At 71.7% G+C, this 55,430-nt stretch carries 54 protein-coding genes (2 of these 54 running past the window's edge); 24 read left to right on the top strand and 30 right to left on the bottom strand.

Features of this window, described 5'->3' with window-relative positions; translation table 11 throughout:
• Positions 1–1,404, top strand: the 3' portion of a protein-coding gene (locus ACIQM0_RS17300) for an amino acid permease (protein WP_401287133.1). It extends 102 nt beyond the left edge of the window; 1,404 of the gene's 1,506 nt are visible here — the last part of the coding sequence; the start codon falls outside the window, past its left edge; the stop codon is at positions 1,402–1,404.
• A 33-nt stretch (positions 1,405–1,437) separates the two neighbouring features.
• Here ACIQM0_RS17300 and ACIQM0_RS17295 read toward each other — a convergent pair whose 3' ends face one another.
• Positions 1,438–2,532, bottom strand: a complete 1,095-nt coding sequence (locus ACIQM0_RS17295) for an LCP family protein (protein WP_401287130.1) — start codon at positions 2,530–2,532, stop codon at positions 1,438–1,440.
• A 303-nt stretch (positions 2,533–2,835) separates the two neighbouring features.
• On the opposite strand from ACIQM0_RS17295, the gene ACIQM0_RS17290 reads away from it, so the two are divergent.
• Positions 2,836–3,918 (top strand): hypothetical protein, encoded by a 1,083-nt coding sequence (locus ACIQM0_RS17290; RefSeq protein WP_401287128.1) that lies wholly within the window; start codon positions 2,836–2,838, stop codon positions 3,916–3,918.
• 106 nt (positions 3,919–4,024) lie between these two features.
• Here the strand turns inward: ACIQM0_RS17290 and ACIQM0_RS17285 are convergent, their stop codons facing one another.
• From ACIQM0_RS17285 to ACIQM0_RS17265, 5 genes are all read right to left on the bottom strand, one after another.
• A complete protein-coding gene (locus tag ACIQM0_RS17285) occupies positions 4,025–6,154 on the bottom strand; it encodes a 3-hydroxyacyl-CoA dehydrogenase NAD-binding domain-containing protein (protein ID WP_401287125.1) in 2,130 nt (709 codons plus the stop codon).
• On the bottom strand, positions 6,151–7,377 hold the full coding sequence (locus ACIQM0_RS17280; protein WP_363026305.1) for an acetyl-CoA C-acyltransferase: 1,227 nt from the start codon (positions 7,375–7,377) through the stop codon (positions 6,151–6,153). Before ACIQM0_RS17280 ends, ACIQM0_RS17285 begins: the two co-directional genes overlap by 4 nt.
• 243 nt (positions 7,378–7,620) lie before the next feature.
• A complete protein-coding gene (locus tag ACIQM0_RS17275; protein ID WP_401287122.1) occupies positions 7,621–8,895 on the bottom strand; it encodes an HRDC domain-containing protein in 1,275 nt (424 codons plus the stop codon).
• 115 nt (positions 8,896–9,010) lie between these two features.
• Complete coding sequence (locus ACIQM0_RS17270) at positions 9,011–9,673, bottom strand: response regulator transcription factor (protein WP_024488613.1); 663 nt, start codon at positions 9,671–9,673, stop codon at positions 9,011–9,013.
• Between the two features lie 237 nt (positions 9,674–9,910).
• On the bottom strand, positions 9,911–10,570 hold the full coding sequence (locus ACIQM0_RS17265; RefSeq protein ID WP_363026302.1) for a DUF3000 domain-containing protein: 660 nt from the start codon (positions 10,568–10,570) through the stop codon (positions 9,911–9,913).
• A gap of 91 nt (positions 10,571–10,661) precedes the next feature.
• Between ACIQM0_RS17265 and hemE the strand changes: the two genes are divergently transcribed.
• Positions 10,662–11,735, top strand: a complete 1,074-nt coding sequence (gene hemE / locus ACIQM0_RS17260; RefSeq protein WP_401287119.1) for a uroporphyrinogen decarboxylase — start codon at positions 10,662–10,664, stop codon at positions 11,733–11,735.
• A gap of 22 nt (positions 11,736–11,757) precedes the next feature.
• Here the strand turns inward: hemE and ACIQM0_RS17255 are convergent, their stop codons facing one another.
• Positions 11,758–13,140 (bottom strand): FAD-dependent oxidoreductase, encoded by a 1,383-nt coding sequence (locus tag ACIQM0_RS17255; RefSeq protein ID WP_401287116.1) that lies wholly within the window; start codon positions 13,138–13,140, stop codon positions 11,758–11,760.
• An 82-nt stretch (positions 13,141–13,222) separates the two neighbouring features.
• Positions 13,223–14,164, bottom strand: a complete 942-nt coding sequence (locus ACIQM0_RS17250) for a DUF4349 domain-containing protein (RefSeq protein WP_401287113.1) — start codon at positions 14,162–14,164, stop codon at positions 13,223–13,225.
• Between the two features lie 127 nt (positions 14,165–14,291).
• On the opposite strand from ACIQM0_RS17250, the gene hemG reads away from it, so the two are divergent.
• Positions 14,292–15,821 (top strand): protoporphyrinogen oxidase, encoded by a 1,530-nt coding sequence (hemG, locus tag ACIQM0_RS17245; RefSeq protein ID WP_401287111.1) that lies wholly within the window; start codon positions 14,292–14,294, stop codon positions 15,819–15,821.
• A 4-nt stretch (positions 15,822–15,825) separates the two neighbouring features.
• A complete protein-coding gene (gene hemQ / locus ACIQM0_RS17240; RefSeq protein ID WP_401287110.1) occupies positions 15,826–16,560 on the top strand; it encodes a hydrogen peroxide-dependent heme synthase in 735 nt (244 codons plus the stop codon).
• A gap of 203 nt (positions 16,561–16,763) precedes the next feature.
• On the opposite strand, the gene ACIQM0_RS17235 is transcribed toward hemQ, so the two are convergent.
• The 4 genes from ACIQM0_RS17235 to ACIQM0_RS17220 all read right to left on the bottom strand — a co-directional run bounded on the left by ACIQM0_RS17235 (position 16,764) and on the right by ACIQM0_RS17220 (position 21,388).
• The gene (locus ACIQM0_RS17235; protein WP_401287107.1) at positions 16,764–17,798 is read right to left on the bottom strand and encodes a TIGR04222 domain-containing membrane protein; all 1,035 of its coding nucleotides are present in this window, start codon (positions 17,796–17,798) and stop codon (positions 16,764–16,766) included.
• Between the two features lie 5 nt (positions 17,799–17,803).
• On the bottom strand, positions 17,804–19,126 hold the full coding sequence (locus ACIQM0_RS17230) for a DUF692 domain-containing protein (RefSeq protein WP_401287104.1): 1,323 nt from the start codon (positions 19,124–19,126) through the stop codon (positions 17,804–17,806).
• A gap of 144 nt (positions 19,127–19,270) precedes the next feature.
• Positions 19,271–20,392 carry a serine hydrolase domain-containing protein gene (locus ACIQM0_RS17225; RefSeq protein ID WP_401287102.1) on the bottom strand — a complete coding sequence of 374 codons (1,122 nt, stop codon included), beginning with the start codon at positions 20,390–20,392 and terminating at the stop codon, positions 19,271–19,273.
• A 228-nt stretch (positions 20,393–20,620) separates the two neighbouring features.
• Positions 20,621–21,388: a peptidyl-tRNA hydrolase gene (locus ACIQM0_RS17220; protein ID WP_401287099.1), complete on the bottom strand. Its 768-nt coding sequence runs from the start codon at positions 21,386–21,388 to the stop codon at positions 20,621–20,623.
• Between the two features lie 71 nt (positions 21,389–21,459).
• Here ACIQM0_RS17220 and ACIQM0_RS17215 point away from each other — a divergent pair, with 71 nt between their 5' ends.
• The gene (locus ACIQM0_RS17215; protein WP_362954866.1) at positions 21,460–22,137 is read left to right on the top strand and encodes an AIM24 family protein; all 678 of its coding nucleotides are present in this window, start codon (positions 21,460–21,462) and stop codon (positions 22,135–22,137) included.
• Positions 22,138–22,343: 206 nt separating this feature from the next.
• Positions 22,344–22,523 carry a hypothetical protein gene (locus ACIQM0_RS17210; protein WP_401287096.1) on the top strand — a complete coding sequence of 60 codons (180 nt, stop codon included), beginning with the start codon at positions 22,344–22,346 and terminating at the stop codon, positions 22,521–22,523.
• 21 nt (positions 22,524–22,544) lie between these two features.
• On the opposite strand, the gene ACIQM0_RS17205 is transcribed toward ACIQM0_RS17210, so the two are convergent.
• The 4 genes from ACIQM0_RS17205 to zapE all read right to left on the bottom strand — a co-directional run bounded on the left by ACIQM0_RS17205 (position 22,545) and on the right by zapE (position 26,687).
• Positions 22,545–23,426, bottom strand: coding sequence for a polysaccharide deacetylase family protein (locus ACIQM0_RS17205; protein WP_401287094.1), 882 nt, complete (start codon positions 23,424–23,426; stop codon positions 22,545–22,547).
• A gap of 141 nt (positions 23,427–23,567) precedes the next feature.
• Positions 23,568–24,947 carry an alkaline phosphatase PhoX gene (locus ACIQM0_RS17200; RefSeq protein WP_401287091.1) on the bottom strand — a complete coding sequence of 460 codons (1,380 nt, stop codon included), beginning with the start codon at positions 24,945–24,947 and terminating at the stop codon, positions 23,568–23,570.
• A gap of 138 nt (positions 24,948–25,085) precedes the next feature.
• Entirely contained in the window at positions 25,086–25,511 is a 426-nt protein-coding gene (locus ACIQM0_RS17195) for an OsmC family protein (RefSeq protein WP_124285482.1), read from the bottom strand.
• A gap of 84 nt (positions 25,512–25,595) precedes the next feature.
• Positions 25,596–26,687 (bottom strand): cell division protein ZapE, encoded by a 1,092-nt coding sequence (zapE, locus tag ACIQM0_RS17190; RefSeq protein WP_401287088.1) that lies wholly within the window; start codon positions 26,685–26,687, stop codon positions 25,596–25,598.
• Between the two features lie 35 nt (positions 26,688–26,722).
• Here zapE and ACIQM0_RS17185 point away from each other — a divergent pair, with 35 nt between their 5' ends.
• From ACIQM0_RS17185 to msrB, 4 genes are all read left to right on the top strand, one after another.
• The gene (locus tag ACIQM0_RS17185) at positions 26,723–27,487 is read left to right on the top strand and encodes a pyrimidine reductase family protein (protein WP_362954859.1); all 765 of its coding nucleotides are present in this window, start codon (positions 26,723–26,725) and stop codon (positions 27,485–27,487) included.
• A 147-nt stretch (positions 27,488–27,634) separates the two neighbouring features.
• Positions 27,635–28,087, top strand: a complete 453-nt coding sequence (locus ACIQM0_RS17180) for an indole-3-glycerol phosphate synthase (protein WP_363026355.1) — start codon at positions 27,635–27,637, stop codon at positions 28,085–28,087.
• 41 nt (positions 28,088–28,128) lie between these two features.
• Positions 28,129–29,523 carry a UDP-N-acetylmuramate--L-alanine ligase gene (murC, locus tag ACIQM0_RS17175; protein ID WP_401287085.1) on the top strand — a complete coding sequence of 465 codons (1,395 nt, stop codon included), beginning with the start codon at positions 28,129–28,131 and terminating at the stop codon, positions 29,521–29,523.
• A 10-nt stretch (positions 29,524–29,533) separates the two neighbouring features.
• On the top strand, positions 29,534–29,938 hold the full coding sequence (msrB, locus tag ACIQM0_RS17170) for a peptide-methionine (R)-S-oxide reductase MsrB (RefSeq protein WP_362954854.1): 405 nt from the start codon (positions 29,534–29,536) through the stop codon (positions 29,936–29,938).
• A gap of 39 nt (positions 29,939–29,977) precedes the next feature.
• Here msrB and ACIQM0_RS17165 read toward each other — a convergent pair whose 3' ends face one another.
• The 4 genes from ACIQM0_RS17165 to ACIQM0_RS17150 form a co-directional block, all read right to left on the bottom strand.
• On the bottom strand, positions 29,978–30,439 hold the full coding sequence (locus tag ACIQM0_RS17165) for a hypothetical protein (RefSeq protein ID WP_385036695.1): 462 nt from the start codon (positions 30,437–30,439) through the stop codon (positions 29,978–29,980).
• A 125-nt stretch (positions 30,440–30,564) separates the two neighbouring features.
• Positions 30,565–33,018 carry a GTPase-associated protein 1-related protein gene (locus ACIQM0_RS17160; protein WP_401287081.1) on the bottom strand — a complete coding sequence of 818 codons (2,454 nt, stop codon included), beginning with the start codon at positions 33,016–33,018 and terminating at the stop codon, positions 30,565–30,567.
• Positions 33,019–33,204: 186 nt separating this feature from the next.
• Entirely contained in the window at positions 33,205–33,453 is a 249-nt protein-coding gene (locus ACIQM0_RS17155; protein ID WP_401287078.1) for a hypothetical protein, read from the bottom strand.
• 33 nt (positions 33,454–33,486) lie between these two features.
• On the bottom strand, positions 33,487–33,708 hold the full coding sequence (locus ACIQM0_RS17150; RefSeq protein ID WP_401287076.1) for an NUDIX domain-containing protein: 222 nt from the start codon (positions 33,706–33,708) through the stop codon (positions 33,487–33,489).
• 284 nt (positions 33,709–33,992) lie between these two features.
• Between ACIQM0_RS17150 and ACIQM0_RS17145 the strand changes: the two genes are divergently transcribed.
• Both ACIQM0_RS17145 and ACIQM0_RS17140 read left to right on the top strand, forming a co-directional pair.
• A complete protein-coding gene (locus ACIQM0_RS17145) occupies positions 33,993–34,391 on the top strand; it encodes a hypothetical protein (protein WP_401287074.1) in 399 nt (132 codons plus the stop codon).
• Between the two features lie 249 nt (positions 34,392–34,640).
• Positions 34,641–35,132, top strand: coding sequence for a hypothetical protein (locus ACIQM0_RS17140; protein WP_401287071.1), 492 nt, complete (start codon positions 34,641–34,643; stop codon positions 35,130–35,132).
• 100 nt (positions 35,133–35,232) lie between these two features.
• On the opposite strand, the gene ACIQM0_RS17135 is transcribed toward ACIQM0_RS17140, so the two are convergent.
• Positions 35,233–36,054 carry a hypothetical protein gene (locus tag ACIQM0_RS17135; RefSeq protein WP_401287068.1) on the bottom strand — a complete coding sequence of 274 codons (822 nt, stop codon included), beginning with the start codon at positions 36,052–36,054 and terminating at the stop codon, positions 35,233–35,235.
• Positions 36,055–36,626: 572 nt separating this feature from the next.
• Here ACIQM0_RS17135 and ACIQM0_RS17130 point away from each other — a divergent pair.
• Complete coding sequence (locus tag ACIQM0_RS17130) at positions 36,627–37,322, top strand: hypothetical protein (RefSeq protein WP_401287065.1); 696 nt, start codon at positions 36,627–36,629, stop codon at positions 37,320–37,322.
• Positions 37,323–37,526: 204 nt separating this feature from the next.
• The gene (locus tag ACIQM0_RS17125; RefSeq protein WP_401287062.1) at positions 37,527–41,348 is read left to right on the top strand and encodes a S8 family serine peptidase; all 3,822 of its coding nucleotides are present in this window, start codon (positions 37,527–37,529) and stop codon (positions 41,346–41,348) included.
• A gap of 58 nt (positions 41,349–41,406) precedes the next feature.
• Here the strand turns inward: ACIQM0_RS17125 and ACIQM0_RS17120 are convergent, their stop codons facing one another.
• Both ACIQM0_RS17120 and ACIQM0_RS17115 read right to left on the bottom strand, forming a co-directional pair.
• Positions 41,407–41,652 (bottom strand): DUF397 domain-containing protein, encoded by a 246-nt coding sequence (locus ACIQM0_RS17120; protein WP_401287060.1) that lies wholly within the window; start codon positions 41,650–41,652, stop codon positions 41,407–41,409.
• Positions 41,649–42,512, bottom strand: coding sequence for a helix-turn-helix domain-containing protein (locus ACIQM0_RS17115; RefSeq protein ID WP_401287058.1), 864 nt, complete (start codon positions 42,510–42,512; stop codon positions 41,649–41,651). The genes ACIQM0_RS17120 and ACIQM0_RS17115 overlap by 4 nt, the downstream gene beginning before the upstream one ends.
• A 154-nt stretch (positions 42,513–42,666) precedes the next feature.
• On the opposite strand from ACIQM0_RS17115, the gene ACIQM0_RS17110 reads away from it, so the two are divergent.
• A complete protein-coding gene (locus tag ACIQM0_RS17110; protein WP_401287055.1) occupies positions 42,667–43,128 on the top strand; it encodes an ATP-binding protein in 462 nt (153 codons plus the stop codon).
• A gap of 23 nt (positions 43,129–43,151) precedes the next feature.
• Here the strand turns inward: ACIQM0_RS17110 and ACIQM0_RS17105 are convergent, their stop codons facing one another.
• Together ACIQM0_RS17105 and ACIQM0_RS17100 are read right to left on the bottom strand one after the other, a co-directional pair.
• Positions 43,152–43,772, bottom strand: a complete 621-nt coding sequence (locus ACIQM0_RS17105) for an L-threonylcarbamoyladenylate synthase (protein WP_363026255.1) — start codon at positions 43,770–43,772, stop codon at positions 43,152–43,154.
• A 196-nt stretch (positions 43,773–43,968) separates the two neighbouring features.
• Entirely contained in the window at positions 43,969–44,424 is a 456-nt protein-coding gene (locus ACIQM0_RS17100; RefSeq protein WP_401287050.1) for a MarR family winged helix-turn-helix transcriptional regulator, read from the bottom strand.
• Positions 44,425–44,549: 125 nt separating this feature from the next.
• On the opposite strand from ACIQM0_RS17100, the gene ACIQM0_RS17095 reads away from it, so the two are divergent.
• The 4 genes from ACIQM0_RS17095 to ACIQM0_RS17080 all read left to right on the top strand — a co-directional run bounded on the left by ACIQM0_RS17095 (position 44,550) and on the right by ACIQM0_RS17080 (position 47,718).
• Positions 44,550–45,413, top strand: coding sequence for an NAD(P)H-binding protein (locus ACIQM0_RS17095; RefSeq protein ID WP_401287047.1), 864 nt, complete (start codon positions 44,550–44,552; stop codon positions 45,411–45,413).
• A gap of 203 nt (positions 45,414–45,616) precedes the next feature.
• Entirely contained in the window at positions 45,617–46,069 is a 453-nt protein-coding gene (locus tag ACIQM0_RS17090) for a MarR family winged helix-turn-helix transcriptional regulator (protein ID WP_401287045.1), read from the top strand.
• A gap of 354 nt (positions 46,070–46,423) precedes the next feature.
• On the top strand, positions 46,424–46,864 hold the full coding sequence (locus tag ACIQM0_RS17085) for a hypothetical protein (protein ID WP_401287042.1): 441 nt from the start codon (positions 46,424–46,426) through the stop codon (positions 46,862–46,864).
• A 44-nt stretch (positions 46,865–46,908) separates the two neighbouring features.
• Entirely contained in the window at positions 46,909–47,718 is an 810-nt protein-coding gene (locus ACIQM0_RS17080) for a hypothetical protein (protein WP_401287040.1), read from the top strand.
• 58 nt (positions 47,719–47,776) lie between these two features.
• Here the strand turns inward: ACIQM0_RS17080 and ACIQM0_RS17075 are convergent, their stop codons facing one another.
• Positions 47,777–48,253, bottom strand: coding sequence for a hypothetical protein (locus ACIQM0_RS17075; protein ID WP_401287037.1), 477 nt, complete (start codon positions 48,251–48,253; stop codon positions 47,777–47,779).
• A 44-nt stretch (positions 48,254–48,297) separates the two neighbouring features.
• Positions 48,298–48,540, bottom strand: coding sequence for a cupredoxin domain-containing protein (locus ACIQM0_RS17070; protein WP_401287034.1), 243 nt, complete (start codon positions 48,538–48,540; stop codon positions 48,298–48,300).
• Between ACIQM0_RS17070 and ACIQM0_RS17065 the strand changes: the two genes are divergently transcribed.
• Positions 48,533–48,796 (top strand): hypothetical protein, encoded by a 264-nt coding sequence (locus ACIQM0_RS17065; RefSeq protein WP_401287031.1) that lies wholly within the window; start codon positions 48,533–48,535, stop codon positions 48,794–48,796. The two genes, ACIQM0_RS17070 and ACIQM0_RS17065, sit on opposite strands and share 8 nt — an antisense overlap.
• On the opposite strand, the gene ACIQM0_RS17060 is transcribed toward ACIQM0_RS17065, so the two are convergent.
• Complete coding sequence (locus ACIQM0_RS17060) at positions 48,790–49,389, bottom strand: hypothetical protein (protein WP_401287030.1); 600 nt, start codon at positions 49,387–49,389, stop codon at positions 48,790–48,792. The two genes, ACIQM0_RS17065 and ACIQM0_RS17060, sit on opposite strands and share 7 nt — an antisense overlap.
• A 339-nt stretch (positions 49,390–49,728) precedes the next feature.
• On the opposite strand from ACIQM0_RS17060, the gene ACIQM0_RS17055 reads away from it, so the two are divergent.
• Genes ACIQM0_RS17055 through ACIQM0_RS17045 form a run of 3 tightly spaced genes read left to right on the top strand, consistent with a single transcriptional unit; the run spans position 49,729 to position 54,813 of the window.
• On the top strand, positions 49,729–50,535 hold the full coding sequence (locus ACIQM0_RS17055; RefSeq protein ID WP_401287221.1) for a hypothetical protein: 807 nt from the start codon (positions 49,729–49,731) through the stop codon (positions 50,533–50,535).
• 16 nt (positions 50,536–50,551) lie between these two features.
• Complete coding sequence (locus ACIQM0_RS17050) at positions 50,552–52,699, top strand: bifunctional serine/threonine-protein kinase/ABC transporter substrate-binding protein (RefSeq protein WP_401287028.1); 2,148 nt, start codon at positions 50,552–50,554, stop codon at positions 52,697–52,699.
• Between the two features lie 5 nt (positions 52,700–52,704).
• Positions 52,705–54,813 carry a bifunctional serine/threonine-protein kinase/ABC transporter substrate-binding protein gene (locus ACIQM0_RS17045; RefSeq protein WP_401287027.1) on the top strand — a complete coding sequence of 703 codons (2,109 nt, stop codon included), beginning with the start codon at positions 52,705–52,707 and terminating at the stop codon, positions 54,811–54,813.
• A gap of 18 nt (positions 54,814–54,831) precedes the next feature.
• Here the strand turns inward: ACIQM0_RS17045 and ACIQM0_RS17040 are convergent, their stop codons facing one another.
• The gene (locus ACIQM0_RS17040) at positions 54,832–55,362 is read right to left on the bottom strand and encodes a hypothetical protein (protein ID WP_401287024.1); all 531 of its coding nucleotides are present in this window, start codon (positions 55,360–55,362) and stop codon (positions 54,832–54,834) included.
• On the bottom strand, positions 55,352–55,430 hold the end of the coding sequence (locus tag ACIQM0_RS17035; protein ID WP_401287021.1) for a polymorphic toxin-type HINT domain-containing protein. The gene runs 1,424 nt beyond the window's last position; the window shows 79 of its 1,503 coding nt (coding positions 1,425–1,503); the start codon falls outside the window, past its right edge; it ends in the stop codon at positions 55,352–55,354. The genes ACIQM0_RS17040 and ACIQM0_RS17035 overlap by 11 nt, the downstream gene beginning before the upstream one ends.

The following is a 55,430-nucleotide window of genomic DNA, read 5'->3' as shown; positions in this document are numbered from 1 at the left end:
AAGAAGTCACTCTCCGCCCTGGACCTCACGGTCTTCGGGGTGGGCGTCATCATCGGCACCGGGATCTTCGTCCTCACCGGCAAGGTGGCCAAGGAGACCGCCGGCCCCGCCACCGCCATCGCCTTCGTGGTCGCGGGCGTCGTCTGCGCGCTGGCCGCGCTCTGCTACGCGGAATTCGCCTCCACCGTCCCGGTGGCCGGCTCCGCGTACACCTTCTCGTACGCCTCGCTCGGCGAACTGGTCGCCTGGATCATCGGCTGGGACCTGGTGCTGGAGTTCGCGCTGGGCACGGCGGTGGTGGCGGTCGGCTGGTCCGGCTACGTCCGCTCACTGCTGGACAACATCGGCTGGTCCCTGCCGGACGCGCTCTCCGGAACCGATGCGGCGAAAGGTTTCGGCTTCGACATCCTCGCCTTCGTCCTGGTCCTGGTGCTCACCGTCGTCCTGGTGCTCGGTATGAAGCTCTCCGCCCGGGTCACGACGGTGGTGGTGGCCATCAAGGTGGCCGTCGTGCTGATCGTGATCATCGCGGGTCTCTTCTTCATCGACACCGCGAACTACTCGCCCTTCATCCCAAAGGCCCAGCCGCAGTCCGCCGGATCGGGCCTGCAGGCCCCGCTCGTCCAGCTGATCTTCGGGTACGCACCCACCAACTTCGGCGTCATGGGCATCTTCACCGCCGCCTCCGTCGTCTTCTTCGCCTTCATCGGCTTCGACGTGGTGGCCACGGCCGCCGAGGAGACCAAGCTCCCGCAGCGCGACATGCCGCGCGGCATCATGGCCTCGCTCCTCATCTGCACCACGCTCTACGTCGCCGTATCGATCGTGGTCACCGGAATGGAGCACTACACGAAGCTGTCGGTGGACGCCCCGCTCGCCGACGCCTTCAAGGCCGTCGGACACCCCGTCTACGCCGGGATCATCAGCTTCGGCGCCGCCGTCGGCCTCACCGTGGTCTGCATGATCCTGCTGCTCGGCCAGACCCGGGTGTTCTTCGCGATGAGCCGGGACGGCCTGCTCCCGCGGTTCTTCTCGAAGACGCACCCGCGCTTCCACACCCCGTACCGCCCGACCATCCTGCTCGGCGTGATCATCGCGATCGTCGCCGGATTCACCAGCATCGACGAACTCGCGACGCTGGTGAACATCGGCACGCTCTTCGCCTTCGTGGTCGTCGCCCTGGGCGTCATCGTCCTGCGCCGCACCCGCCCCGGGCTGCACCGCGCCTTCCGCACCCCGTGGGTCCCGGTCCTCCCGATCGTCTCGGTGGCCGCGTCGGTCTGGCTGATGCTCAACCTGCCGGCCGAGACCTGGCTGCGGTTCGGCATCTGGATGGCCATCGGCGTGGTCATCTACTTCTGCTACGGCCGCAAGCACAGCCGGGTGCACCACACCACCGGCTGAGACCGCCCACGCACCGGCCTCCCCGCCGCCGGGTCAGCCGCCGGTCGCGGGTGACTTCTTGGCGGACTCGGGGATGGCGGCGTCCTCGCGGAGCGCCTTCCAGAGCGTCCTGGCCTGCGGCTGGGCCGCCACCACGCGGTTGGGGTCGGTCTTGTCGTACGCCACCGGCAGCATGATGGTCTCCATCGAGCCCGGCTCCACGCCGTTCATCGAACGGGCGAATTCCGTCAGCGACTTGAGCGAGGCGAGACCCTCGTCGGTCGTGAGGGACTTGGTCGCCGAGTTGGCGATCCGGTAGGCGTTGGCCGGACTGCCCAGCAGGTTCCGGGACTTGACCTCGCTGAGCAGGGCGAGCAGGAACTGCTGCTGGAGCCCGATGCGGCCGAGGTCGCTGCCGTCGCCGATGCCGTGGCGGGTGCGTACGTAGGAGAGGGACTCCGTGCCGTTGAGCTTGTGCGGCCCGGCGGTGAGGTCGAGTCCGGAGGCCTGGTCGTGGATATCCTGGGGGACGTCGACGGTGACGCCGCCGATGGCATCGACGAGGTCCTTGAACCCGGCGAAGTTGATCTCCAGGTAGTGGTCGATGCGGACCCCGGACATCTTCTCCACGGTCTTGACCACGCAGGCCGGACCGACCTGGGAGTAGACGGAGTTGAACATCACGCGGTTCGCGGAGTCCACGGAGGACCCGTCGGCCCCGGCGCACTCGGGCCGGGTCACCAGGGTGTCACGGGGTATGGACACGGCGACGGCCCTGCTGCGGCCCTCGGGGATGTGCACCACCATCGCGGTGTCGGAGCGCGCCCCGCTGACGCCGCCCCCGCCGCCCAGGGCCTTGTTCTCCGCGCCGGCGCGGGAGTCGGAGCCGAGGACGAGCAGGTTCTGCCCGCTGGTGGGGAGTTTCTCTGGGCGGTCGTCGCCGAGCGCCTTGTTGATGTCGACGCCCTTGATGTTCCCGTCGAGCCGGCTGTAGAGCCAGTACGCCGTCCCGCCCGCCGCGATGAGGACGACCAGGACCGACAGCAGGACCACCCGTCCTATTCGGCTCCCGCGCGTCCGTACGCGCTCGCGCCGGCGGGGGTTCTCCTGGGAGCTCCGGTGGTCGGGGGTTATGGCGTCCTGGCTCATCCTGGGGAGTCCTCGCAACTCATGGCCCGGTCGGGGCGGGGGCGATGGGGATGGGACTCGGGTGGGGGGCGGAGCCGGTCCACGTGTTCCTGGGACTGAGCACTATAGACAGTCGGTCCGGTGCGCGTACGGGATCCGCGGCCGGATCGTGACAGTGCGGATACGCACCGGAGTCGGGAGCGGCCGCGAATCGTACGCTGGTGAGCCCCGGAATACCCCTCCGTACAGGGGCTTAGGATGTAACGGATTCGAAAAATTGCGCGAGTTGTCGAATGTCAGTTCTGGAAAGGTAATCGCAGACTCATGCTCGGACAGGATGCCCGCGCGACCTCGAAGGTTGCCCCTGAGGCCCAAGCGCTACGCGGCATCTGGCTCACCCGGGGCAAGGACGGCAGGCTCACGGCGTACGTCGCCGGCGACGGCGGCCTGCGCCGCTGGTCGGAGACGCGTCCGGGCGGTCCGGAATGGGACGCCCCGGACGTGGTGCCACTGCCGGAGCTGACCCATCTGTCCGTGGCTCAGAACACCGAGGGCTACGTCCACTTCGCCGGCCGCCGCGAACGGCCCGCGGCGGAGGGCGGCGTCACCGTCGACATCGTGCACGCGATCCAGTACCAGACGGGGCGCCCCGTCTCGGCCTGGAACTCGCTGGGCAACCCGCACAAGGAAGCCGATGTGGGTGCCAGGTTCGGCGCGCCCGTCGTCGTGGTGAACGCCGCCGGCGAGGTGCACGTCGCCGCCCGCAACGGGCGCGGCGGCATGATGGTGCGCCGTGAGCGGGCCGACGGCAAGTGGCGCCGCTGGGAGGACCTGCGCTGCACGCGCATCAAGGAGGTCCCCGCGGTGATCGCGCTCAGCTCCGGACGCATCGAGATCCTCGCGGCGACGAACAAGGACGTGCTGCACTGGGAGCAGGAGAAGCCCGGTGGCGGCTGGGGCGAGGTCCGGCGCTCGCAGTTCGCGGTGCGCCCCGGGTCCCTGGCCGTGCTGGAGACGTCCCCGAGCCGTGCCACGTACCACTGGACCGACCCGGAGGGCGCCGTTGTCGCCTACCGGGCAGGCGGCGACGGGCCGGTGTCTCTCGGCGGCGCCGCGGGCGACGGCGCGCACGCCGCGCTCCGCACGGACCTGGACGGCCTCGACTGCACGGTGCTGGCGCACCGCGGGGCCGGCGGCACGGCGGTCGTCGGCGCGGGGGTGACCGAGAACGAGGCCGACGGGCTGTGGTGGTCCGACACCAAAGTGCCCTGCCTGAGCCCCCCGGCCCTGACGCACGACACCCTCGGGCGCGTGGTGATGGCCGTCGTCGGCGAGGACGGGGCGCCGCGCGTGGCGCGCCAGACGGACGCGCCGGGGCTGAGCTTCGACCCCTGGCACGTGCTCTGACGCCCCGGCACGGGTGACCGGGGGCCGTCCGGCTCGTGTCCCCGTGAACCCTGTGACACGGCGACGGCCCGGCACACCGAGGTGTGCCGGGCCGTCGACCGTCCGCTTACGCCGGAACGCTCGCCACGCCCCGCGCCAGGAACTTCTTCCCGTTGACCCGCTCGGAGACGCCCTCGCGGTCCAGGTACGGGGTGATGCCGCCCAGGTGGAAGGGCCAGCCCGCGCCGGTGATCAGGCAGAGGTCGATGTCCTGGGCCTCGGCGACGACGCCCTCGTCCAGCATCAGGCCGATCTCCTGCGCCACCGCGTCCAGGACGCGGTCGCGGACCTGCTCCTCGGACAGGACGGAGTCGCCCTGCTTCAGGAGTGCGGCGACCTCCGGGTCCAGCTCCGGCTTCCCGGAGTCGTAGACGTAGAAGCCGCGCTTGCCGGCCTTCACGACCGCCGCGAGGTTCTCCGACACCGTGAAGCGCTCCGGGAAGGCGCGGTTCAGGGTCTCGGAGACGTGCAGCCCGATCGCCGGGCCGACCAGCTCCAGGAGCACCAGCGGGGACATCGGCAGGCCGAGCGGCTCGATGGCCTTCTCCGCGACCTCGACCGGGGTGCCCTCGTCGATGACGTTCTGGATCTCGCCCATGAAGCGGGTGAGGATGCGGTTGACGACGAACGCCGGGGCGTCCTTCACCAGGACCGCGGTCTTCTTCAGCTTCCGGGCGACCCCGAACGCCGTGGCCAGCGAGGCGTCGTCGGTCTGCTCGCCGCGGACGATCTCCAGGAGGGGCAGGATCGCGACCGGGTTGAAGAAGTGGAAACCGACGACCCGCTCGGGGTTCTTCAGCTTCGACGCCATCTCGGTGACCGAGAGGGAGGAGGTGTTGGTGGCGAGGATCGCGTGCGCCGGGGCGACCGCCTCGACCTCCGCGAACACCTGCTGCTTGACGCCGATCTCCTCGAAGACGGCCTCGATGATGAAGTCGGCGTCGGAGAAGCCCTCCGCCTTGTCCAGCACACCGGAGACCAGGGCCTTCAGGCGGTTGGCCTTGTCCTGGTTGATGCGGCCCTTGCCGAGCAGCTTCTCGATCTCGGCGTGGACGTAGCCCACACCCTTGTCGACGCGTGCCTGGTCGATGTCGGTCAGCACGACCGGCACCTCCAGACGGCGCAGGAACAGCAGGGCGAGCTGCGAGGCCATCAGACCCGCGCCCACCACGCCGACCTTGGTGACCGGACGGGCCAGGGCCTTGTCCGGGGCACCGGCCGGGCGCTTGGCGCGCTTCTGGACCAGGTTGAACGCGTAGATGCCGGAGCGCAGCTCGCCGCCCATGATCAGGTCCGCGAGGGCCCGGTCCTCGGCGTCGAAGCCGGCGCCCAGGTCGCCGTCCTTGGCCGCGGCGATGATGTCGAGCGCGCGGTACGCGGCCGGGGCGGCGCCGTGCACCTTGGAGTCGGCGATGGCCCTGCCCCGGGCGACGGCCTGGTCCCAGGCGTCACCGCGGTCGACCTCGGCACGCTCCACCGCGACCGTGCCGTTCAGCACGTCCGCGGTCCAGATCAGCGACTGCTCCAGGAAGTCCGCGCCCTCGAAGAGCGCGTCGGCGATGCCGAGCTCGAAGACCTGCTTGCCCTTGAGCTGGCGGTTCTGGTTCAGCGAGTTCTCGATGATCACCGAGACCGCGCGGTCGGCGCCGATCAGGTTGGGGAGCAGCGCGCAGCCGCCCCAGCCGGGGACCAGGCCGAGGAAGACCTCGGGCAGCGAGAACGCCGGCAGCGCCTTGGAGACGGTGCGGTACGAGCAGTGCAGACCGACCTCGACACCGCCGCCCATGGCCGCGCCGTTGTAGTACGCGAACGTCGGGACCGCGAGGCCGGAGAGGCGGCGGAAGACGTCGTGGCCGCCCTTGCCGATGGCCAGCGCGTCCTTGTGCTCCTTGAGCAGCTCGACGCCCTTGAGGTCGGCGCCGACCGCGAAGATGAACGGCTTGCCGGTGATGCCGACGCCGGTGACCGCGCCCTCGGCGGCCTCCTTCTCGACCTGGTCGATCGCGGCGTTCAGGTTCGCCAGCGACTGGGGGCCGAAGGTGGTCGGCTTGGTGTGGTCCAGGCCGTTGTCCAGGGTGATGAGGGCGAAGTTGCCCGCACCCCCCGGGAGGTCGAGGTGGCGTACGTGCGCCTGGGTGACGACCTCGCCGGGGAACAACTCGGCCGCACCCTTCAGAAGCTCGGTGGTGGAACTCACTTGCTGCCTCCGGCTGCGTCGAAGTGCGGGTTCTCCCAGACGACCGTGGCGCCCATGCCGAAGCCGACGCACATGGTGGTCAGGCCGTAGCGGACCTCGGGCTGCTCCTCGAACTGGCGGGCCAGCTGAGTCATCAGCCGGACGCCGGAGGAGGCCAGCGGGTGGCCGTAGGCGATCGCGCCGCCGTACTGGTTGACGCGGGCGTCGTCGTCGGCGATGCCGTAGTGCTCCAGGAAGGCGAGCACCTGTACGGCGAACGCCTCGTTGATCTCGAAGAGACCGATGTCCGAGATGGACAGGCCCGCCTTGGCGAGGGCCTTCTCCGTCGCCGGGATCGGGCCGTAGCCCATGACCTCCGGCTCGACGCCCGCGAAGGCGTAGGAGACGAGGCGCATCCGCACCGGGAGGCCCAGCTCGCGGGCGACGTCCTCGGCGGCGAGCAGCGAGGCGGTGGCGCCGTCGTTGAGCCCCGCGGCGTTGCCGGCCGTCACGCGGCCGTGGGCGCGGAACGGGGTCTTCAGACCGGCCAGGGACTCCATCGTGGTGCCCGGACGCATCGGCTCGTCGGCGGTGACCAGGCCCCAGCCCGTCTCACCGGCCTCCGGGTTGGTGCGGCGCACGGAGACCGGCACCAGGTCCTGCTGGATGCTGCCGTTGGCGTAGGCCTTGGCGGCCTTCTCCTGCGAGCGCACCGCGTACGCGTCGGCGCGCTGCTTGGTGATCGTGGGGTACCGGTCGTGCAGGTTCTCCGCGGTCATGCCCATGAACAGGGCGGACTCGTCGACCAGCTTCTCCGAGACGAAGCGCGGGTTCGGGTCCACGCCCTCGCCCATCGGGTGCCGGCCCATGTGCTCGACGCCACCGGCGACGACGACGTCGTACGCGCCGAAGGCGATGGAGCCGGCCGTCGAGGTGACGGCGGTCAGGGCGCCCGCACACATGCGGTCGATGGAGTAGCCGGGGACGGACTGCGGCAGACCGGCCAGGATTCCGGCGGTGCGGCCGAGCGTGAGGCCCTGGTCGCCGATCTGGGTGGTCGCGGCGATGGCGACCTCGTCGATCTTGGCGGGGTCCAGGTCCGGGTTGCGGCGCAGCAGCTCCCGGATGGCCTTCACGACGAGATCGTCGGCGCGGGTCTCGTGGTAGATGCCCTTCGGGCCCGCTTTGCCGAACGGGGTGCGGACGCCGTCGACGAAGACGACGTCCCGGATGGTACGAGGCACGGTGGCTCTCCTCCAGGGTGCGGGATGGCACTGCTGCGGGGCACGCCCGGGAGCGCGCCGCCGCCCCTCATGCTACTTGCGGGTAACCAGACTGCCCAGTCCTTGCGTCGGGAGCGGCGAAGGTCACATACGCGAAAATGGCCCGGACGGCCGCGAAATCGGCCCGTCCGAGCCATGGAACACAGAGTGAGCGCCGAAAAGGCCGCGCAACCTGGCGTGAATACGCCCCTGTCCGATGCCTTTTCAGGCCTCCGGAGTCAGTGCGTCGACCAGTAGAGGGGTCACCTGTTCGATCTGCCAGTGCCGTGCGCCGTATCCGGCGAGGGCGTTCTCGACCGCGTCAGGCGTCGGATCCTTCGGCGGTTCCCAGCACACCCGGCGCACGGTGTCCGGCGTGATCAGGTTCTCCTGGGGCATGTGCAGCCGCTCCGCGAGCTCGGACACCGCGGCGCGGGCGGCCGAGAGGCGTGCTGCCGCGACCGGGTCCTTGTCCGCCCAGGCGCGCGGCGGCGGTGGGCCCGTGAGCGGCTGACCGGGCTGCGGGAGCTCCGTGTCGGGCAGTTCCTTCGCCCGCTCGACGGCGGCCTGCCACTGCTCCAGCTGACGCCGGCCCATGCGGTGGCCGAAGCCGGGCAGCGCGGTCAGCGCCTGGAGACTGGCCGGCACCGCGAGCGCGGCCTCGATGATCGCGGCGTCGCCGAGCACCTTGCCGGGCGAGATGTCGCGGCGCCGGGCGACCTGGTCGCGGGTGTTCCACAGCTCCCGTACGACCGCCATCTGGCGGCGGCGGCGGACCTTGTGCATCCCGGAGGTGCGGCGCCACGGGTCCTGGCGCGGGGGAGCGGGCGGCGCCGCGGCGATGGCGGCGAACTCCTCCCGCGCCCACTCCAGCTTGCCCTGCCGGTCGAGCTCCTCCTCCAGGGCGTTGCGCAGATCGATCAGCAGCTCGACGTCGAGAGCCGCGTAGCGCAGCCAGGGGTCGGGCAGCGGCCGGGTGGACCAGTCGACCGCGGAGTGCCCCTTCTCCAGCGAGTAGCCGAGCACGCTCTCGACCATCGCGCCGAGGCCGACCCGCGGGAAGCCCGCGAGACGGCCGGCCAGCTCGGTGTCGAAGAGCCCGGTCGGGGTCATCCCTATCTCGCGCAGACAGGGCAGGTCCTGGGTCGCGGCGTGCAGGATCCACTCCGCTCCGTGCAGCGCCTCGCCCAGCCCGGACAGGTCGGGGCAGCCGACCGGGTCGATCAGCGCACTGCCCGCGCCCTCGCGGCGCAGCTGCACGAGATAGGCGCGCTGCCCGTAGCGGTAGCCGGAGGCGCGCTCGGCGTCGACGGCCACCGGTCCGGAGCCCGCGGCGAAGGCCGCGATCACCCCGGCCAGGGCATCGTCGGAGGCCACCACCGGTGGAATGCCCTCGCGAGGTTCGAGCAAGGGGATCGGCGCCGGGGCGACGTCGTCCGGGGGGGCGCCCCCGGTGGTTCGCAGTGAAGTGTCTGCTGCGGTCTCTTGGGCGTCGGTCACGTGTCAAGGGTATCTGTGTATGTACGGCGCCCGTCGACGGAACGTTCCGTCGACGGGCGCCGATGCACGTAAACCAGCCGGATCCGCATTTCTGCACACCGGCGGGGGTGTGGAATCAGTGGATGATGCCCGTTCGCAGGGCCACGGCGACCATTCCTGCGCGGTCTCCGGTGCCGAGCTTGCGGGCGATTCGGGCGAGGTGGCTCTTGACGGTCAGGGCGGAGAGCCCCATGGAGACGCCGATGGCCTTGTTGGACTGCCCTTCGGCGACGAGCCGGAGAACCTCCACCTCGCGGCCGGACAGTTCGCGGTAGCCGCCCGGGTGGCTCGGGGTGCCGGGAGGACGGCGGTGCATACGGGCGGCATTGGCGCCGATGGGAGCGACGCCGGGACGGGTGGGGTGGCCGATGTTGGTACGGGTGCCGGTGACGACATAGCCCTTGACGCCGCCCGCGAGGGCGTTGCGTACAGCGCCGATGTCATCGGCGGCGGAGAGGGCGAGGCCGTTCGGCCAGCCGGCGGCTCGGGTTTCGGACAGCAGGGTCAGCCCGGAACCGTCGGGCAGGTGGACGTCGGCTACGCAGATGTCGCGCGGGTTGCCGACGCGGGGGCGGGCCTCCGCGATGGACGACGCCTCGATGACGTCACGTACTCCGAGTGCCCACAGATGGCGGGTGACGGTGGAACGGACGCGCGGGTCGGCCACGACGACCATGGCCGTCGGCTTGTTCGGGCGGTAGGCGACCAGGCTTGCGGGCTGCTCGAGGAGAACGGACACCAGGCCTCCTGGGGAGTGGCGGGACGGGCCGGCTCGGGGATGAAGCCGGGGCGAACCGTGCTTGAAGGGTCACTGACCTCTTCGGCACCGGACGCCCGCTCCTTTAGAGAAAGATCACGATTTGGTGAGTAACAATTCGGGCAAATAGGACACATACTCGATTGTACGAAAAGAGAGCCGGTGTCTGTGCGAGGTTTATGACGCGGTGTCACGGAACGCGGAGGAGGGGTCCCGCCCCTACGAAACCTGCGGCCCGCGCCGCTGCGGCAGCGTCACCACCGCCGCGTCGGCCGCGCCCGAGGGCGGCAGCCCGGCGATCTGGCACAGCAGGTCGCCCCACGCCATCAGGTGCGCCGCCGTGTCCGGCACCCCGCCGCGCCCCTCGCGGGGCGTCCAGGACGCCCGGATCTCGATCTGGGTCGCCGGACGCCGCGCCCCCAGCGCACCGAAGTAGTGCGAACCGGCCCGGGTGACCGTGCCGCCCGCCTCCCCGTAACTGAGACCGCGCGCCTCCAGCGCCCCGGTCAGCCACGACCAGCACACCTCGGGGAGCAGTGGGTCGGAGGCCATCTCCGGCTCCAGTTCGGCGCGGACGAGGGTCACCAGCCGGAACGCGCCCTGCCAGGCCTCGTGCCCGGCCGGGTCGTGGAGCAGGACGAGCCTGCCGTCGGCGAGATCGTCCTCGCCGTCGACGACGGCCGCCTCCAGCGCGTACGCGTGCGGAGCCAGGCGCTTCGGCGGCCGCGTCGGCTCCACCTCCAGTTCTGGGCGGAGCCGCGCCGAGCGCAGCGCGTCCACCGCCGAACGGAACGCGGGCGGGACGGAACCACCCTCCGCACTGTCAGTGCTGTCAGTGCTGTCGGATTGATCGGAGAAGTGTCCCTGAGCCGGAGCCATGCGGGGAAGAGTAGGCGGAACCGGAGCCTCGTGCAGGGAGGGACACCCGTTGGGGCCGGGCTCCTTCCGCGTGCGTGCGAAGATTCTGTGCGTGAGCGCTATTGACCGCCCCTCGGGCCACCAGACGAAGACCTCCGCCACCCATGACTCGGTGTTCCTGAAGGCGTGCCGGCGCGAGCCCGTGCCGCACACGCCGGTCTGGTTCATGCGCCAGGCGGGGCGCTCGCTGCCCGAGTACCTGAAGGTGCGCGAAGGCATCCCGATGCTCGAGTCCTGCACCATGCCCGAGCTCGTCGCCGAGATCACGATGCAGCCCGTCCGCCGGCACAAGGTCGACGCCGCGGTCTACTACAGCGACATCGTCGTCCCCCTCAAGGCGATCGGCATCGACCTCGACATCAAGCCCGGCGTCGGACCGGTGATCGCCGAGCCGATCCGCACCCGCGCCGACCTGGCCCGGCTGCGCGACCTCACCCCCGAGGACGTCCAGTACGTCACCGAGGCCATCGGCCTGCTCACCGCCGAGCTGGGGCCCACCCCGCTGATCGGCTTCGCGGGCGCCCCGTTCACGCTCGCCAGCTACCTCGTGGAGGGCGGCCCGTCCCGCAACCACGAGCACACCAAGGCCCTGATGTACGGCGACCCGGAGCTCTGGGCCGATCTGCTCGACCGCCTCGCCGAGATCACCGGCGCCTTCCTCAAGGTCCAGATCGAGGCCGGTGCCTCCGCCGTGCAGCTCTTCGACTCCTGGGTGGGCGCGCTGGCCCCCGCCGACTACCGCCGCTCTGTGCTGCCCGCCTCCGCGAAGGTCTTCGACGCCGTCGCGTCGTACGGAGTGCCGCGCATCCACTTCGGTGTCGGCACCGGCGAGCTCCTCGGCCTCATGGGCGAGGCCGGCGCGGACGTCGTCGGCGTCGACTGGCGGGTCCCGATGGACGAGGCCGCGCGCCGCGTCGGCCCCGGCAAGGCGCTCCAGGGCAACCTCGACCCCGCGGTCCTGTTCGCCCCGACCGAGGTGGTGGAGGCCAAGACCCAGGAGGTGCTGGACGCGGCCGCCGGGCTCGAGGGCCACATCTTCAACCTGGGCCACGGCGTGATGCCGGCGATGGCCCCGGACGCGCTGACCCGCCTCGTCGAGTACGTGCACACGAGCACCGCCCGCTGACCGGCCGGAAGGCGGGCACCGCTCAGGCGGTGCCCGCCTTCCGCAGGGCCGTCACCGTCTTGCGGGCCGCCACCAGCACCGGGTCCCAGACCGGCGAGAACGGTGGGGCGTAGCCGAGGTCCAGGGCCGTCATCTGCTCGACCGTCATCCCGGCGGTGAGCGCCACCGCCGCGACGTCCACCCGCTTCGCCGCCCCGTCCCGGCCCACGATCTGCACGCCCAGCAGCCGACCCGTGCGGTACTCCGCGAGCATCTTCACCGTCATCGGCTGCGCCCCCGGGTAGTAGCCCGCCCGGCCCGTCGACTCGATCGTCGCCGTGACGAACCGAAGCCCCACCGCGCGGGCGTCCTTCTCACGGAGCCCGGTGCGGGCGATCTCCAGATCGCACACCTTGCTCACCGCCGTGCCCACCACCCCGGGGAACGTCCCGTAGCCGCCGCCGACGTTGGACCCGATGATCTGGCCGTGCTTGTTGGCGTGGGTGCCCAGCGCGATGTGCCGGGTGCGGTGCGCCACCAGGTCGAGCACCTCGACGCAGTCGCCGCCCGCCCAGATGTTGTCGTGGCCGACGACCCGCATCGACAGGTCGGTGAGCAGCCCGCCGTGCGGACCGACCGGCAGGCCGACGGCGCGGGCCAGCGCCGTCTCCGGCTCGACGCCGATGCCGAGCACCACCACATCCGCCGGGTACGAGGCCTCGGCGGTCTCCACGGCGCTCACCCGGCCGTCCGGCCCGGTCCGGATCGCGGTGACCGCGGCCCGGTTCACCGTGGTGATGCCGAGACCGTCCATCGCGTCATGGACCAGGCGCCCCATGTCGGGGTCGAGCGTCGCCATCGGCTGCTCGCCGCGGTTGAGCACGGTCACCTCGAAGCCGCGCTTCAGCATCGCCTCCGCCATCTCGACCCCGATGTACCCGGCGCCGACGACGACCGCGCGCCGGCCCGCGGCCCGGTCCAGCGAGTCCAGCAGCGCCTGCCCGTCGTCCAGGGTCTGCACCCCGTGCACCCCGGCCGCGTCCATGCCGGGCAGCGCCGGACGCACCGGCCTGGCCCCCGTCGCGATCACCAGCTTGTCGAAACCCGTCCAGGACGTCTCGCCGGAGTCCCGGTCCAGGGTGTGCACCCGCTGCCCGGCGACATCGATCTCCGTCACCTCGGTGCGCGTCCGCAGATCGATGTCCCTGGCCCGGTGCTCCTCGGGGCCGCGCGCGATCAGGTCGTCGCGCCGCTCGACGTCACCGCCGACCCAGTACGGGATGCCGCACGCGGAGTACGAGGTGAAGTGGCCCCGCTCGAAGGCGGTGATGCTCAGCTCGTCCGGACCCTTGAGCCGCCGCGCCTGTGACGCGGCGGACATGCCCGCCGCGTCACCACCGATGACCACCAGTCGTTCCGCCGTCATGCCAGTCCCTTCGCTACCCCGTCCGAAGGCCCACGCTACGGCGCCACGGCTCCCAGCGGCGCCGTGGCGCCCCCGGGACGGCTCAGCCGCCGTCCGGCCCCGCCTTCCCGCCGCGGCGCCGCAGCAGCCGCCACAGGACCAGCACGACGGCGGCCACGGCCAGGAACGGAGCCGCGGCCCCCACCGCCATCGCGAGCCACCGCACCATCGTCACGAACGCGTGCCAGCCGCCGCCCACGGCGTCCAGGAACCCCGGACCGTCCTCGTCGTCCGTGTCCTCGTCGTCCGCCGGCTCCGAGAGGTCGAGCGTGATCGTGGCCAGCGTGGTGCGGTCCTTCAGCGAGGCCTGCTGGGCCAGCAGCGACTCGAGCTCCGACTGGCGGTTGCTCAGTTCGCCCTCCAGCGTCACCACATCGGTCAGCGCGTCGGCCCGGTCCATCAGCTTGCGCACCCGCGCCACACTCGTGCGCTGGGTGGCGATCCGGCTCTCCACGTCGACGACCTGATCGGTGACGTCCTTGGCGGCCGACGTCCGGAAGAGCAGCTTGCCCGTGCCCGAGAGGTCCCCCAGCACCCGGTCGTACTCGCCCTGCGGTACGCGCAGCACCAGGTGCGAGGAGTCGTGGGTGTCGTCGACCCGCTCGGTCTTCTCGTCGGCGACCAGCCCGCCCGCCGCCTCCGCGGTCGCACGCGCGGCGGCCGCTGCCTTCGGCGCGCTCTTCACCTCGACCGAGAGCGAGGCGGTACGGATGACATGAGCGGTGGTCAGCGGGTTCGGCTTCTTCGCCGCCGCCGAACCGCCCGCCCGCTGCTTCGTGTCCCCGGCGGCGGCGTCCAACTTGTCCTGCCGGGCCGGGGCGGCCGCCCCCTTGTCGGCGCTCGCTCCGGAGCCGTCGTCGGCCGCGCCGCAGCCGCTCAACGCCAGCACGGCGGTGAGCAGTCCGGCGGCGAGAGCGGTGTGCGTGCGGCGGGCTGCCGGACGGCCCGGACGTCTCCCGGTACGCGTGGATGGTGCTGCCTGCATAACTGTCCCCCCAGGACGGGTGATTGATGGTGCCGGTTCGACGTACGGGGGTCCGGTCCGGGTTTCGCGATACCGGTTTCGAAGTGGTCACGGTCAGGACTCGGATGAGGTTTGAGAGAGTGGGGGCATGCAGCGTTCAGCAAACCGCGCGGACAGGGCCACGGGACACGTCGTCGTCATCGGCGGCGGCATCGCCGGACTCGCGGCCGCCCACCGGCTTCTCGGCACCGGGCTGCGGGTCACCCTCCTGGAGGCGACCGACCGGCTCGGCGGCAAACTCAGGACCGGCGAGGTCGCCGGCGTCCAGGTCGACCTCGGCGCCGAATCGATGCTCGCCCGCCGCCCGGAGGCGGTCGGCCTGGCACGGGCCGTCGGCCTCGGGGACCGGCTCCAGCCGCCCGCCACGGCCACCGCCTCCCTGTGGACGCGCGACGCACTGCGCCCCATGCCCAAGGGCCACGTGATGGGCGTACCGGGCGACCCGGCGGCGCTCGGTGAGGTGCTCTCGCCCGAGGGACTCGCCCGGATCGCCCAGGAGCGCGACCTCACCCCGACCGCGGTCGGCGACGACGTCGCGGTCGGCGCGTACGTGGCCGACCGGCTCGGCCGCGAGGTCGTCGACCGGCTGGTGGAGCCGCTGCTCGGCGGGGTGTACGCGGGTGACGCCTACCGGATCTCGATGCGCGCCGCCGTACCGCAGCTCTTCGAGGTCGCCCGGCGGGGCGGCTCACTCCTCGACGGCGTGACCCGCATCCAGGAACAGGCCGCCGCCCGGCAGCAGACCGGGCCGGTCTTCCAGGGCATCGAGGGCGGCATCGGCACCCTCCCGGACGCGGTCGCCGGCGCCGTGCGCGCCGGAGGCGGCGAGATCCTCACCGAGACCCCGGTGCTCGGGCTGACCCGTACCGCCTCCGGCTGGGACGTGCGCACCGACACCCGGGTGATCGCCGCCGACGGCATCGTCCTCGCCGCCCCCGCCTGGTCCGCCTCCACCCTGCTCGCCGCCGAGTCCCCGGCCGCGTCCGCCGAGCTCGCGGGCGTCGAGTACGCCTCGATGGCCCTGATCACCATGGCCTTCCGGCGCTCCGACGTGACCGCCGCCGGAACGCTCGAAGGACGCTCCGGCTTCCTGGTGCCCCCGGTCGACGGCCGCACCATCAAGGCCGCCACCTTCTCCAGCCAGAAGTGGCAGTGGGTCGCCGACGCGGCCCCCGACCTGTTCCTCCTGCGGACCTCGGTCGGCCGGTACGGTGAGGAGGACCACCTGCACCGCGAGGACGCGGAACTCGTCGACGTCTCGCTGCGCGATCTCGCGGCGGCGACCGGACTGGCCGCCGAGCCCGTCGCCACCGAGGTCACCCGGTGGATCGGCGGACTGCCCCAGTACCCCGTCGGCCACCTCGGCCGGGTCGCCCGGATCCGCGAGGAGGTCGCCAAGCTGCCCGCGCTGCGGGTCTGCGGCGCGGTCTACGACGGGGTCGGCATCCCCGCCTGCATCGCGAGCGCCCACCGGGCCGCGGACGAGATCGTCCGCGACGTCGCCGGGGAGAGCGGCGCGGGCACGGGTGACAGCGGCGCGGGCACGGGGAAGATCGCGGGGGAGATCATCGCCACTCCCACCCTGGTTCAGGGCACAGGGAGCGAGGCGGGACAATAGCCGTATGAGCGCTCCTGAGACTGTGACATCAAGCAAGGGCCCCAACGCCGGCAAGAAGGCGAAGGACCTCAACGACGTCGTCCGCTACACGCTGTGGTCCGTCTTCAAGCTTCGCGACGTGCTGCCCGCCGACACGGACCGTGTCCTGTACTCCGACGAGGTCCAGGAGCTGTTCGACCAGCTCGCGATCAAGGACGTCACCGTCCGCGGCACGTACGACGTCTCCGGGCTGCGCGCCGACGCCGACCTCATGATCTGGTGGCACGCCGAGACGGCGGAGGCCCTCCAGGAGGCGTACAACCTCTTCCGGCGCACCCGGCTGGGCAGGGGCCTCGACCCGGTTTGGTCGAACATGGCGCTGCACCGCCCCGCCGAGTTCAACAAGTCGCACGTCCCGGCGTTCCTCGCCGACGAGACGCCGCGCGACTTCATCAGCGTGTACCCCTTCGTGCGCTCCTACGACTGGTACCTGCTGCCCGACGAGGACCGTCGCCGGATGCTCGCCGACCACGGCAAGATGGCCCGCGGCTTCCCCGACGTGCGCGCCAACACCGTCGCCTCCTTCTCCCTCGGCGACTACGAATGGGTGCTGGCCTTCGAGGCCGACGAACTGCACCGCATCGTCGACCTGATGCGTCACCTGCGGGCCTCCGAGGCGCGGATGCACGTCCGCGAGGAGGTTCCCTTCTTCACCGGCCGGCGCAAGTCGGTCGCAGACCTGGTGGCCGGACTCGCGTAGCGAGCGGGTTCAGACCACCCCAACCCGGAAGATCAGACGGCGGGCACCGCGGCACTGTGTGCCGGCCGCCGTTCCAGCGACACCGGGTTCGGCTCCTGGTGCGGCGCGCAGCCTGCGCGCCGCACCGTTGTCGTTCTACGGGCCGGTCACCCGGCCCCACGCCCCGCCGACGTGTCTCCGCCCGACGGACTCCCGGGCACGGCTCATGAGCTGCTGCCGCAGCTCGACCCGGATGATCCGCAGCTCGACCCGCCGCCGCAGCTGGACCCCGAGCCGCAGCTCGATCCGGACGATCCGCAGCTCGACCCGGAGCCCGAACCGCAACTGGACCCCGACCCGGACCCGGACCCGCAGCCGCCACCCCCGCCGTGGTGCCCGGACGAGCTGCCGCACCCGCCACCGCCCGGGGCCGTACCGGCACACCACACCGCCGCCATGAGCAACGCGTCTGAGGAGCCCGAGGAGTGGTGCGACGACGTGGACGGCAGGGCCGGCCTCGTCCGGGACGCCATGAACAGATGCCTCCGCAGCTCGGGATCGGGCAGGGCCCGCGGCCCGAAGACCGCCACCAGATGGGCCGGATCGGTCCGCGACGCGTTGGCGGTGCGGTATTCCGCGGCGGCTCTGCGGCCCGCCTTGGTGACCCGGGCGCGGGCGCCGGCCGCGCAGACGAAACCGATGACGGCCCCGGCGAGAAGCGCCGGGAACACCTTCGGGAAGAACGGGAAGGCCGACGCGGTGCCGTAGTCGTCCGCCATGAACTGATGGATGGTCAGGGCGACGGCGACCGGGACTCCCAGCAGGCAGAGCAGCCCCTGCGCCATGCCCCGGCGGACTCGGGTCCGGTTCGCCCCGGGCGCGGCCAGCAGACCGCGTGACGCCAGCCCGTCGCCGATCTCCTGCACCGCGGCATGGCGCATCGCCGCCGCCCGCAGGGTGGACAGCGCACCGTTCGAGGCCGCGGCCTGCTCCTGGAGCACGACCCGCTCCACCGGGTCGTGGGCGTCCGGCCGTTGGACCGCGACGATGCCGGGCCCGCCGATGACCAGCCGGCCGTCCGCCTGCATCGCGGCGAGCGCCGCGTCCACGACCCGGCCGGGCCCGCCGTTCAGGAAGGCCACCTCGAAGAGGTCGTGGACGGGGCCGCCCGGCCCGCGCCCCGCACGGCGGGCCGCCGTGATCAGCAGCGTCGAGGAGACCGCGACGGCGATGGTCAGCAGCAGGGCCAGGGCGTTCATCCCGGTCACCTTCCCGCGAGTACGGATCGGGCGGCCCGCGCCAGCCGGGTGGTGCGGCGCGGCGGACGCGGAGCGGCCCGGTCCTGCCACCAGTGGGTCAGCCGGCGGCGGGCCGCGCTGTCCTCGGGGCGGCCCGCGACGAGCAGCTGCTCGGCGAAGTCCAGCGCGTCGCGCCGGTAACCGGCCGACATCGGGCGGGCCTTGGCGTACGCGAGGAACGCTCCCCGGTAGGCCTGCCCCAGGATCTGCGGGAGCTCGGGTGCCACCTTGGCGACGACGTCGGCGCGCTTGGCGGCCAGCGCCCGGCTCTGGATGCCGAGCCGGCGGTGGTCGAAGCCCTCCGGGACGGGGGTGCCGGCGACCAGGGCGGAGAGCAGCGAGGTCTGCGCCATCGCGACCCGGTCGCGGACGGCGTCGGTGTCCACCGGTCCTCCGGTCCGCCCGGTGCCTTCGGGCGGTTCGGCGCGCGGGGGCGCTTCCCGGGGCACCGGCCGCGTCGCACGGCCCCGGCCCGCGTCGAGTGTGGCGCGGATCGTGTCCAGCTCGCCCGCCAGCTCGGCGGCCGGCGGGAAGTCGTCGTCGCGTTCCAGCAGGACCCCGGGCGGGCTGACCCGGGAGCGCAGTTCGGCCAGGACGGCGAGGACCGGTTCGGTGACCGGGTGGGCGTGCGTGTCGTGCCAGACGCCGTCCTTCTCGACGCCGCCCGCCACGTGCACGTACGCGATGGCCTCCACCGGCAGTTCGTCCAGGGCCCTGGACGGGTCCTCGCCCCGGTTGACGTGGTTGGTGTGCAGGTTGGCCACGTCGATGAGCAGCCGGACCCCGGTGCGCTCGACCAGCTCGGCCAGGAACTGCCCCTCGGTCAGCTCCTCGTCCGGCCAGGAGATCAGTGCCGCGATGTTCTCCAGGGCCAGCGGCACAGGAAGCGAGTCCTGCGCGATCCGCACGTTCTCGCACAGCACGTCCAGCGCGGCCCAGGTGCGCGGCACGGGCAGCAGGTGCCCCGCCTCCAGCGCGGGCGACGCGGTGCGCGGCCCTCCCGCCCGTACGAACGCGATGTGCTCGGTCACCAGCGGCGTGCCCAGCAGCGCGGCCCGCGCCGCGAGGCCGGCGAGCCGGCCGGGGTCGGGGCGGTCGGCCCCGCCGAGCCCGAGCGAGACGCCGTGCGGCACCACGGTGACGCCACGCTCCCTCAGCCGCGTCAGGGAGGCGGGCAGGTGGTCGTCGCAGAGGTTCTCCGCCACCGCCTCCACCCAGTCGATCCCCGGCAGTGCCTCCACCGCGTCGGCGATCTCCGGCCGCCAGCCGATACCGATACCCAGCTTCATCGAGTCCCCCTCGTCCCACTCCGTGCAGGGGTCATGGCCCCGGCACACGGCGGTGAATCCGAAGAGGGGGACGTTCAGAGGTTGATTTGAGGTTCCCTGCGTCCGCCGCACGCCGTCCCGGCTCGCGGCAGACGCAGGGCCGGGTCACCGGGCGTGCGAGGCGGTGCGGTCAGCGCACAAGGCCGTGTCCACGACACCCTCGACCCGCTTCATGGCGGTCGGATCGGTCGGCTGGACGGTCACCGCGACATGGGCGGCGCGGCCGTCGGCGGTGACCCCGCCCCGGGTCTCGTATCCCGGGAAACTGCCGCCGTGACCCCAGTAGACCCCGCCGCACGACAGCGGCATGCGGACGAGCCCCAGTCCGTAGCGGGCGCCGGAGCCGAAGTACTCGGCGGGGACGGTGGTGCGCATCTGGGCGAGCTGGGCCGCCGGGAGGAGGCGGCCGGTCAGGAGCGCGGTGAAGAACCGGTTGAGGTCGGAGTTGGTGGAGATCATCTGACCTGCCGCCCAGGCCCAGGAGGAGTCCATCTCCGTGACGTCGCTCAGGGGCGCGGCTGCCGAGTCCCTGTCGTAGCCCTTGGGGTGGGGTTCCCGGATGGTCGTCTCACCGCGGGCGGGGAAGTAGGTGTGGCGCAGCCCGACGCGGGTGATGACGCGCCGGTCCAGCTCCTCGGCCAGGGGCCGGCCGGTGACCTTCTGGACGATCAGGCCGGCCAGCACGTAGTTCGTGTTGCTGTACTCCCACTCCGTCCCGGGCGCGAAGTGCGCCTCGTGCCGGAGCGCGATGTCGACGAGCTCGCGGGGGTCGAAGTCCCGCGGCTGGAGGTCGTAGTCGGTGTAGTTGGGAAGTCCGCTGGTGTGCTGCAGGAGCTGACGGACGGTGATGCGGCGTCCGTCGATCCCCTCCCCGCGCACCAGGCCCGGCAGATAGGTGTCGACCGGGGCGTCGAGGCGGATCCTCCCCTCACCGACCAGTTGCAGCACGACCACGGAGGTGAACACCTTGGTGTTGCTGCCGATCCGCACCTGCCCGTCGTCGGGGACCTTCGAGCCGGTGGCCAGGTCGCCGACCCCCGCTGTGTAGGTACGGGTGCGGCCCTCGCGGCCCTTGACACTCGCCAGCGCGGCGGGCATGCCGTCCGCGCGCACCAGCGCGTCCAGCCCCTGCTGGACGGTGACCGGCCGGGCGGCGGCGGAGGCCGCGGGCGGCACCAGGAAACCCATCGCCATGACGCCCACGGTCAGCGCGGCGGCGGCCGGCACGGCTCTGCTCCGACCGCCCCGCGGCCGCCCGGAAGAACGAGACCTTTTCCATGCCTGCGTACGCACGAGCCAACTCCTACGGAATAGTGGGAAACCAGCACGGTGTGCCGGGCCCAGCATTTCCGGTGGAGGCCGCACGGCGCGATCCTGCTGGCCGCCCGTTCCGGCGGGGGCTACCCCCCCGGTGCCGCTCAGCCGATGGGGAACGGGACGGAGGCGGAACCCGCGCTACGGCTGTCGCAGGGGCGGAAGGGAACCGACGCGGTGGGCGCCCTCGGCCACCACGGTCTTCCCGGGGGCGATCTCGGTGAATCCGGCATCCTCCACCACCGGCATTCCGCTCACCGTGAGTTCCCGCCAGCGGTCCGCCCCCGCGGTGGCGACGGAGAGCGGGAAACCCGCCTCGCGCCATGCCGCGCGCTCCGGCTCCGACAGCTCCCACCAGGCGAGCTGTGCCCCGTGCCCGACCTGTGCCATCTCCTTGCCCGCGGACATGTCGAGCTCCGGGTTCAGCCAGAGGACCGGCCCGGTGGGGTCGGGCGCGGCAGGCGGCTCGGGGTCGTCCAGCTCCGTCCCCGAGACCTGGAGCTTGGCCAGCTCCTTGGGCCAGCCGTCCAGCGGCACCGGCGGGAAGACCCGGACCTCGGCGCTCTCGCCCGTGACCGTGATCCCGGGCAGTGCGCAGGCCTTGCGCCACTCCGCGCCGCGCGCCCGCCGCACCACCTTGCGGATCCGGGCGTCCTGCCAGTCCCGCATCGCCTGCGCCCACTCGCCCTCGCCGAGCGACCGCTCGTCGGAGAGCATCACCAGCACCGCGCGGGCGGCCGTGCGCAGCGCGTCGGTGCGGGCCGGGGGAGCCGCCTTCTCGATGTGGACCACCAGCGGGAGCACGTACTGCTGTGCTTCGTCCCGGTTCGTCCGCTCGGGACGGAAGGGGCTGTCCGCAGGCAGGCCGGCGGTCTCGGACGGGGACGCGGGGGTGTCGTTGCTGCTCACCCGTCCAGTCTGCCAGCCGCCCGGAAACCGGCTCTTGGCGGAATGAATCCCTCCGGGTGAGGATGCACCGCATGAAGAGCGATCTATTCTCCAGCGAGCACATGGCGGAGCAGGCAACCGCCCCCGGAATGACCCTGCAGAACACCAAATCGATCAAGTACGCGGTCAGCGGCGAGATGCACGCACGCCAGGGATCGATGATCGCCTTCCGGGGCGATCTCCAGTTCGAGCGCAAGGGCCAGGGGCTCGGCGGACTGCTCAAGCGTGCCGTCACCGGCGAGGGCCTGCCGCTGATGGCGGTGCGCGGGCAGGGCGAGGCGTGGTTCGCGCACGAGGCGGCCAACTGCTTCATCGTGGAGATGGAGCAGGGCGACGTCCTCACCATCAACGGCCGCAACGTCCTGTGCTTCGACTCCACGCTCGCCTACGAGATCAAGACCGTGAAGGGCGCCGGGATGACCGGCGGCGGCCTCTTCAACAGCGTCTTCACCGGGTACGGGAAGCTCGGCCTGATGTGCGAGGGGAACCCCATCGTGATCCCCGTCACGCCGCAGCAGCCGGTGTGCGTCGACACGGACGCGGTCGTCGGCTGGAGCGCCCACCTCACCACGTCGCTGCACCGCTCGCAGAGCGTCGGCTCGATGCTGCGCGGCGGTTCGGGCGAGGCCGTCCAACTGCGGCTGGACGGCGAGGGGTTCGTGATCGTACGTCCCAGCGAGGTCAAGCCCGAGAAGGCGTCCGCCAACTGAGTACGGACGTCCTGCGGCTGCGGGGAGTGGGCCGGCGGTACGGCCTCGCCGGACCATGGGTGCCGCGCGGGGTCGACCTCGGCCTGTCCGCGCGAGCCCTCGTCCGGATCGAGGGGGCCACCGGCCGGTGCTGCACCCGGCCGGTGCTGCACCGTCGCGCTCGCCTGCAAGCTCACGTCCGTACGCGGCTGAGTAGGCTCGTACCCATGGACCAGGGAGTGCGTGAAGGTGTGAACGAGAGCGTGGACCAGTCGGACTCCGGGCCCCCGTTCGCGGAGTGCGTGCTGTGCCGGAAGCCGACCGAGTACCCGGAATCGGTCAAGGGGAGCACGCTCTGCCCGGTCTGTGAATGGCAGGAGGCCCAGCGCTCGGCCTGCTCGGGCTGACGCGTCGGGCCCGAGCGGTGCTCAGCCGCGCACCAGGTCGGACACCTTCACGAAGCGGTAGCCGCGCTTCCGCAGCTCCGGCACCACCTGGCCGACCGCCTGATCGGTGACGGGCGCCGCGCTGCGGGTGCAGTGCATGACGACCAGCGAACCGGGCTTCACCCCGTCGAGCGTCTGCTCCGCCACCGCGTCCGCGTCCGTCGCGAAGGCGTCGCCGCTGACGACGTCCCACTGCACCGCCGTCACCTTCTCCGCCGCGAGCGCGCGCAGCGAGGCGTCGTCGTAGCAGCCGCCGGGGAAGCGGAAGTACGGCACCACGTTGCGGGCGCCGGTCTTCCGGATCGCGCCGAAGGCCCGCTCCACCTCGCCGCGGATCGCTTCCTTCCCCAGGGTCGGCAGCCCGTAGCAGGGCGACGTGAAGGCGTAGTGGCTGTACGAGTGGTTGGCGATCTCGAAGAGCGGGTCCGTGCCGATGGAGCGGGCCTGCGAGGGGTACTCCTCGGCCCAGCGGCCGGTCATGAAGACCGTCGCGGGCACCTTCAGCCGGCGCAGCAGGGCGATCAGCTGCGGGTTGTCGAAGCGCTCGCCCCCGGCCGCGCGCGGCCCCTCGTCGGCCGTCATGTCGGCGTCGAAGGTGAGCGCGACGACCTTGTCGGCGCCCTTCGGCCCGCGAGTGAGGACGCGGGCCGGGCCGACGGGGCCCGGGGCCATGTGGGGCGGCCTGCTCGCGGCGGGGGACGCGCTCGACGCGGCTCCGGAGGGAGTCGCGGAGGCGGCCGCGGGTCTGTCGCCGGAGGAGCCCGCGGGGCCTCCGGCGCCACCCGTGCCACCGGAGGCCCCGGAGCTTCCGCAGGCGGCGAGTGCGCCTCCGAGCACCACGCCCAGAACGGTCAGGGTCGTCATTTTCCGTACGTAAGTTGTCATTATCGGAAAATAGCTGATCAACCGTCACTGATTGCCCTGCGGCGCTCCTGCGCCGTGCGGCGGCCCCCGGACGGCGGGTGGATGCGGCCACCCGCCGTCCGGGGCGGCGGCCTCAGCGGCTCAGTGCCACGGCCCCGTCACCGCGAACGTCGTCCCGGGCGTGTAGCAGTTCATGAACATCGTCCGCCGGTCCGGGGCGAACGTGACCCCGGCGAACTCGCCCCACTCCGGCTTCTCGGGCGTTCCGATGTTCTGCCGGCCGCGTGCCATCGCGTACACCTCACCCCGCCTGGTCAGGCCGAACACGTGCTGGGCGCCGCCGCCGTCCTCGCACACCATCAGACCGCCGTCGGAGGCCAGACAGATGTTGTCCGGGGACTCGCCGGGCAGCTGGATGTCCGTGCCGGGTCCGAAGACGATGACCAGCGTCAGCCGGCGCCGCCGCGGCTCGTACCGCCAGACCTGGCCGAAGTGGTCGGCCGCCGATCCCTCGGAGCTGTGCGCGAAGCTGGAGACGAAGTAGACGCACGACCCGCCCCAGTAACAGCCCTCCAGCTTCTGGCCGTGGGTGATCCCCCGCGGCCCGAAGTCCTGGAACCGGACGGGGGTCCCGGCGGCCTGCGGATCCGGTACGGGGACCCACTCGATGCCCTCGAAGCCCGTCCCGGTCTCCTGGACCGCGGAGAGGTCGGGGACGCCCGGCACCCGCATGGCCTCCAGCTGTCCGCCGGCCCGGAGCGAGCCGGTGCCGCCGAGCGGCTTCTCCGGCAGGAAGCGGTAGAAGAGCCCGAAGGGCTTGTCGAACGCGTCCTCGGTCTCGTACACGATGCCGTTGTGCGGGTCGATCGCGATGGCCTCGTGCTGGAAGCGGCCCATCGCGGTCAGCGGCACGGCTCCGGTGCGGCGCGGGTCGGCGCCGTCCACCTCGAAGATGTAGCCGTGGTCCTTGGTGTAGCCGTTGGTGCCGGCCCTGTCCTCGGTCTCCTCGCAGGTCAGCCAGGTGTCCCAAGGGGTTCGCCCGCCCGCGCAGTTGACCGCGGTACCGGCGATGGCGACGCGTTCGCCGCGTACGCGGTTCTCGCCGTCGAGCTCCAGGGCCGTGCAGCCGCCCTTGCCCATCGGGTCGTAGGTGAGGCCCTCGACGGTCGGGACGGCGAGCGCCGCGTCGACGCGGTTCTCGTGGTTGCGCACCAGCCGGACGTGTCCGCGGCGGCCCGCGAACGCGGCCATGCCGTCGCAGTGGCTGGGGACCGGGCCCTCGCCGGAGCGGAGCGGGTCTCCCTCGCGGGACAGCACCCGGTAGCGGAAACCCTCCGGCAGATCGAGCAGTCCGTCGGGATCGGGCACCAGCGGGCCGTAGCCGCCGTGCCCGTGGGCGGCGGCGGTACCCGCGAAGAGTTCGGTGAACACCCCGGCGAAGGCGACCGAGGCGACGGCGGCGCCGGTGCCTGCCAGGACCTGACGTCGTGTCGCGGGCTGTGGTGCTGCTGCGGATGACATGAGGCAACTTCCTGTGGGGGACAGGAGCAGTGACCCGCACGTGTGTACCACGCGCAATACCGCGCGGAAACCATGCGGGCCACCGGCCTCATCTGTGTCTCATACGTGCCCCGGGCCGTGCGCGGCCCGGCGGGCGGCTCAGGCGAGCGACGCGGTGAGCGTGATCGTCGTGCCCGTCAGAGCCTGGCTGACCGGGCAGTTCGCCTTCGCGTCCTCGGCCGCCTTGACGAAGCCCGCCTCGTCGAGACCGGGCACCTCGCCCTCGACGGTGAGGTGGATACCGGTGATACCGGTACCCGGCTGGAAGGTGACCTCGGCCTGGGTGTTCAGCCGGGTGGGCGGGGTGCCGGCCGTGGCCAGACCGTTGGAGAGCGCCATCGAGAAGCAGCTCGAGTGGGCCGCGGCGATGAGCTCCTCCGGGCTGGTCTTGCCGTTCGCCTTCTCCGCGCGGGAGGGCCAGGAGACCGGGTACTCCCCGATCCCCGAGGAATCGAGGGTGACGACGCCCTTGCCCTCGATCAGGTTGCCTTCCCAGACCGTGTGCGCCTGACGCGTGGTAGCCATGCTGGATCCCTTCAAACGGAATGCGCGGTTGTACGGGAGTGGCGGGGCACTCCGTCGTGCCCGGCCGGTGTCACGCCCCCGAACCTACTGCCCCACCAGTTCCTTTGCGTCACGCGCCAGTGCCGTCAGCCGCGAGATTGCCCGGAAGTACTTCTTCCGGTACCCGCCGTTCAGCATCTCCTCGCTGAACAGCCGGTCGAACGGCAGCCCGGAGGCGAGGACCGGGACCTCCCGGTCGTACAGCCGGTCCGCGAGCACCACGAGCCGCAGCGCGGTCGACTGGTCCGGCACCGGCTGTACCTCGGTGAGGCACACGGCCCGCAGACCGTCCGTCAGCGCCCCGTACCGGCTCGGATGGACCCGCGCCAGATGGTCGAGCAGCGCGGGGAAGTCGTCGAGACTGGCGCCCTCGGTCGCGTACGCGGCCCGGGTGACCTGCTCCTCGGAGAACGGCGGCGGGGCGTCGGGCAGACCGCGGTGCCGGTAGTCCTCGCCGTCGATGCGCAGCGGGCGGAAGTGCGCGGACAGCCCCTGGATCTCCCGCAGGAAGTCGGCCGAGGCGAACCGGCCCTCGCCGAGCTTGCCCGGCAGCGTGTTGGAGGTCGCGGCGAGCGCCACCCCCGCCTCGACCAGCCGGCTCAGCAGCGAGGAGACCAGCACCGTGTCGCCCGGGTCGTCGAGCTCGAACTCGTCGATGCACAGCAGCCGGTGCCCGCTCAGCGTGCGTACGGTCTGCTGGAAGCCGAGCGCGCCCACCAGGTTGGTCAGCTCGACGAAGGTGCCGAAGGCCTTCAGGGAGGGCGCGGCGGGCGTGGCGTGCCAGAGCGAGGCGAGCAGATGGGTCTTGCCGACCCCGTAGCCGCCGTCGAGGTAGACACCGCGCGGCGCGCGGGGCGGCTCGGCCTTCTTGCCGAACCACTTGCGCTTCCGCTCACCGCTGGCGTGCGCCCCGCCGAGCCCGGCGGCGAAGTCACCGAGGACCTTGACGGCCTCGGTCTGGCTCGGCTGGTTGGGGTCGGGGACGTACGTATCGAAGCGCACCGAGTCGAAGCGCGGCGGCGGCACCATCTCGGCGACCAGCCGGTCGGCGGGGACGCGCGGTTCGAGGGCGCACAGGGACAGCGGGGCCGTTTCGGCTATGGGGCCGGGCCCCGGCACGGCAGTGAAGGACGACACAACTCCCCAGCTTAGGCCGTGCCAGACTGCGGAACATGCGACGCCTGTTCCCTGTGACCGACCTGACAGCGGCCGACGACCGAGGTGAGTGGAGCCTCGACGCTCTCGCCGACGCCTACGCCTACCCCGACACGGACGGCTCCTGGCTGCGCGCCAACATGGTGTCGACGCTCGACGGGGCCGCCCAGCACGACGGCCGCTCGCAGCCGATCTCCTGCGCGAGCGACATGCGGATCTTCGGCACGCTGCGGGGTCTCGCGGACGTGGTGATCGCGGGCGCGCAGACGGTACGGCTGGAGGGTTACCGGCCCGCCCGCGCCAGGGAGGCCTTCGCGGCCCGGCGGGCGGCGGCCGGCCAGGGGCCCGCCCCGGCGGTCGCCGTGGTGAGTGGCAGTCTGGACCTGGACTTCTCGCTGCCGCTCTTCGTCTCGCCGCTGGTCCCGACGCTGGTGCTGACCGGCGCGGGCGCGCCCCCGGACCGGATCGCGGCGGCCCGCGCGGCGGGTGCGGAGGTGGTGATCGCGGGGGAGGGGTCCCGGGTGGACCCCGCCAGAGCCGTACGGGAGCTGGCCGACCGGGGGCTCAAGCGGCTGCTGACGGAGGGCGGGCCCCGGCTGCTCGGTCAGTTCGTCGCGGCGGGCGTGCTGGACGAGATGTGTCTGACGCTGGCGCCGATGCTGACGGCCGGGGACGCCCAGCGGATCGCGGGCGGTCCGTCGGTGGCGGTGCCGGAACGATTCGCCCTTGCGGCGGTGCTGGAGGAGGCCGGGTTTCTCTTCTCTCGATACCGTCGAATCTGACAATCAGCGGAATATGTCGTTCCGGTTAGCGTTCGGTGGGCAGAATGGAACGCGGACCCCGTGCGAGCACGGGGAAGGATGGTTTCAGCAGTGGCCGGCGACGGTCACTGAAGCAGAAGGGCGCCTGTGGTGTTCACCAGCGTTTTGATGATCGAGAAGGCCCTCACTTCCGAGGACGTCGAGTTCGTCACCACCCTGCACGGGGAGGAGCAGATCTCCTTCGTCGTGCTGATGCAGCCACGTGGCGACCAGGCGGATGTGCTGTTGCGGGCCATCGACGACCTGGCGATGGGCGAACTGAAGGAAGCGGCCCGTGAGAGCGAGGAACCGGAGGGCAAGAACGCCAGGGCCTCCGCCGAACTCGCCCTCGAAGTGTCCCTGGAGGCCCTGCGGCAGTCGGGCTCCGAGGCCGTCGGGCAGGTGATCGAGACCCACCCCCTGGACAAGCTCACCTCCGTGGTCCAGGACTCGGAAGCGGACGAGGTCATCGTGCTGACCGCGCCGCACTACGTCGAGGAGTTCTTCCACCGCGACTGGGCGTCCCGGGCCCGGCACAAGGTCGGCGTACCGGTGCTCAAGCTCTTCGCGCACAGCGAATAGGCTGGGAGGCCCCACCCGTACCGACCCTGGGAGACACACGCATGGCACCCGGTATTCCTGCCGCCATGGAACGGCCGCACTTCATCGGCATCGGCGGCGCCGGAATGTCGGGCATCGCGAAGATCCTCACCAGGCGCGGCGCGAAGGTCGCGGGCAGCGACTCCAAGGAGTCCGCCACCGCGGAGGCCCTGCGCACGCTGGGGGCGACCGTCCACATCGGGCACGCCGCCGGGCATCTGGCGGACGACGCCACCTGTGTGGTCGTCTCCAGTGCCATCCGCGCCGACAACCCGGAGCTGGTGCGCGCCGGTGATCTCTCGATCCCCGTCGTGCACCGCTCCGACGCGCTCGCCTCGCTGATGGAGGGGCTGCGGGCCATCGCCGTCGCGGGCACCCACGGCAAGACGACCACCACGTCGATGCTGGCCGTCGCCCTGACCGAACTGGGCCTCGACCCCTCGTACGCGATCGGCGGCGACCTGGCGGGACCCGGCACCAACGCCACACACGGCGAGGGCGCGATCTTCGTCGCCGAGGCCGACGAGAGCGACCGCAGCTTCCAGAAGTACGACCCCGAGGTCGCGATCGTCCTCAACGTCGAGCTGGACCACCACGCGAACTACGCCTCGATGGACGAGATCTACGACTCCTTCGAGACCTTCGTCGGCAAGGTCGTCCCCGACGGCACCCTGGTCGTCTCCGCCGACCAGTCCGGCGCCGTCGAGCTGACCCGCCGGGTGCGCGACCAGTCCGCGCTCAAGGTCGTCACCTACGGCGAGGCCGCGGACGCCGACGTACGTGTCCACAAGATCACCCAGCGCGGCCTGACCAGCGAGGTCACGGTCGTCCTCAACGGGAAGTACCTCACCTTCACCGTCTCCGTCCCCGGCCGCCACTACGCGCTCAACGCGGTGGCCGCCCTCGCCGCCGGCGTCGCCCTCGGCATCCCGGCGCACAACCTGGCCTCGGCCCTCGGCAAGTACACCGGGGTCAAGCGCCGCCTCCAGCTCAAGGGCGAGGCGGCCGGCGTCCAGGTCATCGACAGCTACGCGCACCACCCCACCGAGATGACCGCCGACCTCGAAGCGATGCGCGGCGCCGCCTCCGACGCCCGCCTCCTGGTCGTCTTCCAGCCCCACCTCTTCTCCCGCACCCAGGAGCTCGGCACCGAGATGGGCCAGGCCCTCGCGCTGGCCGACGCCTCCGTGGTGCTGGACATCTACCCGGCCCGCGAGGACCCGATCCCCGGCGTCACCAGCACCCTGATCATCGACGCCGCACGGGCCGCGGGCGCCGATGTCACCGCCGTCCACGACAAGGCGGCGGTCCCCGGGGCCGTCGCGGGAATGGCGAAGCCCGGCGATCTCGTTCTCACCATGGGGGCGGGCGATGTCACGGACCTCGGCCCGCAGATCCTGGACCACCTGTCGAGCTGAGGGAGCCACCGTGCCGTACGACATCGACAAGCCGGACGAGGAGTGGCGGGCGGAGCTGTCCCCCGCCGAGTACGCGGTGCTGCGCCAGGCCGGCACCGAGCCCGCCTTCGTCGGCGAGTACACCGACACCAGGACGACGGGTGTCTACTCCTGCCGCGCCTGTGACGCGGAGCTGTTCCGCTCCGACACCAAATTCGAGTCGCACTGCGGCTGGCCGTCCTTCTACGACCCGAAGGACACCGACGCGGTCGAACTCGTCCAGGACCGCGCCCACGGCATGGTCCGCACCGAGGTCCGCTGCGCCCGCTGCGGCTCGCACCTGGGCCACGTCTTCGAGGGCGAGGGCTACCCGACCCCGACGGACCAGCGGTACTGCATCAACTCGATCTCACTGCGGCTGACCCCCGACGCCTGACGCCGGGGCCCCGCCACGAGGAGGACTGACGCGCCCGCGTCAGTCCTCCTCCGGCGTCTCGGGCTTCAGCAGCGGGTGCACCACACCGGGGAAGACCCGGGCCCGCACGACCTCCTCGGCCGAACCGCCCTGGATCACCGTCTCCGCCACGCCCCAGGGCCGCCCCGGCAGCTCGACGAGCAGTGTGTACGAGGCCGGGCAGCCGGTGCACTCGTACCGGTCGACCCAGGTCTCCACCTCCGTGGCGCTTCCCGGGTACCGCGCCACGTGCCGGTGCCGGGCGTGGCACCGCTCGCACGTCTCGCCCGGCTCGCACGTACCGCCGCACGGGCACGGCAGGTCGAGGGACTCGGCGGGGCGCCAGCGCTGGACGAGGACGGCCTCACGCGTGGCGCCCATGTCCTTCATCGCCTTGAGATTGCGGGCGGCCACGTTGTACGACTCACCGGTCGCGGCCATCCGGTCCCGGATCACGTCCTTGCGCCCGCGGTTCGTCGTCATCTTGTTCCTCCTGGGGGTTCACGCAGCCCGCCAGGAGGCCCACGAGATCGGTAAGCACCAAGGTACCCGGCGGCGCGCACGACCCGCGACACACGCGGGCGCGGAACGGGGCGGGGGGTGCCGGTTCAGCCGCGCCGGACGCGGCCCGCGAGCCGCCTGCCCAGCCGGCCCAGGGTGCCCTGGCTCCGGCGGTTCCAGTCCCGGAAGGCCTCCGCCCGGCCGCTGCTGCCGGAGCGCCCGACGGCCTCCTCGACGGCCGCCACCCCCTCGGCGGGCAGCGCGCGCACCGCGGGGCGCAGCACCTCCTCCAGCAGGGCGGCGGTGGTCCGGCTCCATTCCGCCCCCGCGTGCGGGTGGGCCGTCCACACGGCGAAGCAGCCGGCCGCGTAGCCGGGGTCGGCCGCCAGCCTGGCCCCCACGTCGGGGCCGTGCGCGGCCCGGTCGTACGCGGCGATGAGATCCGCGTCGCCGCTGTGCGCGAGGGCGTACAGCTCGGCCTCCGGCCCGTCCGGGGCGAGCAGCCGGGCTGCCAGGGCGCCGAACGCGTGGCCGAGCACCCCCGGCTCCACCGGCTCCGCGCCCGGCCGCAGGGCGCGGACCCGCTCCGCCCAGTCCGGCTCCGCGGACCCGGACCGCAGCTCGCGGGCGAACTCCAGAAGGAGCAGGGCTGCGCGCGCCCGGCCCCCGATCTCCTGCGGGAAGCCGCGCAGCAGGTCGTGGGCGAGCTCGGGCGCCTCCTCGTCGTCGGCGGGGGCGTTCAGCGCCGCGGCGACCAGGTGCGACCAGGTGCCGGCCGTCCGGTGCGCGTCCGATGTCGCGGCCTCCAGGAGCAGCCGGGCCTCGCCCACCGTGGGAGCGCTCTCCTCCCACACCAGGCCCACCGCGGTCCGCAGCACCAGCGGCTCCGCGAACGGCGACATCCCGGCGGCCCGCAGCACCCGCTGGACCGCGCCCATCCGGTCGGCGCCGCAGCCCGCCTTGGCCTCGGGCGCCTCCGCGCACATCCGCAGGTGCGGCAGCAGCTGCGTACCGGTGAACGGCAGCGCCACCCGGCCGAGCAGCCGTTCCGCCCCGGCGGGGTCCTCCGGCGCGATCCGGTCCAGTGCGCCGAGCAGTGCCGTACGGACGTCGAACTGCTCGTCCATCAGCTCCAGCAGCGCGGGTGCCCAGCCCGGTGCGTCCTGCGGGTCCGCGAGGAGGGCGGGTGCCAGCCGCCGTACGACGCCGGGCAGCAGCTCCGCGTAGTCCATGCCGAGCAGCCGAGCCACCCGCAGCAACTGCACGGTCCGGGCCACGTCCAGCCCGACCCCCGCGCCGCTCAGCTCGGTCAGGATCTCCGGGCCCAGCACCGCGGCGACGGCCGCGCCCTCCGGACCGCTGAAGGCCGTGCGGCCGGGCAGCTCCACGGAGCCGTTCCCGCCGCGTACCGCCTCTGTCACCAGCATCGCGGCCAGCGGGGCGGTGGTCGCCGCGGGGGAGCGGCCGTCCAGTGCGGCGAACAGCCGCCCCGCGGCGTCGAATTCGGCTCCGGTGCGGTCGTCGACGCCCGCCGCGGTCAGCGCGTCGACCAGTTGCCGGGTCCGCTTCGCGTCCAGTGCGTAGGGCCGCTCCGCGGCCCAGCCGGCGGCGGCGGCCCGCTCGTTCGGCCCCAGCGCGATGCCCGCGCACAGGGCGGTCACGGCCACCGGCCCGGCGGCGAACGGCTCCCCGGGCAGCTCGGCCGCCTCCCGGAACAGCTCCGGCGTACGGCTCCGCCAGATCCGGGCCGCGGTCTCCGCCCAGGCGTCGTCCACGGTCCCCTCCGGGCGCGGACCGGTGCAGGTGTGCACCCGGAGCCCGGGACCGGACAGCTCGTGCGTGTCCTGCGGCAGCGCACCGACGACGGCCTGCGGGGCCCGGTGCGGGTGGCGGGCGTACGTGGTGAAGGTCAGCCGCTCCGCGCTCTCCTGGGGCAGTACGGCCGCGGCCAGCGCGAGCCACCGGGCCACATCCGCGCTCTGCCGCTCGACGAGCACGACCTTCAGCGGCTCGGCCGTCTCGCTCAGCCGGCGCAGATCGGCCAGGACGCCCGCGAGCCAGGGGCCGCGGGAGACCGCGAAGTCGTTGAGCCCCTCGCGTTCACTCGTGCGGCCCGTGGTGACGGAGAGCGTGGTGACGGGATCGACCGCCGGCACCCGGTCCGGTGTCGCGGCGGCCCAGCGGGCCGACCGGCAGGCGGCGATCGGGAGCATTCCGCCCGGCAGCCGGGTGCCGGCGGGGAGGTGGACCGCGTGGGCGTGGAACCGCAGCGAGGACAGCTGGGCGGTGCGGACCGGCACGGTGCGGGCCAGCAGATGGCTGCCGTCGGACAGCACGCTGAAGCTCAGTGATTCGGGGAGGGCGCGCAGCGCGTTGTCCGTGACCTGCCGAGGGGTGCCGGCGGGCGGCTCGTACGCCAGGATCGGACCGGCCTCGGTCAGCGCGGACGCGGGTATCGCCGCGTCAACCGCGCTGAAACGGGCGGGTATCTCCGCGTCCTCGCCGCTTTCCGGTCCGTCCCCGGCCGTTGCGGAGGTGTAGTGCAACTGCGCGAGGCTCATGCGTTGGCTCTCTTCGTCCCTGCCATGAATGTCCCCTGCCACCCGCACCCGCCGTCCCGTGGTGGCAGCGCCGACCCGGCAGAGCGGCGACCCCGGCGGGGAGAGTTCCGCAGTCGCTGGGGCGACGCTATCAAGGACCCGCGTGCCCTTGCGGCGGGAAGCCCGAGCACGGGCGGTGAGGGGGCGTCACCTTCCCGCCCGGTGGTCCCGAAGCGCCCGTGCGATCAGGTCGTGGATCAGGAACTCTCCGGGCGCGCGGTTCTCCTTGAGGCGGTCGAGGCCGCCCAGGGTGAACCAGTCGTAGGCGGAGTGCTTGGACCATTCCAGGGCGGGGCTGCTCAAGTCGCCTTCGACCTCGACGAGATAGTCCGCCTCGTGACGCGGGCCCGCTCCGTCGTCGCCCGTCCACGTGCTGGTGCCGAGAGACCGCCGCACATGGCGCAGCCGCCAGCCGGTCTCCTCCTCGACCTACCGGGCCAGCGCGCCCAGAAGCGGTTCACCGGCCTCGACATGGCCGCCCACGATGTCCCACGCGTCGGGAAAGAGGCGGCGGTCGGGGCTTCGCTTCTGCGCGAATGCCGCGCCGTCCTCGTTGAGGATGACCGCGCCGACGGTCCACAGCGTGCCGGGGAGGGGAGCGGGCACCTCGACGCCGTCGCTGACGGTGAACGCGTTGTTGTCTGTTGGCATGTCGGCCAGACTAGAAAGTCTCGGCGCCGGGGTCCGGCATCCGCTACGCCGCCGTGGCCGACGTCGACCGCCGGGCGCGACCTGATTCGCCCTTGTAGCCGACGGCGGGCCCTCGCCAGAGTGTGGGAATGATCCTTCCCTTCACCCACGACGGTGAAACCGGCAGCGTGACCGTGAGCCTTGAGCAGGTCGATGATCCGCTGACGATCGGTAAGCACCCTGCCTCACAGGGGTTTCCGTGCTGCACCTCCACCGTGTCCTATCCCGGCAGGGGATACCGGGCCATGTTCGGCTGGGTTCAGTTCGTCCGGTCCACGGACAACACCACCGGCGGCACCGGTTTCGACATGGACCCGTTCATCCTCTTCGAGGACGCGCCTTCCCCGTATGCCTTCTTCGGCCACAAGCCGACCCTGTTCGACGCCCCGTCACGGGCCGAACGCCGGCCCCTGGCCTGGCTCGCGCACAGTTTTCTGGCGCACACGCCCCTGGACCGTGAGCAGCGCTGCGTGCTGCCGCTGGCCGGCTTCTCCTGGGGCTTCGACATCGATGACGCGGGCGACATCACCGTCCGGCCGGCGGCGGCGCTGACCCCCGCCGACTGGGACGAGCGCCTGCCGTACCTCGGTGACAGCCATCCCGCGTGGGAGTTCGACAAGTGGCAGGCGGGCGCTCAGTCCTGAACCGCGTATGTGACGAAGTTTCGTTCAAGTGGCCTGGCAGAGAGGAAGTTGGGGCACTCTTCGACCGTGAAGTCCCCCGCCGCCCCGCCGACAGGGGCATCATCCAGTCAGCTTTGACGCGTGCATGGCAAGTTGTGGGTTTCTGTGGGACCTTCCATGGCGTGCCCGGAGCCGTGTCGCCCCCCTCACCACGGACGCGGACGGGCCTGCACCCCACACCCCCACAAGTGCGTGGCAAGAAGGAGTGACATGAGGCTCACACCGAAACTCTTGTGCGTCACCGCCGTGGCCTTCGCGGTCACCGCGGGCGCGTCCGCCGCGGCCAGCGCGGGCCCCGCGGCCTCGCAGCGGGTCGACGGCAGCATCGCGGCCGCGGGCAGCACCTGTACCTGGACCGACGCGACCGCCAGCGCGGACCCGCCCGCCGGTCTGACCATCGATCACGCCACCATCAACAGCAGCCTGAGCTGCACCGGCGGCACGAGCGCCACCCTCAACAACGACCCGGCCGTCACCTTCGACGACGCGGCGGGCACCGCGACGTCCGACCTCATCGACATCACGGTGAAGCAGTCCATCGTCACCTGCAGCTACAAGGCGACGAACGTCGCGTGGACCCGTGACGGCTCCACCCGCGCCTACCAGAACCAGGCGTTCACCGCGTCGAAGAGCTCCGGCAGCTTCCTCTGCCCCGGCTCGTTCTCCGCCGAACCCGGCTCCGCCTCGCTGACCTTCCACTGACCCACCCGCACAGAGCCGCCCCTTGAGCCGCCGCCGGAGATACCCACCGACGGCGGCTCTCGCGGGGGCGCGTGGAGAACCGGGCGGCCGGGCCCGCGGCTCAGCCGCGCTTGTAGCTGCGGAAGTTGACCCAGAGGTTCCACGAGACGTCGAGCGTGTGCAGGAACGAGCCGTCCGGGCGTGGCAGTACGACGACTCCCTCGGCCTCGGAGACGAGATCCAGATCCTGCTCGAACTCGCGAGTGACCTGGCCGCTGACCGGATCGACGCGGTTGACGGACTTGTCGCCGTCGTTCGAGGTGAGGTAGAGCTGCCCCTCGTGCAGGTCGCCGCCCTGGACATCATCGAGAGTGGCGCTGAGTGGCACGGTCCGCACCAGGCTGAAGTCGGAGAGGCGCAGCACTCGCAGGGTGTTCACGCCGTCGAAGTCGGTGGTGTAGGCAAGGCCCTTGGCGGGGTCGACGGCTATCCAGGAGGCGTGCGTCTGGCCCGAGGCGTTGACGGGCAGCGCGTGGCAGACGCCCGTGTGGTCGAGGGTGGCCGCGCTGTACTCGCACACCCAGGGGTGCGCGTAGTTCTTGTCCTCAATGGGCGCGTAGAGCTTTCCGGCGTACTGGGCGATGTCGCCGATGTGGTCACCGCCCTGGTCGGCGATGGCGTCGGGGATCGCGCTGTTGTCGGTGTCGTACGTCTTCGAGTAGTCCATGCTCACCCTGGACAGGCCGGACTTCCAGGAGAAGAACCAGTCGGTTCCGTCGGTGGCGGCGCCCTGGGAGCGCTGGAGTGCGTAGATGGTGTTGAACTTCTCGCTGTCGGCCTGCGTCCAGGCGGCTGCCGCTCCCGCCGGTGATGCCACAAGGAGGAGGGCGGCGGAGGTCGCGAGGGCGGTGGCGGCTGTCAGCAGACGAGGGGATCTGCGCACGGGGCTTCTCCTGTGGGGTGGGAGGAGGGTTCCTTCGGACGTGCGGTGCCGGAACAACCAGGAATCTATCGGTGCGTCAGATTTATGTACACAGCACGTGTGGTGCCGCGGGAGGGGCGGCGAAGGCCCGGCCGGGGCGCGTAGTGCCGCGACGAAGGGTCACGAGCGTTCCAGGGGGCGACGGCGGGCGGGCGACCGCATGGTTTCCCACGCGCAGGTGAGGGGACACGTCGACCAGTTGAAGGGACGGAGCCCGGCCGCCACCGCCACGGCCTGCCCAAACGTGTAATCGATCACGTCCGATCCCGTCGGTAACCCATTGCAAGGAGCCGGATATGTTCCCAGGATTCGGAATAGTCTCCGGCAAGGAACCGGGGCCGGGCCGCGTGCGGCCGAACGCGGGAGAGGGTGCGAACGTGGAGGCGGCAAGGCAGTTGGAAGAGGAAGCACGCCTCCACAGCGAACCGGTGTCCGAGAGGTCCGGCGGGCTACCTCGGCTCGCGGCCCGGATGGGGCCGGCACTCGAAGGATTTGACCGGGCTCTGGCCGAAATCGTCCGGCAGGGGCGGGCGATGAGACAGGACGGCACCCGCCCGCCGGTGACCGCGGTGACCTCCGTCGCGGTCCCGCAGCAGCCTGGGCGCGTCATGTCACCGCGCGACAGCCTGCTGCTCCAGGCACGGCACGAGGTGCTGCACTTCGACGTGCCGCCGTACCTGTCCGTGGACAACGGCACCCAGCTGCGTCAGCTCGCCGAGGGGGTCGTCTACCGGACCGTGTACGGACAGCGGGCTGTCGAGTACCCGGGGGCGATGGTCCGTATCGATCAGTGTCTGGAAGCCGGCGAGAAGGCGCGGGTCACTGCCCGGCTTCCGATGAAGATGATGATCGTCGACCGTGAGCGTGCCGTCCTCTCCGCCCCCGCCGACGTGGCACTGCGGCCCGGTGCCTCCGTCGTCATCGCCAACGGCCCCCTGCTGGACGGGCTGATCGAGCTGTTCGAACGAGTCTGGGCCGAGAGCGTGCCCCTGGACCCCGCCGGTGCCGCAGTCGGGGCCCAGGAGGGCGAACTGAACCCCGAGGAGACGCGTCTGCTGGCTCTTCTGCTCAGCGGGCTCACCGACGACGCGGTCGCCCGCCACCTGGGGATCGCCCGGCGCACGGTCGTGCGCCGGGCCCGCAGCCTCATGGACCGGGCCGGGGTCGCGACCCGCATGCAACTGGGCTGGCACGCGGCGAGCCGCGGCTGGATCGAGGCACCGGGCTGAGGGGGTGATGACGGATCCCCGTTCCGGCAGCCGCGTCGTTCACCGGTGGCGCATATGCGACACCGAAGGAACCTCAACAGCGGACCTGACGGGCTATAACCTCCGATTGCGCTGATCATCCGGCCGGATCTCCTAGCTTCCGGGGCTGCCGTGACCGGAGTTCGGCGTGCGGTGTTCCTCCCCTCCCCACCCAAGGAGACGTACGTGCGCAATCCCTCTCGCGGCAGACGTGGCAGACGGCTGATCGCCGTCGCCACGGTGATCGCCACCGGAGCCCTCATACCCGTGGTCGGCTCCGGTACCACCGCCGTGGCCCAGCCCGCCGCAGCGCGGGGCGGCTCTCTGCCGGCGGCGGCGAAGCCCGTCCAGGTCACCCTGGTCACCGGCGACCAGGTCTCGGTCAGCACGGCGACCGACGGCCGGCAGTCCGCCACCATCACCCCCGCGCCCGGCAACCCGAATGCGTTCCAGACGGTCACCGACCCCGACGGAGACCTCCACGTCTATCCCGCGTCGGCCTTCTCCGGCCTCGGCGCCAAGACCCTGGACCAGAGGCTCTTCAACGTCTCCCAGCTCATCAGGGACGGCCAGACGGACAGCAAGCACGACTCGCTGCCCGTCATCGTCTCCTACGACGACGAACCGTCCCGGTCCACACTGGGCAAGCGCGCCGACCGGCTTCCGGGCAGCGAACGCGGCCTCGTCCTGGACCGGGTGGACATGGCGGCGCTGCACGTCGACAAGAGTGAGGCTGCCTCGTTCTGGAAGGCGGCCGCGCCCCGTACGTCCGCGAACGGCCGAGCCGCGGCCGCCGGTTCCGGGGTCGCCAGGATCTGGTACGACGCACCGGCGAAGGTCTCCCTCGACAAGAGCGTCCCGCAGATCCACGCCCCCGAGGCCTGGGCCGCAGGCTTCGACGGCACCGGAACCAAGGTCGCCGTGCTCGACACCGGCATCGACCTGAACCACGCCGACGTCAAGGACCGCGTCGTAGGCTCCAAGAGCTTCGTGGGCACCGCCACCGTCCAGGACGGACACGGCCACGGGACACATGTCGCCTCGACCATCGCCGGCAGCGGCGCCGCGTCCGGAGGACGCCTCAAGGGCGTCGCGCCCGGGGCGGAGCTCCTCGTCGGCAAGGTGCTGGCGGACAGCGGATCCGGCGCCAACTCCGGTGTCATCGCCGGTATGGAGTGGGCGGTCGAGCAGGGCGCCGACATCGTCAGCATGAGCCTGGGCGACGACGCGGGCACGGCCGACGACCCCACGTCCCAGGCCCTTGAGCGGCTGAGCGCCACCAGCGACTCGCTGTTCGTCGTCGCCGCGGGCAACACCGGGCCGGGTGCCTCCACCGTGGGCAGCCCCGGAGCGGCCCCCTCCGCCCTGACCGTCGGTGCGGTCGACCGTGCCGACGCGCTCGCCGACTTCTCCAGCCGCGGCCCGGTCGGCGAGGACCAGGCCATCAAGCCCGACATCACCGCCCCCGGGGTCGACATCGTCGCCGCCAGGGCGGCCGGCACCGCCATGGGCACCGTCGTCGACGCCAACTACACCTCGGCGAGCGGTACGTCGATGGCTACGCCGCACGTCGCCGGTGCCGCCGCCATTCTCGCCCAGCGCCACCCGGACTGGCCGGGCGCGCGCATCAAGGCCGAACTCACCTCCCACACCACGCCGTCCGCGGACTACACGGTCCAGGAGCAGGGCAACGGCCGGGTGGACGTGGCGGCTTCCCTCGACGCGAAGGTCGACCTGTCGAGCCCGGTCGACTTCGGCATGATCTGGTTCCAGAAGGACCGGCCGTACGAGAAGCTGACCCGCACCCTCACCGTGAGCAACCCGACCGACACCGCCACCACGGTGAAGCTTTCCGCGCACACCGCGACCGGAACCCTGGCGGAGGGTGCGCTGACCTTCGGTGAGGACACCGTCACGCTGGCCGCGGGCGGCAGCAAGAAGGTCACGGTCACGCTCGATCCCAATCTGCTCGAACCCGCGACGTACTCGGGGCAGATCACGGCGACGACGGACGGCGGAGCCACCGCCACCTCGGCTCTCGGCTTCACCAAGGAGACCGAGAGCTACGGACTGACCGTCGGTCTCCAGGGCCGCGACGGCGCCGCCCCGGACAGCGGTCTGATCGTCGCCATGGGCCTCGACAACGACTACTACGAGTCCTTCCCCGTCGCCCACCAGGACAGTCTGAAACTGCGGGTGCCCCAGGGCTCCTATGCTCTCTTCGGTGCGATCGGCACGGGGGACATGGGGTTCTACGGCGGCTTCTCCGACGCGTACGACCTCTTCAGCCTCCCCGACGTGAAGGTGTCCGACGAGCCTGTCAAGGTCACCGTCGACGCGACGAAGGCAACGGATTTCCGGCTCGACGTACCTGGTGACAAGCGCCCGCGTGTGAATTCCGGGTACGCGCACACACTCTGGCGGACCACCGCCGACGGCCGCGGCGTGGGCATCGCCCTTGAGGGCGACGCGTTCATGACCTCCGGTCACCTCGGGGCGATCCCAGCCGTCAAGCCCACGTCCGGCAAGCTGGTGACCTCCTTCTACCACCGGGAGCGGGCCCCGCTGATGACGGCGGAGGTCACCGGACGCGGAGGCTTCACGTTCACACCACGCACCTACGCACAGTTCGCGCGATTCGAGGGCGACAGGAAGCTGACCCTCGTTGACGTGGGCAGCGGCAGCCCCGAGGAGATCGCCCGCGCGGACGTCAAGGGCAAGGTCGCGCTCGTCCACGACGACGCTCACTACATCATCGAGGCTGCGGAACTCCTGGAGGCGGCGGGCGCCGCGGCGATCCTCAGGGCGCCTGTCACCGACCGCCCGGTGTACGCCGTACTCGGCGAGGGCCTGACCATTCCCCTCGCGGTGCTCGACTACAAGGACGGCACCAGGCTGTCCGCCCGGCTCGCCGCGGCGGGCAAGTCTCCCGTCCGGGTGACGCTTCACGGTGACAAGGAGTCCGAGTTCGCCTACGGCGGGCAGTGGGACTTCGAGAACACCATCCCCGCCGACCTGACGGTCAAGGCACGGCGTGGTGACTTCGCCAAGGTCACGAACGTCTTCCACGGCTACGGCACGGAGCAGGAAAGCGCCTACCAGCAGCAGGTGTGGAGCGGCGCGACCTCGCGGCTCGTCGTGCGGGTGCCGGAAGCCCTTCTGCGGGGCAGCCAACGGGACGACTACACCTACGCGAAGTCCGGTCAGGAGTATCGCCAGGCAGTGGGATCCTCCCGGTTCGGTGCCCTGATGTTCGGCCGGACCGAGACCTACCGCCCCGGCCGGCCCGTGACCGAGGACTGGTTCGCGCCCGCACTCCACCCCGCGCCCGTGGGACGTGAGTTCTCCTGCAACCTCTGCAGTCTCGATATCGGCATCCTGCCGTTCCCCGGACACGTGGGTGACTCCGACCCGGCGCACTACATCGAGTGGGGGGCGTCGTCCCAGGGATTGGCGTTCTACCGCAACGGGGTCGAGGTGCCCGCCAGCACTCCCTGGATCATCAAGGACAAGGCCGTCTACCGGCTGGACCTGGACATGAACTACGCGGCGGCCGACGGCTTCGCCGACTCGACGAGCCACACCGAGTACTCCTTCCCCGCGGACGCGCCTCAGGGCATGAACGAGAAGGCATGCAAGGACTTCGTCGACATGGCTGCTGCCTGTCAGCCGATGGCGGCCATCCTCACGCACTACGGCATGAAGACCGACCTGCTGAACCGGGTGAAGGCGGGCAAGAAGCACACGTTCACCTTCGACGGCTACCGCGCCACCGGCTGGACCGGCTCGAAGAAGCTGGCCGGCGCGAAGGTGTCGCTCAGCTACGACGGCGGAAAGACCTGGAAGGCGGCCGACGTACGGCGGCTGGACAGTGACTCCTTCCAGGTCTCGGCCCAGCAGCCGAAGCTCGCGAAGACGAACGGTCACGCGTCCATCAGGTCCGAGCTGTGGGACACGGCGGGCAGCCGCACGGTCGAGACCATCGACTGGGCCTACGGCCTGAAGTAGCCAGAACGCCGGCCCCGGGCGCCTCGCGTCCGGGGCCGGTTCCCTGCCGGCCGCGTGCTCAGCCCTGGACCGCGTAGGCGACGAAGTTCGTCCAGGAGGCGGGGGAGAGGGCGAGTTGGGGGCCCTCTTCGACCTTGGAGTCCCGGATGTGGACGGTGGTGGGGCAGGTGGCGACCTCGACGCAGGAGTCGCCGGATCCGCTGCTGTAGCTGGACTTGTGCCAGGACAGGGCGACTTCGACGCAGCTGTCGCCGGAGCTGCCGCTGTAGCTGCTCTTGAACCAGGACAGTTCTGTGGTGCTCATAACGCTCCTCGCATCCGCCGCAACAGGCTCACGGAATCCTGCAGTGAAAGAGCCTGCGAACGCATCCTGGCATATCGCATTTGGAGCGTGCTCACGACTTTGGGATCGGAGATGAACTGGCCGCTCTCCTGACCCTCGCAGTAACCGAACCAGCGGTTTTCCGGGGTCTCAAGAAGCTGCATTGATCCGTCCACCCCAGCATGCCGCTCCTGCACCACTGGCATGACCTGGATTTCGACGTTCCGGAGGGTGGCGAGCTCCAATAGGTGCTCGACCAGTTCGGCGGCAACCGCTGCGCCGCCGGTCCTGCGCAGCAACAGGTGCTCCTCCAGGATGAAGCTGTATGCGGTGTTGGGGCGTTGCCTCAACAGTTCCTGGCGTTCCATCCGGGCTGCCAACTGTGTCTCGATGTGCTCGTCGCCCATCGGCGGCAACTTCTCGGTGAACAGCGTCCGCGCGTATGCCTCCGTCTGCAACAGACCGGGCACCAACCGGCATTCGTACGTGTTCAGGGCAATCGCGTCCTGTTCCAGCCGCGCCCATTGGCGGAACCAGCTCGCAAGCCCCGGCCGTCGCGACAGATGCTTTGCCGCCGCCCTCAGCACCCCCATCGCGTCGAGCACGACCTCGGCCCGCTCCACGAACGTCGGCGGTGGGAAGCGGCGGCCCTGCTCGATCGAGGCGACCATCGGCAGTGAGTAGCTCACCATCGGGGCGAACTCCTCCTGGGTGAGGCCGGCCCGTTTGCGCAGGACCTTGAGCACTTCCCCGAACGCCTTGAGACTGTCCGACGACTCGGGCTCACCGCAGGCCCCCGCCAGTCCACCCGTACCGCCCGTACCGCCCGTGCCCTCGGCCATGTGCGGCCACCTTCCGTGCGCTCGTCCCCGGTCCGCAACTCGCCCATGGTCACGCATCGTCACGCAGACTGTCCACTCTCCGTACCCGTACGCTGACTTACCGTACGGGTTCTGTGGCTGGTCCCGCGGGGCCCGGCCGCGCACGCTGACCCGCATGGAAGCATCCGTCACCCCCCACCGGCCGCGCACCGAGAGGCTGTTCGTGCAGCGGTTCAGTTCCACCCTCCGAGGGGCGCGGCTCGCCCGCAGGCTCGCCGTTCATCAGCTGAACGTCTGGGGCATCCCGTACCGCTCTGACCTGTCCGACACCGCCGCGCTACTGGTGGCCGAGCTGGCGGCCAACGCCGCGACCCACGGCCGCGTACCGGGAAGGGACTTCGAACTGCTGCTGGGCCTGGCCGCCGCAGCCCCGGAGACGCCCGGCAGGCTCCGGATCGAGGTCAGCGACACCCGGGGCGAGCGTCGGCCGCCGGGCCCCGGGGAGGTCGTGAAACCGCCGCCGGGGTCCGGCGGCGGGTACGGACTGGTGCTCGTCGAGGCGCTGGCGGACCGGTGGGTGGTGCTGGAGCGCGTACCGGGGAAGACGGTCGCCGTGGAGCTGGACCTGTTGCGCTGAACCGGTCCGCCGCCCCTGCCCGGTTACTCGAAGCGGGAGGTGTCGCCCGCTCCCCGCCGTACGATCTCCAGCTCGCCGCTGGAGAAGTCGAGGACGGTGGTCGGCTCCGTGCCGCAGTCGCCGGAGTCGACCACGATGTCCACCTCGTGGTCGAGGCGTTCCTTGATCTCCCAGCCCTGGGTCATCGGCTCCTCCTCGTCGGGCAGGAGCAGGGTGCTGGAGAGCAGCGGCTCGCCGAGCTCCTCCAGGAGGGCCTGGACGACGGCGTGGTCGGGGATGCGGACGCCGACGGTCTTCTTCTTCGAGTGCAGCAACTGGCGCGGCACCTCCTTCGTCGCCGGAAGGATGAAGGTGTACTGACCGGGCGTCGCCGCCTTGATCGCGCGGAACACGTCGTTGTCGATGTGCACGAACTGCCCCAGCTGGGCGAAGTCCTGGCACATGAGCGTGAAGTGGTGGCGGTCGTCGAGGTTGCGGATCGAACGGATGCGGGAGATGCCGTCACGGCTGCCGAGCTGACACCCCAGCGCGTAACAGGAGTCCGTCGGGTACGCGACGAGCGCGCCCGAGCGGATGCTTTCGGCCACGCCGGAGATGGTGCGCGGCTGGGGGTTTTCGGGGTGTACATCGAAATACTTCGCCATTCGGCGAGTCTAAGTGGTCGGCCCCGGAAGCCCTTCGAGGGTTGACGTGAGCCGGACCGTGTGTGGCTTCTCGGGGTGGAGAGGTGGTGGCCGGTCGCGCAGCCCAGGGCATCCTCGTGGGATCGAGGAAGCCGTCGGTGGGCAGGAAGCCGTCTTCGTGCTTGTCGGATCTGTTCGGGCAGGGGGTGCGGGAGTGTCAGGTGGTGGCGGAGTCGCCGTGATCGATGGGCTCGCGCAGTAGCTCGCTCGCCGCCCGATGGACCTTCGTCAGGGCGTTCAAGAGGGATTCACGTTCGGTTTCGGTGAGATCCGCGGTGACCTTCTCCTCGATCAACCGCCGTTCCGCTTCGACCGGTTTCTGCAGTGCGCGACCCGTGTCGGTGAGCCAGAGCCGGACGAGGCGGTTGTCCCGGTCGTCACGGCGGCGGGTGAGCAGCCCGGCGGTAGTCATCCGGTCGGCCATCTTGACGACGGTGGGCGTCGTGACGTTCAGCGCGGCGGCGACCTCGCCCGGCGTGCTGCCGTCCCGCTCCCACAGCGCCGCGAGCAGGTAGTTCTGTCCGACGTGCAGCCCATGGCGTCGCATGGCCGCGTCGGCCAGGGCTCGGAGGACCTTCGACGTTCTGCTGTGCAGGTCCAGGAACTCTGCCATCGGGGCCTTTCTGTGATGTGCGCAAGCGGCTGCCCGAGCCGCGAGCAACTCGATTGACGGCTAATCATTCACCGGCTAACGTTCATGGCGATTCATTAGGCGGCAAACGACTTTAGGGAGCCACGATGATACTGGTCACCGGAGCCACCGGGAACATCGGCCGTGAACTCGCCCGCGAACTCGACGCGAAGGGCGCTGGGTTCCGTCTCCTCGTCCGCGACCCCGCCCGTGCTGCCGGACTGCCCGACCGCGCCGAGCGCGCGGTCGGCGACCTGGGGGAACCCTCTACGCTGACGCCGGCCTTCGCCGGCGTCGACAAACTCTTCCTGCTCACCCAGGGCATCGGCACCGACTACACCACCGCCGCTCTCGCCGCGGCCGAGGCCGCCGGGGTGAGTCACATCGTGCACCTGGCTTCGCTCCATGTCGCCCTCGACCCGCTGCCCGCCATGGCCCGCTGGCATCACGCACGCGAGGAGATCGTCCGTGCCTCCGGAATACCCGCCACCTTCCTTCGGCCCGGCGGTTTCATGACGAACACCCTCGACTGGCTGCCCACCATCCGCGAGGGAAACCACGTCCTCGACCCGGTCGGGCCTGGTCGCCACGCGCCGATCGACCCCGCGGACATCGCCGCGGTGGCCGCCCTCGTCCTCACCGAGGCCGGCCACCAGGGCGAGGAGTACGTCCTCACCGGTGACGAGACGTTCACCGTCACCGAGCAGGTTCGGGTCATCTCCGAGACGATCGGCCGCGACATCGAGGTCCGGGAGGTGACCACACCGGACGAGGCCGTACGGTTCCGCTTCCCCAACGGGGCACCTCAGGCCCTCGCCGACGCCGTCACCGAGGGCTTCAACCTGATGCGCGCCGACACCGTCGGGTTCCGGACGGACACGGTCGAGCGACTGCTCGGACGCAAGCCGCGGACTTTCGCGGACTGGTGCGCGCGTAACGCCGACGCGTTCCGGCGGCCTGAAACCGCCTGAGCCGAGAGGCGACCACGTTGCCCCGCCCGCGAAGGGGCAGTGGGACCTGTACGGGTGGCGGGGCCGGGCGATGTGTATCGTGCATCTGTAGTGGGTCGTACACACGGAGTGCAACATGCATACAATCCGTGGTATATCTGTACAGAGAGGTGGTCTTCCCGGCAGGGAGGCGGACCCGCACTCGCAGTCGAAAGAAGCCTCGCGTGGACATGCCCGTGGATCGGATCGAGTTCGAGACCATGCTTCTCGGCCGCCATATGAATCTGCTCGCCTCCAGGGGAGACGGCCGGCTCGACCGGAGCGCCTACATTCTCCTCAGCCGCATCCAGGTCGAGGGCCCGATGTCCATCGGCGACCTCCGGGACGCCTTCGGTCTGGACGCCTCCACGCTGAACCGGCAGACCGCCGCCATGCTGCGGGCCGGTGTCGTCGAGCGCATTCCCGACCCGGAGGGCGGCATCGCCCGGAAGTTCGTCATCACGGACGAGGGCGCGCAGCGCCTGGACCGTGACCGGTCGGAGAACCTGGAGGGCCTCGGCGCGCTGCTGGCCGACTGGACCCCCGAGGAGGCGAAGCAGCTCGCGGACAACCTCGCCCGGCTCAACCGCGACATCGAACGCCTCGACGGGCGGCCCTGGCCGCGGGACAAGGCGTAGGACCTGCCGCGCGGTGGTGTCGTCGCGGGGCTGTCGTTCACCCCGCGCGGACCGGATCCGGGTGGTTCCCGGTCGGCCTGCAACTCCTGCGAAAAGGCGGCCGAATCGCCTCCAAATTATGTGATTGCGTCGCGGCGCGGTCCCCCTCTAGCGTGAGGGGTGCGCGGACGGCACCGCTCTTGCCGTCCGCCCCACGGGGACGGACATCACGGGGATGCTCCCGGGACCGGTGTCACGCCATACGCCTGCGCGTGAACGGCCGCCGGTACGGCACGGATGCGGCAGTTCCGTCCGCCGTCGGGCACACCCCGCGCACCCGGCATCACGACCAACGGAGGACACCACACCATGCGCATGCGCACCTTCTTGACGTCGGCGACTCTGACCATCGCGTTACTCGGCGGCTCCGTCGCCCCGGCGACCGCCGCGCCGGCCGCCGCGAAAGGCCCCGGCGTCTTCGTCACCAACGGCGATCGCGTGCACATCTCCAGCACCCCGCCGCGCACGGCGTCCGCCCACGCCTGGTGGACCCACATCAGTGGCCCCGGCACCAAGGCCAAGGTCACCATCTGGCTGCAGATGAAGTCCGGCAAGAAGTGGCACTCGGTCGCCAAGAACGCGAAGAACCTCAAGTCCGGCAACGGCGGCAGCGCCCGTCGGGTCGTCGCCCGCAAGAAGTGTGCGAACCAGAACAAGCGCCAGTGGCGTACCAAGATCGACGTCGATCTCATCGGTGTGCCCGACTCGCCGGAGAAGGTGTACACGAAGCCGGTCACGGTCAAGTGCGGCGTCTGATTCCCTGGTTCCCCGTTCCATCCGCTTGATCCAGGAGTACGACCATGAGTGATACCGGTCCGGGCGACACCCTCATCGTGGGACTTCACGGAGTACTGGACCGGCATCCCTGGCTCGACCGGGTGAGCACCGAGTTCGACCTCGAAGAGGACGTCTTCAGCCTCGCCGTGAAGCGGGCGTCCGCCTACGCCTGGAGCTCCACGGCTCTCACGGACAAGCCCGTCGACAACCTCTGGGACCACAACGACGCCGACGGTGACTGGACGCAGGACGGGCGGGTCCGTCAGCTGGCCTGGCTGCAGTCGTCGCTTCCCCGGCCCGTGAACGCTCCGGGGAAGCGGCGGCGCGCCCGCCGCCTCCCGGTGCTGCCCGTCATCACGGTCCTCTCGGACGCGCTGCGCCGCGTCGGCACCGTCCGTCTCACCGGCACGCACGCCTTCGTGCCGCTGCACCGCGCCGGGGACGCCCGCATCGAACTCGCCGAGGTGGCGGACTGGTTCGCCCTCGCTGACCCGGCGGGTGCGGATTCGCTGACGGTCACCGTCTCCGCCCTGCCGTCGGCGAAGCTGGGCGCGCGGGCCGCCGAGATCCGTGACGCGGCGCTCGAACGCACCTACGGATACATGGCGGTTGAGCCCCTCAAGCCCGCCGGCGCGACGACCGCGGGGCTGGCGCTTCCCCTCGCCGGAGTGGTGCAGGCCGAGGGCCTGCGCCGGGTGCTCGCCTTCCGCTGCGACGTGCGCGAGTGGTCGACGGACGTGGCCGCGTGGACGACGGAGGTGTTCGTGGACTCGATCCGGGCGGTGACGGGGCTCTCGGGACCGATCCTCCTCACGGTCTCCTCGGACGCCTGACGTCCGCAGGCACTGACCCACGGCTGTTCACCGCGGGGGAGTGCCCGGCGCCGGGTGCTCAGTGCGGATGGCCGTCATGGTTCCGGGACGGCGGCCGGAAGAGCAGCAGATACACCGTGGCGACCATCGCGACCGCCTGGGCCACCACGGTGGCCCGTTTCTCGCCGAACCAGACCGGCTCGTACATGTTCGGGAACGGACCCCAGGCGCCGATGTCCGCGTACCGGTAGATCAGCAGGAGCGCGACCCCGCCGGTCGCGACCGACCAGGCGAACAGGTCGGACGGCCACCGTCGCCAGACCAGGACGAGGAGCGCGGCCAGCGCGGCCATGCCCGCCTCGATCCGGAACAGCGTGCCCTGGCTGATGTCGGCCGTGACGGCGTCGTACTGATCGGCCAGGTGCGCGTGCAGATAGGCGTCCACGGCGAGACCCGCCGCGGCGAGCACCCGGGCCGCGCCGCGCAGGAAACGGCCGGCACCGTGCCCGTGCCCGTGCGCGGGGTCGGCGGGCGTGGCGGGGACTTCTGAGGACATTGCGGCTCCATTCGCGCCGGTGGGCCGGGGGCGGCGCCCGGGGCTCACTTGACGGTGAGGGTCCCCGTCATGAAGGGGTGGATCGTGCAGTCGTACGGGTAGCCGCCCGCCTTCGACGGAGCGGTGAACGTGGCCGACTTGCCCGGCGCGATGTCGCCGGTGTCGAAGGCCTTGCCCTTCGTCGCCGTCATCGTGTGCGTGGTCGTGTCGTCGTTGGTCACGGTGATCTTCGCGCCGGGCGCGACGGTCAGGTCGGCGGGCCGGAACGTGAAGTCCTTGATGCTCACCTTCACCTGGCCGGCGGGCGGCCGGGAGGAAGCGGGCGACGAGGACGGCGACGAGGACGGGGAGGAGAGCGAGGGCGGTGTGGCCGGGGCCGATGAGCTGCCGCCGCCCCCGCCGCCACTGTCCGAGCAGCCCGTGAGGGCCGCCGTCAGGCAGACGGAGAAGGCGGTGGCCACGGCGAACCGCGTCCGGCTGGTGCGGAACGAGAACGGCATGGCGTCTCCGGGGGGCGTGGGCCGGACCGGCCGGGATCAGTAACCGTTGCCGCTGCTGCTCGACGGCGTGGCTGACGGCGTGGCCGTCGGCTTGGTGGTGACCTGCTTGCCCTTGGCGTCGATGACGTACCACTTGGCGCCGAAGGCGTCGACGCCCTGGCCCTTGATGTCGCCGGCCTTCTGGTCCTCGTCGAAGAGGTACAGCGGGTGACCGTTGTAGGTCACCTGCTTCTTGCCGTCGCTGCGGGTCGTCGTCTTCAGCAGCTTGGTATCGACCCCGCTGCCGGCGGTCGGTGCCTTCGTGTCGAGCAGCGGCGGCCATGCCTTGGCACAGGCGCCGGTGCACACGGACTTGTTCTTGGTGTCCTTGTCGAACACGTAGAGCGTCATCTTCTTGGCGTTCACCAGGATCTTGCCGTACGCGCCCTTCCTGAGGGAGACCGTCGGGGCGGGGGACTTCGACGGGCTGGGGGACGTGGAAGCGGCGGCCACGTCGACCTGGCGGCCGCTGTTCTGGCTGCCCGTGTCCGTACCGCTGGAGCCGCTGCCGGATCCGCTGTCTGAACATCCGGCGGCCGCGGCGGCCAGCAGGGTTGCGGAGGCCAGCGCGGCGGCCGTCCTGGTGTGGCGTTTCATCGGGGCTCCTCAGGCTTCATCCGGCCGCCCGCACAGGCGGCACGCGGCCGCACGAGCGGGGCCGTCGGCCTCAGTGGACAGCAGGCTCCGGTGACCGGCCATCCGGACAGGGCTGTTCAGGTGCGAGGGCGTCGGCCGGTCCCGCGGGCCTCACCCGATCGGCGGACGGTGCGCGCCCCGCGCCGCAGCCGTCCGGGACGACGGGGCACAGTCGTTGGGGACGGTAAGTGCCTTGCTGCAAAGGGGTCTTGAGGATGCAACAGTTTCGCCCACCGCTGCCGGGCACGGGCCCGCGATCATAGGATCGGGGTGGTCTTCGGGGAGACGGGGTGGCTGATCATGGCGTGCGGCGGGCCGATGCGCAGATACGGAGTGCTGGTGCTGGCTCCACTCGTGCTGGTGGCGTGCTCCAGCGGCGGCGGGAGTCCGGGCGGGGAGGGAAAGAGCGCCCGCGCGACCGGCAGCGCCACCGCGGACCCCGGCTCGGGGAAGGCGGACACCGGCAGCGCCGACGTGGACCCGGCCAGGCTGCCCGTGTCCCGCGGTCAGGCGCTCGACTTCATCGGCCGGGTCCTCGCGGACCCCGACAGCTTCGGACCGGACGTGGTCAGGCGCAGCCCGTACGAGAGTGACCCGGCCACCTGGCCCGTGCTCGGCACCGACTGCGTCTGGCAGCGGAAGAAGCCGGCGCACCACGTCCTCGCCACCCGCAGCCGCGCCTTCGAGGTGCCCGCGGCCGGCGGCAAGGGGCCCGTACGGCTCTCCGCCGTCATCACCGTGCACCGCAGCCGCGAGGACGCGCGGTGGGAGATGGCGGAATCGGTGGAGGAGACGATGCGCTGCCCCACGCAGCAACTGCGGAAGGGCGAACTGATCGGGTCACTGGTCTCGTCCTCGCTGGCGCGGGGGGAGAACAACCAGAACCTCTCCGAGGACACACTGCTCGAAATCGGGCAGTACCAGAGCTCCACGCTCGGCGGCCCCTTCCCGTACGTCTGGCAGCAGGCACAGACCCTCCAGTTCACCGTGGCGGTGACCGGCAAGGGGGCGAAAGGGCGGACCGAGAAGGAACTCGACGCGCTGACGTCCGAGGCCCAGGCCGCCATGCTCCTGCGGCTCCAGGCCGCCGTCCAGAAGCAGAAGTGAGAGAGCGGAGAGCGTGATGGAACAGCTGCGTCCCGCGGACCCCGCGACGATCGGCGGACACCGGCTGCTGGGGCGGCTCGGCGCCGGCGGCATGGGCGTCGTCTACCTCGGCCGCACGGACGGCGGAGCCCTGGCCGCGATCAAGGTGATCCTGCCGGAGTTCGCCGGGGACGAGGACTTCCGGGCCCGGTTCCGCCGCGAGGTGGAGGCCGCGCGCCGGGTGGCGACCCCCTGGGCGGTCGCCGTCACCGGTGCCGGGACGGAGGGCGAACGCCCCTGGCTGGCCACGGCGTTCGTGCCGGGGCCCGCCCTGTCCGAGGCCGTCGCCCGCTGCGGGCCGCTGCCCGCCCGCAGCGTCCGGGTGCTCGGCCGGCTGCTCTCCCGCGCGCTGACCGCCGTACACGCGGCGGGACTTGTCCACCGGGACGTCAAGCCGGGAAACGTCCTGCTCACGGTCGACGGGCCGCGCCTGATCGACTTCGGTATCGCACGGGCCGCCGACGCCACGGCCCTCACCGCCGCCGGCCTCGTCGTGGGGACCCCGGGCTTCCTCTCGCCCGAGCAGGCCATCGGGGACGGCACGGCGGCCGGGCCCGCGAGCGACATCTTCTCCCTCGGCTGCCTCCTCGCGTACACCGCGACCGGACGGCCCCCGTTCGGCAGCGGAGCCGTCGAGGCACTGCTTTACCGGACCGTGCACGACGAACCCGACCTCGACGGAATCGATGACCCCGAACTCCGCTCACTGCTGGCCGCCCTGCTGGCCAAGGAGCCGGCGGGGCGGCCCACCGCCGCCGAACTCGACGCACGGATCGCCGAGGACGCGCCGAACGGCTCCATCGACTGGCTGCCGGACGATGTCGTGACGCTCATCGCCGACCGGTCCGCCGCCATGCTCGACCTGCCCGACATCGAACCCACCGTCGCCGAGCCGCGGTCCCCGTCGCCAGGAACCCTTCCCGGCCGGCGAGGACTGCTGCTCGCGGGCGCCGGTGTCCTGGTCGCGGCAGGCGGCGGATTCGCCGTACGGGAGTGGCTGCGCGACGACGCGGGCTCCGGCGCGGGCAGGTCCGGCGAACGGGCCTGGATCATCGGCGTCCAGGCGGACCTGTCCGGCCCGCGGAGCGCCGTCGGGCGGGCGCAGGAACGCGGGGTGCGGCTGGCCGTCGAACAGTTCAACTCCCGCGCCGACCAGCCCTTCACCCTCACCGTCAAGGCCATCGACGACCGCGGCGACACCGCCCGCGCGGTCCGGGCCGCCGCACAGTTCACCCGCGACCGCGATGTGCTCGCCGTGGTGGGCCCCACCGACGACCGCACCACCGACGCCGTCCTCACCGCCTACGACGAGGCGATGCTGCCGGTCCTCACCGTCTCCTCGCTCCAGCTCACCTATACGGCCCGGTCCAGGAAGTCCTTCTTCCAGGCGGCCCCGTCCGACGGCGTGCTGTGCGCGCCCGTCATCAACCGGCTGGTGCTCCGGCCGGACGTCGAACGGCTCGGGGTGCTGCTCGACCGCGCGGGCGGTCAGTCCGCCTACCAGGTCGGCTACCTCACCAACATGCAGACGAGCGTGATCACCACCGGCACCACCTACCCGCGCGTCATCCCCGCCGGGACCAAGGACCTGGCGCCGGTCATCGAGGACATGCTCCGGCACGCCAGTGACGCCTTCTTCTACGCGGGCGACGCGGCCGGGGCCGCCCGCACCGCACGCGCGCTCGACGCAACCACCTTCGAAGGACCCCGCATGGCCATGCACACGGCCATGGAGGCGCGCTTCCTCAGGGACGCCGGACAGGCCGCCGAACCCTGGGAGTTCACCGCGCCCTACACCGACGCCTCCGCCCCGGGCGCCAAGGAGTTCGCCGCCGCCCACCGCTCGATGTACGGCTCCGCCCCCGCGCGCTGGGCCGCGGAGGCGTACGACGCGGCCGGTCTCGTGACCGCCGCCGTCACCGCCCTCGCCGGACGCGGCGCCAAGCCGGTGCGGCCGACCCGGACCGCGCTCGTCGCGAAGATCGCCGCCTCCTCCTACAAGGGCGTCTCCCGGACGTACGCCTTCAAGGACGACCACCGGCTCAAGGGCGCGGACGCCCACCTCTACGGAGTGCGGGACGGGCGCTTCGTCCACCTGGGCGCCGCGCCGAAGTCCGGGACCTGACCGCCATGCGCCCCCTCACCTCGGACGATCCGCGCACCATCGGTGCGTACCGCACCCTGGTCCGGCTCGGTGCGGGCGGCATGGGGGTGGTCTACCTGGCGCGTTCGGCGGGCGGGGCGCTCGCCGCCGTGAAGGTGATCCGCGCCGAGCACGCCGCCGACCCCGGATTCCGCGCCCGCTTCCGGCGCGAGGCAGAGGCCGCGGCCCGGATCACCGGCCCGTGGGTGGTCCCGGTCACGGGGGCCGACACCGAGGCCCGCGAGCCCTGGCTGGCCACCGCGTTCGTGCCGGGCCCCTCGCTGGGCGAGGCCGTCGAGGCGCGGGGCCCGCTGCCGGAGGCCACGGTCCGGGCGCTCGGCGCCCGCCTCGCCGGGGCACTCGTCGCGGTGCACGGGGCGGGTCTCCTGCACCGCGACGTCAAGCCCGGCAACGTCCTCCTCGCGCTGGACGGCCCCCGCCTCATCGACTTCGGCATCGCCCGCCACGAGGGCGCCACCGCGCTCACCGCGACCGACGCGGTGATCGGCACGCCCGGCTACCTGGCGCCAGAACAGGCCTCCGCGGGGCCGGTCGGACCGGCCTGCGACGTGTTCTCGCTGGGGTGCGTCCTCGTGTACGCGGCGACCGGACAGCGGCCGTTCGGCAACGGCGCGGCGGCCGGTGTGCTCTTCCGCACCGTCCACGGTGAACCGGACCTGGCGGGACTGCCGTCCGCGCTGCTGCCCCTGGTGACGGCATGCCTGGCCAAGGACCCGGCGGACCGGCCGACGGCGGCGGAGGCCGAGCGGCGGCTCACGGACCACGGCACCGGCTGGGAGGTGCCGGGCCTCTCCGCCACGATCGCCGAACGCTCCGCCGCCGCCCTCGCCCTGCCCGACCCGGAACCCCCGACCGTCGTCCAGGACCCCGCCCCGGCCCGCCCGACCCGCCGGCGCGTCCTCACCGCCGGAGCCGCCGGCGCGGTCCTGCTCACCGGCGGAGGCACCACCGCCTGGCTGGCCGGCCGGCGCGGCGGCAGCGGTACCGGACCGGCGCCCCGCACGCTCCCCACGTACACGATCGGTCTGCACGCGGACACCACAGGACCGGGCAAGGCCGTCGGCCTCGCCCATGAGCGAGGCGTCCGGCTCGCCGTCGACGACCACAACTCCCGTACCGACAAGGCCTTCCGCCTCGGCCTGCGCACCGAGAACGACGCGGGGGACGCCCGCCGCGCCCTCGCCGTCGCGGACCGCCTGACCGCCGATCCCGCGGTCCTCGCCGTCATCGGACCCACCGCCGACGTCGCCACGGAGGCGGTGGTCAGCCGCTACGAGAAGGCGCGCCTCGCCCAGGTCGTCGTCGCCGCCGGATCCACGACCGCCGACTCGTCGGCCGCCACGTTGTGTGTACTACGCCCGTTCGACCACTCGCTGTCCATCGGACTGGTCGACTACCTCGTGAACGCCCGGCCCACCGCGAAAGCCTTGATCATCGACGACCGGGCCGATCCGCAGGGCAGCTGGACGGTCACCAACGCCATCCGGGACGTCGGGATCGGCCGAACCGCCCTCACCACGCACACCGTCGCGGCGGACAGCGACAGTTTCGCCCCGGCCGCACGGGCCGCCGTCACCGCCGGGGCCGGAGCGGTCATCTACGCGGGCACGTCCCCCGCCCGGGGCGCCCGCTGCGCCGCCGACCTGGCGGCCGCCGGATTCACCGGAAGCGCCCTGGCCACCGGCCCCGTCCTGGCACCCGGCTTCCTCCGGGACGCCGGCAGGGCCGCCGAGGGCTGGGTCTTCTCCGAGGCGTACACCGACCCCTCGGCCCTGCCCGCCGCCAAGGCCTTCACCGCCGCGTACCGCAAACGGTTCGGCGCGGCCCCCGCCACCTGGGCCGCCGAGGCCTACGACGCGGTGGGCCTGATCGCGCGGGCCGCCGGTGCCACCAGCGCCACCGACGCCCTGCGCGGCGGGATCGCCCAGCGCGTCTTCCGCACCGACCACCGGGGCATCACCAGACGGCTGTCCTTCGACGACAACCGGGTGCTGCGGCAGGGGGACGGGATCTTCCTCTACCGGATCGACGACGGACGGGCCCGCTTCCTCGGCCTCAGCCGATCGGTACGGTGACCCGGGGGCACGCCGCCCTCAGCGGGTCTCCCGCCGCACTCGTTGGGCGGACTGGCGCGCCTCGCCGCGGATCCGCTTCGTCCGCCCGCTGTCGGCGAGCAGTTCCAGGAGCGGCCGGTCGCGGGCGGACCCGGCCACCCGCAGCTGCAGCCAGTCCGACCACGCGGCGATCTCCTGGGCGCTCGGGGAGCCGGCGGCAGGTTCCCCGGCCGTCAGCGCGTCGAGCACCGCGAGCTCGTGCTCCCGTTTCCGGGCGAAGTCCCGTACCTCCGGGTCCAGAGCGTCCACCCACCGGCCCCGCTCACCGGCCGGCACCTTCTCCAGCATCATGACCACGACGGCCGAGGCCAGCGGAAGGTCGGACTCCGCCGCCACGGCCGCCAGCAGCCGTTCCCCGGCGTCCGCGGCCTCGGCCGCGCGGCGGTAGAGCTCCCACCGGGCATGGCCGTCCTGCCACCAGTCCCCGTCCGCGGGTGCGTCCTGCCCGGCCACCGTCCGCGCCAGGGCGGTCACGGCGTCGCGGAGAGCCGGTCCGTGCTCAGCAGCCATTGTTCTTCTTGTGCCGTTCCATGGAGACCCGGATGTTGTTCCGGATCGTGCTGATGTTCCGGTCGACG

It is taken from the genome of Streptomyces sp. NPDC091387 (assembly GCF_044756945.1).
Lineage (GTDB): Bacteria > Actinomycetota > Actinomycetes > Streptomycetales > Streptomycetaceae > Streptomyces.
This window is presented reverse-complemented; position numbering and strand designations above follow the sequence as displayed.

Excerpts from the sequence above, each read along its gene's own strand:
- ACIQM0_RS17120 (WP_401287060.1), bottom strand. The coding sequence starts at position 41,652 with ATGAGCACCACAGAACTGTCCTGGTTCAAGAGCAGCTACAGCGGCAGC.
- ACIQM0_RS17140 (WP_401287071.1), top strand. The coding sequence starts at position 34,641 with ATGAGGCTCACACCGAAACTCTTGTGCGTCACCGCCGTGGCCTTCGCG.
- ACIQM0_RS17085 (WP_401287042.1), top strand. The coding sequence starts at position 46,424 with ATGCGCACCTTCTTGACGTCGGCGACTCTGACCATCGCGTTACTCGGC.
- ACIQM0_RS17080 (WP_401287040.1), top strand. The coding sequence starts at position 46,909 with ATGAGTGATACCGGTCCGGGCGACACCCTCATCGTGGGACTTCACGGA.
- ACIQM0_RS17145 (WP_401287074.1), top strand. The coding sequence starts at position 33,993 with ATGTTCGGCTGGGTTCAGTTCGTCCGGTCCACGGACAACACCACCGGC.
- ACIQM0_RS17095 (WP_401287047.1), top strand. The coding sequence starts at position 44,550 with ATGATACTGGTCACCGGAGCCACCGGGAACATCGGCCGTGAACTCGCC.
- ACIQM0_RS17250 (WP_401287113.1), bottom strand. The coding sequence starts at position 14,164 with ATGCAGGCAGCACCATCCACGCGTACCGGGAGACGTCCGGGCCGTCCG.
- ACIQM0_RS17195 (WP_124285482.1), bottom strand. The coding sequence starts at position 25,511 with ATGGCTACCACGCGTCAGGCGCACACGGTCTGGGAAGGCAACCTGATC.
- ACIQM0_RS17150 (WP_401287076.1), bottom strand. The coding sequence starts at position 33,708 with ATGCCAACAGACAACAACGCGTTCACCGTCAGCGACGGCGTCGAGGTG.
- ACIQM0_RS17130 (WP_401287065.1), top strand. The coding sequence starts at position 36,627 with ATGAGACAGGACGGCACCCGCCCGCCGGTGACCGCGGTGACCTCCGTC.
- ACIQM0_RS17105 (WP_363026255.1), bottom strand. The coding sequence starts at position 43,772 with ATGGCGAAGTATTTCGATGTACACCCCGAAAACCCCCAGCCGCGCACC.
- ACIQM0_RS17265 (WP_363026302.1), bottom strand. The coding sequence starts at position 10,570 with ATGGCTCCGGCTCAGGGACACTTCTCCGATCAATCCGACAGCACTGAC.
- ACIQM0_RS17230 (WP_401287104.1), bottom strand. The coding sequence starts at position 19,126 with ATGAAGCTGGGTATCGGTATCGGCTGGCGGCCGGAGATCGCCGACGCG.
- ACIQM0_RS17075 (WP_401287037.1), bottom strand. The coding sequence starts at position 48,253 with ATGTCCTCAGAAGTCCCCGCCACGCCCGCCGACCCCGCGCACGGGCAC.
- ACIQM0_RS17215 (WP_362954866.1), top strand. The coding sequence starts at position 21,460 with ATGAAGAGCGATCTATTCTCCAGCGAGCACATGGCGGAGCAGGCAACC.
- ACIQM0_RS17200 (WP_401287091.1), bottom strand. The coding sequence starts at position 24,947 with ATGTCATCCGCAGCAGCACCACAGCCCGCGACACGACGTCAGGTCCTG.
- ACIQM0_RS17290 (WP_401287128.1), top strand. The coding sequence starts at position 2,836 with ATGCTCGGACAGGATGCCCGCGCGACCTCGAAGGTTGCCCCTGAGGCC.
- ACIQM0_RS17185 (WP_362954859.1), top strand. The coding sequence starts at position 26,723 with ATGCGACGCCTGTTCCCTGTGACCGACCTGACAGCGGCCGACGACCGA.
- ACIQM0_RS17100 (WP_401287050.1), bottom strand. The coding sequence starts at position 44,424 with ATGGCAGAGTTCCTGGACCTGCACAGCAGAACGTCGAAGGTCCTCCGA.
- ACIQM0_RS17235 (WP_401287107.1), bottom strand. The coding sequence starts at position 17,798 with ATGAACGCCCTGGCCCTGCTGCTGACCATCGCCGTCGCGGTCTCCTCG.
- ACIQM0_RS17205 (WP_401287094.1), bottom strand. The coding sequence starts at position 23,426 with ATGACGACCCTGACCGTTCTGGGCGTGGTGCTCGGAGGCGCACTCGCC.
- ACIQM0_RS17295 (WP_401287130.1), bottom strand. The coding sequence starts at position 2,532 with ATGAGCCAGGACGCCATAACCCCCGACCACCGGAGCTCCCAGGAGAAC.
- ACIQM0_RS17255 (WP_401287116.1), bottom strand. The coding sequence starts at position 13,140 with ATGACGGCGGAACGACTGGTGGTCATCGGTGGTGACGCGGCGGGCATG.
- hemG (WP_401287111.1), top strand. The coding sequence starts at position 14,292 with ATGCAGCGTTCAGCAAACCGCGCGGACAGGGCCACGGGACACGTCGTC.
- ACIQM0_RS17050 (WP_401287028.1), top strand. The coding sequence starts at position 50,552 with ATGGAACAGCTGCGTCCCGCGGACCCCGCGACGATCGGCGGACACCGG.
- ACIQM0_RS17060 (WP_401287030.1), bottom strand. The coding sequence starts at position 49,389 with ATGAAACGCCACACCAGGACGGCCGCCGCGCTGGCCTCCGCAACCCTG.
- ACIQM0_RS17210 (WP_401287096.1), top strand. The coding sequence starts at position 22,344 with ATGGACCAGGGAGTGCGTGAAGGTGTGAACGAGAGCGTGGACCAGTCG.
- ACIQM0_RS17115 (WP_401287058.1), bottom strand. The coding sequence starts at position 42,512 with ATGGCCGAGGGCACGGGCGGTACGGGCGGTACGGGTGGACTGGCGGGG.
- ACIQM0_RS17055 (WP_401287221.1), top strand. The coding sequence starts at position 49,729 with ATGGCGTGCGGCGGGCCGATGCGCAGATACGGAGTGCTGGTGCTGGCT.
- ACIQM0_RS17180 (WP_363026355.1), top strand. The coding sequence starts at position 27,635 with ATGATCGAGAAGGCCCTCACTTCCGAGGACGTCGAGTTCGTCACCACC.
- ACIQM0_RS17040 (WP_401287024.1), bottom strand. The coding sequence starts at position 55,362 with ATGGCTGCTGAGCACGGACCGGCTCTCCGCGACGCCGTGACCGCCCTG.
- ACIQM0_RS17165 (WP_385036695.1), bottom strand. The coding sequence starts at position 30,439 with ATGACGACGAACCGCGGGCGCAAGGACGTGATCCGGGACCGGATGGCC.
- ACIQM0_RS17160 (WP_401287081.1), bottom strand. The coding sequence starts at position 33,018 with ATGAGCCTCGCGCAGTTGCACTACACCTCCGCAACGGCCGGGGACGGA.
- ACIQM0_RS17110 (WP_401287055.1), top strand. The coding sequence starts at position 42,667 with ATGGAAGCATCCGTCACCCCCCACCGGCCGCGCACCGAGAGGCTGTTC.
- ACIQM0_RS17065 (WP_401287031.1), top strand. The coding sequence starts at position 48,533 with ATGCTCACCTTCACCTGGCCGGCGGGCGGCCGGGAGGAAGCGGGCGAC.
- hemQ (WP_401287110.1), top strand. The coding sequence starts at position 15,826 with ATGAGCGCTCCTGAGACTGTGACATCAAGCAAGGGCCCCAACGCCGGC.
- ACIQM0_RS17045 (WP_401287027.1), top strand. The coding sequence starts at position 52,705 with ATGCGCCCCCTCACCTCGGACGATCCGCGCACCATCGGTGCGTACCGC.
- murC (WP_401287085.1), top strand. The coding sequence starts at position 28,129 with ATGGCACCCGGTATTCCTGCCGCCATGGAACGGCCGCACTTCATCGGC.